Source organism: Pseudomonas sp. NY15437 (assembly GCF_048068435.1).
In the GTDB taxonomy this organism is placed as follows: Bacteria; Pseudomonadota; Gammaproteobacteria; order Pseudomonadales; family Pseudomonadaceae; genus Pseudomonas; species Pseudomonas nitroreducens_B.
Window position 1 is genome coordinate 55099 of the sequence record NZ_JBLUQC010000005.1, and the last position, 53256, is coordinate 108354.

The 53256-nt window shown below is 67.0% G+C and carries 56 protein-coding genes (2 of these 56 cut by a window edge); 31 read left to right on the forward strand and 25 right to left on the reverse strand.

What is annotated here, in order from left to right:
- Both feoB and ACNFIA_RS13505 read left to right on the forward strand, forming a co-directional pair.
- A protein-coding gene (gene feoB / locus ACNFIA_RS13500; RefSeq protein WP_416785539.1) for a Fe(2+) transporter permease subunit FeoB crosses the window boundary here: on the forward strand, positions 1-1363 show its 3' portion. It extends 932 nt beyond the left edge of the window; only the last 1363 of its 2295 coding nucleotides appear in the window; its start codon lies off the left edge, out of view; it ends in the stop codon at positions 1361-1363.
- Positions 1363-1632 (forward strand): FeoC-like transcriptional regulator, encoded by a 270-nt coding sequence (locus tag ACNFIA_RS13505; protein ID WP_259757294.1) that lies wholly within the window; start codon positions 1363-1365, stop codon positions 1630-1632. Before feoB ends, ACNFIA_RS13505 begins: the two co-directional genes overlap by 1 nt.
- A 559-nt stretch (positions 1633-2191) precedes the next feature.
- Here ACNFIA_RS13505 and ACNFIA_RS13510 read toward each other — a convergent pair.
- Genes ACNFIA_RS13510 through ACNFIA_RS13520 form a run of 3 tightly spaced genes read right to left on the reverse strand, consistent with a single transcriptional unit; the run spans position 2192 to position 4796 of the window.
- A complete protein-coding gene (locus ACNFIA_RS13510) occupies positions 2192-3241 on the reverse strand; it encodes an alkene reductase (protein WP_259757293.1) in 1050 nt (349 codons plus the stop codon).
- 30 nt (positions 3242-3271) lie between these two features.
- Entirely contained in the window at positions 3272-4435 is a 1164-nt protein-coding gene (locus ACNFIA_RS13515) for an MFS transporter (RefSeq protein ID WP_416785543.1), read from the reverse strand.
- Between the two features lie 46 nt (positions 4436-4481).
- Positions 4482-4796, reverse strand: a complete 315-nt coding sequence (locus ACNFIA_RS13520; RefSeq protein WP_259759466.1) for an ArsR/SmtB family transcription factor — start codon at positions 4794-4796, stop codon at positions 4482-4484.
- A 251-nt stretch (positions 4797-5047) separates the two neighbouring features.
- Here ACNFIA_RS13520 and ACNFIA_RS13525 point away from each other — a divergent pair, with 251 nt between their 5' ends.
- On the forward strand, positions 5048-5641 hold the full coding sequence (locus tag ACNFIA_RS13525; RefSeq protein WP_259757291.1) for an ACP phosphodiesterase: 594 nt from the start codon (positions 5048-5050) through the stop codon (positions 5639-5641).
- A 78-nt stretch (positions 5642-5719) separates the two neighbouring features.
- On the forward strand, positions 5720-6577 hold the full coding sequence (locus ACNFIA_RS13530; protein WP_259757290.1) for a universal stress protein: 858 nt from the start codon (positions 5720-5722) through the stop codon (positions 6575-6577).
- Between the two features lie 148 nt (positions 6578-6725).
- Here ACNFIA_RS13530 and ACNFIA_RS13535 read toward each other — a convergent pair whose 3' ends face one another.
- Both ACNFIA_RS13535 and olsB read right to left on the reverse strand, forming a co-directional pair.
- Entirely contained in the window at positions 6726-7493 is a 768-nt protein-coding gene (locus tag ACNFIA_RS13535; protein ID WP_416785548.1) for a lysophospholipid acyltransferase family protein, read from the reverse strand.
- Complete coding sequence (olsB, locus tag ACNFIA_RS13540) at positions 7493-8248, reverse strand: L-ornithine N(alpha)-acyltransferase (protein WP_259757288.1); 756 nt, start codon at positions 8246-8248, stop codon at positions 7493-7495. The genes ACNFIA_RS13535 and olsB overlap by 1 nt, the downstream gene beginning before the upstream one ends.
- A 148-nt stretch (positions 8249-8396) precedes the next feature.
- Between olsB and ACNFIA_RS13545 the strand changes: the two genes are divergently transcribed.
- From ACNFIA_RS13545 to ACNFIA_RS13565, 5 genes are all read left to right on the forward strand, one after another.
- The gene (locus ACNFIA_RS13545; protein ID WP_416785550.1) at positions 8397-9293 is read left to right on the forward strand and encodes an acyl-CoA dehydrogenase; all 897 of its coding nucleotides are present in this window, start codon (positions 8397-8399) and stop codon (positions 9291-9293) included.
- Positions 9294-9400: 107 nt separating this feature from the next.
- Positions 9401-10186, forward strand: a complete 786-nt coding sequence (locus ACNFIA_RS13550; RefSeq protein ID WP_416785553.1) for an MBL fold metallo-hydrolase — start codon at positions 9401-9403, stop codon at positions 10184-10186.
- A 100-nt stretch (positions 10187-10286) separates the two neighbouring features.
- Positions 10287-11414, forward strand: coding sequence for a serine hydrolase domain-containing protein (locus ACNFIA_RS13555; protein ID WP_416785556.1), 1128 nt, complete (start codon positions 10287-10289; stop codon positions 11412-11414).
- Positions 11411-11758, forward strand: coding sequence for an amidase (locus ACNFIA_RS13560; protein ID WP_416785558.1), 348 nt, complete (start codon positions 11411-11413; stop codon positions 11756-11758). Before ACNFIA_RS13555 ends, ACNFIA_RS13560 begins: the two co-directional genes overlap by 4 nt.
- 43 nt (positions 11759-11801) lie before the next feature.
- Positions 11802-12401 (forward strand): YceI family protein, encoded by a 600-nt coding sequence (locus ACNFIA_RS13565; protein WP_416785560.1) that lies wholly within the window; start codon positions 11802-11804, stop codon positions 12399-12401.
- 1023 nt (positions 12402-13424) lie between these two features.
- Here ACNFIA_RS13565 and ACNFIA_RS13570 read toward each other — a convergent pair.
- Positions 13425-14924, reverse strand: coding sequence for an MFS transporter (locus ACNFIA_RS13570; protein WP_416785562.1), 1500 nt, complete (start codon positions 14922-14924; stop codon positions 13425-13427).
- Positions 14925-15033: 109 nt separating this feature from the next.
- Between ACNFIA_RS13570 and ACNFIA_RS13575 the strand changes: the two genes are divergently transcribed.
- The 5 genes from ACNFIA_RS13575 (at position 15034) to ACNFIA_RS13595 (ending at position 19986) form a co-directional block, all read left to right on the forward strand.
- A complete protein-coding gene (locus ACNFIA_RS13575; RefSeq protein ID WP_416785565.1) occupies positions 15034-15939 on the forward strand; it encodes a LysR family transcriptional regulator in 906 nt (301 codons plus the stop codon).
- 112 nt (positions 15940-16051) lie between these two features.
- Positions 16052-16627, forward strand: coding sequence for a YceI family protein (locus ACNFIA_RS13580; protein WP_259757280.1), 576 nt, complete (start codon positions 16052-16054; stop codon positions 16625-16627).
- A complete protein-coding gene (locus ACNFIA_RS13585) occupies positions 16624-17781 on the forward strand; it encodes a phospholipase D-like domain-containing protein (protein WP_416785567.1) in 1158 nt (385 codons plus the stop codon). The genes ACNFIA_RS13580 and ACNFIA_RS13585 overlap by 4 nt, the downstream gene beginning before the upstream one ends.
- A gap of 48 nt (positions 17782-17829) precedes the next feature.
- On the forward strand, positions 17830-19116 hold the full coding sequence (locus ACNFIA_RS13590; RefSeq protein ID WP_416785570.1) for an acyltransferase family protein: 1287 nt from the start codon (positions 17830-17832) through the stop codon (positions 19114-19116).
- Positions 19117-19392: 276 nt separating this feature from the next.
- Positions 19393-19986: a GNAT family acetyltransferase gene (locus ACNFIA_RS13595; RefSeq protein WP_416785573.1), complete on the forward strand. Its 594-nt coding sequence runs from the start codon at positions 19393-19395 to the stop codon at positions 19984-19986.
- A 7-nt stretch (positions 19987-19993) separates the two neighbouring features.
- Here ACNFIA_RS13595 and ACNFIA_RS13600 read toward each other — a convergent pair whose 3' ends face one another.
- Positions 19994-20281, reverse strand: coding sequence for a type II toxin-antitoxin system RelE/ParE family toxin (locus ACNFIA_RS13600; protein WP_416785575.1), 288 nt, complete (start codon positions 20279-20281; stop codon positions 19994-19996).
- Positions 20272-20541, reverse strand: coding sequence for a CopG family ribbon-helix-helix protein (locus ACNFIA_RS13605; protein ID WP_416785578.1), 270 nt, complete (start codon positions 20539-20541; stop codon positions 20272-20274). Before ACNFIA_RS13605 ends, ACNFIA_RS13600 begins: the two co-directional genes overlap by 10 nt.
- Before the next feature lie 187 nt (positions 20542-20728).
- Between ACNFIA_RS13605 and ACNFIA_RS13610 the strand changes: the two genes are divergently transcribed.
- The 3 genes from ACNFIA_RS13610 (at position 20729) to ACNFIA_RS13620 (ending at position 22315) form a co-directional block, all read left to right on the forward strand.
- Complete coding sequence (locus tag ACNFIA_RS13610) at positions 20729-21307, forward strand: DUF2846 domain-containing protein (RefSeq protein WP_416785580.1); 579 nt, start codon at positions 20729-20731, stop codon at positions 21305-21307.
- 89 nt (positions 21308-21396) lie between these two features.
- The gene (locus ACNFIA_RS13615; protein WP_416785583.1) at positions 21397-21981 is read left to right on the forward strand and encodes a DJ-1/PfpI family protein; all 585 of its coding nucleotides are present in this window, start codon (positions 21397-21399) and stop codon (positions 21979-21981) included.
- Between the two features lie 31 nt (positions 21982-22012).
- Entirely contained in the window at positions 22013-22315 is a 303-nt protein-coding gene (locus ACNFIA_RS13620; RefSeq protein ID WP_416785586.1) for a ribbon-helix-helix domain-containing protein, read from the forward strand.
- A gap of 306 nt (positions 22316-22621) precedes the next feature.
- Here the strand turns inward: ACNFIA_RS13620 and ACNFIA_RS13625 are convergent, their stop codons facing one another.
- Complete coding sequence (locus ACNFIA_RS13625; protein WP_416785588.1) at positions 22622-24145, reverse strand: fumarate hydratase; 1524 nt, start codon at positions 24143-24145, stop codon at positions 22622-22624.
- Positions 24146-24407: 262 nt separating this feature from the next.
- On the opposite strand from ACNFIA_RS13625, the gene ACNFIA_RS13630 reads away from it, so the two are divergent.
- The 3 genes from ACNFIA_RS13630 (at position 24408) to ACNFIA_RS13640 (ending at position 27329) form a co-directional block, all read left to right on the forward strand.
- Positions 24408-25535, forward strand: coding sequence for a diguanylate cyclase domain-containing protein (locus tag ACNFIA_RS13630; protein ID WP_416785591.1), 1128 nt, complete (start codon positions 24408-24410; stop codon positions 25533-25535).
- Positions 25528-26466, forward strand: coding sequence for an iron-sulfur-binding ferredoxin reductase (locus ACNFIA_RS13635; RefSeq protein WP_416785594.1), 939 nt, complete (start codon positions 25528-25530; stop codon positions 26464-26466). The genes ACNFIA_RS13630 and ACNFIA_RS13635 overlap by 8 nt, the downstream gene beginning before the upstream one ends.
- Before the next feature lie 89 nt (positions 26467-26555).
- Positions 26556-27329 (forward strand): enoyl-CoA hydratase-related protein, encoded by a 774-nt coding sequence (locus tag ACNFIA_RS13640; RefSeq protein ID WP_416785596.1) that lies wholly within the window; start codon positions 26556-26558, stop codon positions 27327-27329.
- A 553-nt stretch (positions 27330-27882) separates the two neighbouring features.
- On the opposite strand, the gene pyk is transcribed toward ACNFIA_RS13640, so the two are convergent.
- The 3 genes from pyk to ACNFIA_RS13655 all read right to left on the reverse strand — a co-directional run bounded on the left by pyk (position 27883) and on the right by ACNFIA_RS13655 (position 31252).
- Positions 27883-29334, reverse strand: coding sequence for a pyruvate kinase (gene pyk / locus ACNFIA_RS13645; RefSeq protein WP_259757269.1), 1452 nt, complete (start codon positions 29332-29334; stop codon positions 27883-27885).
- 93 nt (positions 29335-29427) lie between these two features.
- On the reverse strand, positions 29428-30336 hold the full coding sequence (locus tag ACNFIA_RS13650) for a universal stress protein (protein WP_416785599.1): 909 nt from the start codon (positions 30334-30336) through the stop codon (positions 29428-29430).
- 91 nt (positions 30337-30427) lie between these two features.
- Positions 30428-31252, reverse strand: coding sequence for an outer membrane assembly lipoprotein YfiO (locus tag ACNFIA_RS13655; RefSeq protein WP_259757267.1), 825 nt, complete (start codon positions 31250-31252; stop codon positions 30428-30430).
- Positions 31253-31351: 99 nt separating this feature from the next.
- On the opposite strand from ACNFIA_RS13655, the gene ACNFIA_RS13660 reads away from it, so the two are divergent.
- The 3 genes from ACNFIA_RS13660 to ACNFIA_RS13670 all read left to right on the forward strand — a co-directional run bounded on the left by ACNFIA_RS13660 (position 31352) and on the right by ACNFIA_RS13670 (position 32661).
- On the forward strand, positions 31352-31720 hold the full coding sequence (locus ACNFIA_RS13660) for a hypothetical protein (protein WP_259757266.1): 369 nt from the start codon (positions 31352-31354) through the stop codon (positions 31718-31720).
- Positions 31721-31818: 98 nt separating this feature from the next.
- Complete coding sequence (locus ACNFIA_RS13665; RefSeq protein WP_259757265.1) at positions 31819-32241, forward strand: DUF4124 domain-containing protein; 423 nt, start codon at positions 31819-31821, stop codon at positions 32239-32241.
- Between the two features lie 60 nt (positions 32242-32301).
- The gene (locus ACNFIA_RS13670) at positions 32302-32661 is read left to right on the forward strand and encodes a PilZ domain-containing protein (protein ID WP_259757264.1); all 360 of its coding nucleotides are present in this window, start codon (positions 32302-32304) and stop codon (positions 32659-32661) included.
- Positions 32662-33297: 636 nt separating this feature from the next.
- Here ACNFIA_RS13670 and ACNFIA_RS13675 read toward each other — a convergent pair.
- The 8 genes from ACNFIA_RS13675 to ACNFIA_RS13710 all read right to left on the reverse strand — a co-directional run bounded on the left by ACNFIA_RS13675 (position 33298) and on the right by ACNFIA_RS13710 (position 42016).
- Positions 33298-34626, reverse strand: coding sequence for a DUF58 domain-containing protein (locus ACNFIA_RS13675; protein ID WP_416785602.1), 1329 nt, complete (start codon positions 34624-34626; stop codon positions 33298-33300).
- Entirely contained in the window at positions 34623-35633 is a 1011-nt protein-coding gene (locus ACNFIA_RS13680; RefSeq protein WP_416785605.1) for an AAA family ATPase, read from the reverse strand. The genes ACNFIA_RS13675 and ACNFIA_RS13680 overlap by 4 nt, the downstream gene beginning before the upstream one ends.
- The gene (locus tag ACNFIA_RS13685; protein WP_416785607.1) at positions 35630-36916 is read right to left on the reverse strand and encodes a DUF4350 domain-containing protein; all 1287 of its coding nucleotides are present in this window, start codon (positions 36914-36916) and stop codon (positions 35630-35632) included. Before ACNFIA_RS13685 ends, ACNFIA_RS13680 begins: the two co-directional genes overlap by 4 nt.
- Positions 36913-38508 carry a DUF4129 domain-containing protein gene (locus ACNFIA_RS13690; protein WP_416785609.1) on the reverse strand — a complete coding sequence of 532 codons (1596 nt, stop codon included), beginning with the start codon at positions 38506-38508 and terminating at the stop codon, positions 36913-36915. Before ACNFIA_RS13690 ends, ACNFIA_RS13685 begins: the two co-directional genes overlap by 4 nt.
- Complete coding sequence (locus ACNFIA_RS13695) at positions 38495-39481, reverse strand: stage II sporulation protein M (protein WP_416785612.1); 987 nt, start codon at positions 39479-39481, stop codon at positions 38495-38497. Before ACNFIA_RS13695 ends, ACNFIA_RS13690 begins: the two co-directional genes overlap by 14 nt.
- On the reverse strand, positions 39478-40149 hold the full coding sequence (locus ACNFIA_RS13700) for an RDD family protein (protein WP_416785614.1): 672 nt from the start codon (positions 40147-40149) through the stop codon (positions 39478-39480). Before ACNFIA_RS13700 ends, ACNFIA_RS13695 begins: the two co-directional genes overlap by 4 nt.
- 142 nt (positions 40150-40291) lie before the next feature.
- Positions 40292-41059: a hypothetical protein gene (locus ACNFIA_RS13705; protein WP_416785616.1), complete on the reverse strand. Its 768-nt coding sequence runs from the start codon at positions 41057-41059 to the stop codon at positions 40292-40294.
- Between the two features lie 141 nt (positions 41060-41200).
- Positions 41201-42016 carry a hypothetical protein gene (locus ACNFIA_RS13710; protein WP_416785619.1) on the reverse strand — a complete coding sequence of 272 codons (816 nt, stop codon included), beginning with the start codon at positions 42014-42016 and terminating at the stop codon, positions 41201-41203.
- Between the two features lie 142 nt (positions 42017-42158).
- On the opposite strand from ACNFIA_RS13710, the gene sbcB reads away from it, so the two are divergent.
- Positions 42159-43589 (forward strand): exodeoxyribonuclease I, encoded by a 1431-nt coding sequence (gene sbcB / locus ACNFIA_RS13715; protein ID WP_416785621.1) that lies wholly within the window; start codon positions 42159-42161, stop codon positions 43587-43589.
- 70 nt (positions 43590-43659) lie between these two features.
- On the opposite strand, the gene mvaT is transcribed toward sbcB, so the two are convergent.
- Entirely contained in the window at positions 43660-44034 is a 375-nt protein-coding gene (gene mvaT, locus ACNFIA_RS13720; protein ID WP_416785624.1) for a histone-like nucleoid-structuring protein MvaT, read from the reverse strand.
- A gap of 258 nt (positions 44035-44292) precedes the next feature.
- Here mvaT and purU point away from each other — a divergent pair, with 258 nt between their 5' ends.
- The gene (purU, locus tag ACNFIA_RS13725; RefSeq protein WP_017519713.1) at positions 44293-45144 is read left to right on the forward strand and encodes a formyltetrahydrofolate deformylase; all 852 of its coding nucleotides are present in this window, start codon (positions 44293-44295) and stop codon (positions 45142-45144) included.
- Between the two features lie 87 nt (positions 45145-45231).
- Positions 45232-45417 (forward strand): hypothetical protein, encoded by a 186-nt coding sequence (locus ACNFIA_RS13730; RefSeq protein ID WP_416785626.1) that lies wholly within the window; start codon positions 45232-45234, stop codon positions 45415-45417.
- 3 nt (positions 45418-45420) lie between these two features.
- Here ACNFIA_RS13730 and ACNFIA_RS13735 read toward each other — a convergent pair whose 3' ends face one another.
- From ACNFIA_RS13735 to upp, 3 genes are all read right to left on the reverse strand, one after another.
- The gene (locus ACNFIA_RS13735) at positions 45421-46419 is read right to left on the reverse strand and encodes a lysylphosphatidylglycerol synthase transmembrane domain-containing protein (RefSeq protein WP_259757252.1); all 999 of its coding nucleotides are present in this window, start codon (positions 46417-46419) and stop codon (positions 45421-45423) included.
- A 159-nt stretch (positions 46420-46578) separates the two neighbouring features.
- Complete coding sequence (locus ACNFIA_RS13740; RefSeq protein WP_416785628.1) at positions 46579-47880, reverse strand: uracil-xanthine permease family protein; 1302 nt, start codon at positions 47878-47880, stop codon at positions 46579-46581.
- A 3-nt stretch (positions 47881-47883) separates the two neighbouring features.
- The gene (gene upp, locus ACNFIA_RS13745) at positions 47884-48522 is read right to left on the reverse strand and encodes a uracil phosphoribosyltransferase (RefSeq protein ID WP_259757250.1); all 639 of its coding nucleotides are present in this window, start codon (positions 48520-48522) and stop codon (positions 47884-47886) included.
- Positions 48523-48677: 155 nt separating this feature from the next.
- Here upp and ACNFIA_RS13750 point away from each other — a divergent pair, with 155 nt between their 5' ends.
- The 3 genes from ACNFIA_RS13750 (at position 48678) to ACNFIA_RS13760 (ending at position 51351) form a co-directional block, all read left to right on the forward strand.
- On the forward strand, positions 48678-49235 hold the full coding sequence (locus ACNFIA_RS13750; RefSeq protein ID WP_416785631.1) for a hypoxanthine-guanine phosphoribosyltransferase: 558 nt from the start codon (positions 48678-48680) through the stop codon (positions 49233-49235).
- Between the two features lie 2 nt (positions 49236-49237).
- Entirely contained in the window at positions 49238-49711 is a 474-nt protein-coding gene (locus ACNFIA_RS13755; protein ID WP_259757248.1) for a WbuC family cupin fold metalloprotein, read from the forward strand.
- A gap of 215 nt (positions 49712-49926) precedes the next feature.
- Positions 49927-51351: an aldehyde dehydrogenase family protein gene (locus ACNFIA_RS13760; RefSeq protein WP_416785633.1), complete on the forward strand. Its 1425-nt coding sequence runs from the start codon at positions 49927-49929 to the stop codon at positions 51349-51351.
- Here ACNFIA_RS13760 and ACNFIA_RS13765 read toward each other — a convergent pair.
- Positions 51335-52252: a LysR family transcriptional regulator gene (locus tag ACNFIA_RS13765; protein WP_416785636.1), complete on the reverse strand. Its 918-nt coding sequence runs from the start codon at positions 52250-52252 to the stop codon at positions 51335-51337. The two genes, ACNFIA_RS13760 and ACNFIA_RS13765, sit on opposite strands and share 17 nt — an antisense overlap.
- Positions 52253-52391: 139 nt before the next feature.
- On the opposite strand from ACNFIA_RS13765, the gene ACNFIA_RS13770 reads away from it, so the two are divergent.
- Entirely contained in the window at positions 52392-52874 is a 483-nt protein-coding gene (locus ACNFIA_RS13770) for a hypothetical protein (protein ID WP_416786115.1), read from the forward strand.
- A 98-nt stretch (positions 52875-52972) separates the two neighbouring features.
- A protein-coding gene (locus ACNFIA_RS13775) for a PA4642 family protein (protein ID WP_017519723.1) crosses the window boundary here: on the forward strand, positions 52973-53256 show its 5' portion. Its footprint extends 4 nt past the window's final position; 284 of the gene's 288 nt are visible here — the first part of the coding sequence; it begins with the start codon at positions 52973-52975; its stop codon lies beyond the right edge, outside the window.

Sequence of the window (53256 nt, forward strand, 5' to 3'; positions counted from 1 at the left end):
GGCGCTCTTCATCGACGGCATCCAGTGGCTGGGTGCCCGCACCGGCGCGCCGGACTGGCTCACTGCGCTGCTGGCCCAGGGCCTGGGCGGCGGCATCAATGCGGTTCTGCCGCTGATCCCGCAGATCGGCCTGATGTACCTGTTCCTCGCCGTGCTCGAAGACTCCGGCTACATGGCTCGCGCCGCCTTCGTCATGGACCGCCTGATGCAGGCCCTCGGCCTGCCGGGCAAATCCTTCGTGCCGCTGATCGTCGGCTTCGGCTGCAACGTGCCCTCGATCATGGGCACCCGCACCCTGGACAACCCGCGCGAACGACTGATGACGTCGATGATGGCGCCGTTCATGTCCTGCGGCGCGCGGCTGGCGATCTTCGCCGTGTTCGCCGCGGCGTTCTTCGGCCAGCACGGCGCGCTGGCGATCTTCTCGCTGTACCTGCTGGGCATCGTCGTGGCGGTGCTCACCGGCCTGCTGCTCAAGCACACGCTGATGCGCGGCGAGGCGTCGCCGTTCGTCATGGAGCTGCCGCTGTACCACGTGCCGCACCTGCGCAGCCTGCTGCTGCAGACCTGGATGCGCCTGCGCGCCTTCGTGGTCCGCGCCGGGACGGTGATCATCCTGGTCAGCCTGGTGATCGGCGGCCTCAACAGCATCACCCTCGAGGGCCGTCCGGTGCGCGGCGACATCGCCGACTCGGCGCTGGCCAGCCTCAGCCACCAGGTCACCCCTCTGCTGGCGCCCATGGGCGTGCACCCGGACAACTGGCAGGCCACGGTCGGCCTGGTCACCGGCGCGCTGGCCAAGGAAGTGGTGGTCGGCACGTTGAACACCCTGTACACCGCCGAGCACATCCAGGGCGAGCCCTTCGATGCCGACGCCTACGACCCCTGGAGCCAGTTGAAGCAGGCCGGCGCGGACACGCTGGAAGGGCTGCGCCACGCCTTCAGTCTCAGCGTGCTGGCCAACCCGGTGGCCGCGAGCATGGCCGACGGCGAGATGCAGGAAGGCTCCATGGGCACCTTCGCCGCCAAGTTCGGCAGCGCCCTGGCCGCCTACAGCTACCTGGTGTTCGTGCTGCTCTACGTGCCCTGCGTGGCGACGCTTGGCGCGCTGACCCGCGAGAGCGGTCGCGGCTGGATGACCTTCGCGGTGTTCTGGGGCCTGAACGTGGCGTACTCGCTGGCGACCCTCTGCTATCAGGTGTTCAGCTTCGCCGAGCATCCTCGCTACAGCGCCGCGGCCATCGGCTTGGTGCTGGCGTTCAACCTGGGGCTGTTCCTGATTTTGCGCCGCGTCGGCCGGCATGGCCTGGCGCTGGACGGCGAGCGCGACCTGCGCCCAGCGCCAGCGGGGAGCTGCCACTGATGGCCACGGCCATCGCGCTGCGCGACCTGCTCGGCGAACTGGGCGAGGCGGACGTGCCGACCCTGGCCCGACGCCTCGGCGCCTCCCAGGCCCTGCTCGACGCGCTGCTGGAGCGGCTGCTGGCAATGGGCGTGGTGGAAAGGATCGCGCCCGCGCCGGCAGCCTGCGGGAGCTGCAAGGGCTGCGGGGAAACGACGCGGTGCGCGCCGGCGGGGTATCGCTTGGCCGGACGCAACGGCGCCATGCCACTGCGCTGGATCACAACCTGACAGAGGACTGCCTTTCGTAGGAGCGAGCTTGCTCGCGAACGGCCCAGCTCCGAAGCCGAGAGGTTCGCGAGCAAGCTCGCTCCTACAGGAACCGGCAACACCGAGCTTCCCTTGTAGGAGCGGGCCATGCCCGCGATCGCGCGCACGGCGCGCTCCCACAGGTCGGCTGCGAATTTTCAGAAACGCAGGCTGGGTGGAGCCTAAGCGATACCCCTGCGGCCGGTGCCACATGAGTGATGGGTATCGCTGCGCTCCACGCCATCCTACGCCCAGCAATCGGGCCGGAGCGGGCCTTCCGCCCAAGCTGCTCGACATCCAACCCAGCGGCTTTTCGTAGGAGCGAGCTTGCTCGCGAACGGGGCCAGCTCCGAAGCCGTGAGGTTCGCGAGCAAGCTCTCTCCTACAGCAACCGGCAACACCGAACTGCCCTTGTAGGAGCGGGCCATGCCCGCGATCGCGCGCACGGCGCGCTCCCACAGGTCGGCTGCGGTTCTTAAGGCCAATAAAAAAGGGCGCCTCCAAGGAAGGCGCCCTTTTCATCGCGACAGGAACCCGGCCCTTACAGGCGCGGGTAGTCCAGGTAGCCGACCGGGCCCTTGCCGTAGAAGGTTTCCGGGTGCGGTTCGTTCCAGGGAGCGTCCTTCTGCAGGCGGGTCACCAGGTCCGGGTTGGCGATGAACGGGATGCCGAAGGCAACCGCATCAGCCTTGCCGCTTTCCAGCCACTGGGTGGCGGATTCTTTGGTGAAGCGCTCGTTGGCGATGTATACGCCGCCGAAGATTTCCTTCAGTTTCGGGCCGATGCTGTCGTCAGCGGCCTTTTCGCGGGTGCAGATGAACGCCACGCCGCGCTTGCCCAGCTCGCGGGCCACGTAGCCGAAGGTGGCCAGCGGGTCGGCATCGCCCATGTCGTGGGAGTCCATGCGCGGTGCCAGGTGCACGCCCACGCGGCCGGCGCCCCACACGCCGATGGCGGCGTCGGTGACTTCCAGCAGCAGGCGCGCACGGTTCTCGATGGAGCCGCCGTACTGGTCGGTGCGCTGGTTGGTGCTGCTCTGCAGGAACTGGTCGAGCAGGTAGCCGTTGGCGCCGTGGATTTCCACGCCGTCAAAACCCGCGGCCTTGGCGTTCTCGGCGCCCTGGCGGTAGGCCTCGACGATGTCGGCGATCTCTTCGGTTTCCAGCGCGCGCGGGGTGACGAACTCCTTGATCGGGCGCACCAGGCTGACGTGGCCGGCCGGCTTGATGGCGCTCGGCGCCACCGGCAGCTCACCGTTCAGGTACAGCGGGTCGGAAATGCGGCCCACGTGCCACAGCTGCAGGAAGATGCGGCCACCGTTGGCGTGCACGGCCTTGGTGACGTTGGTCCAGCCGCGTACCTGGTCGTCGGACCAGATGCCGGGGGTGTCCGGGTAGCCGACGCCCATCGGGGTCACCGAGGTGGCTTCGCTGAGGATCAGGCCGGCGTCGGCGCGCTGGGTGTAGTACTCGGCCATCAGCGCGTTGGGCACACGGCCTTCGTCGGCGCGGCAACGGGTCAGCGGGGCCATGACGATGCGGTTGGGCAGTTCCAGGTCACCGATGACGATGGGGTCGAAAAGCGTGGTCATTGCGTTACTCCGGGGCGTGAGGGTAGAGGATCAATCAAGGACAGGTTGGGGCTGGTTGGGTTTGCCGCTGAAGGCGATCATCACCGCGATCAGCGCGAGGACGGAGAGCACGGCGCCTGCCAGGGGCACGCGGGTAAGGCCCAGGCCGTGGTCGATGACGCTGCCGCCGACCCAGGCGCCGATGGCATTGCCGACGTTGAAGGCGCCGATGTTCAGGGTGGCGACCAGGTTCGGCGCGGCGCCGCCGACGCGCACCACGTTCACCTGCAGGGCCGGCACGGCGGCGAAGGCGGCGGCAGCCCAGATGAACAGGGTGATCTCGGCCGGCACCAGCGCGGCGCTGGTCCAGCTCAGCGCGGTGGACACCACCGCCATGACGGCGAACACGCCGGCCAGGGTGGTGCCCAGGCGCCAGTCGGCGAGGCGGCCGCCGATGATGTTGCCCAGGGTCAGGCCCAGGCCGATCAGCACCAGGCTCCAGGTGATGCCGCGCGGCGAGACCCGCGTGACTTCGCCCAGCAGCGGCGCGACGTAGGTGAACAAGGCGAAGACGGCCGCCGAGAACAGTACGGTGGTACCCAGCGCGAGCCACAGCGGGCCGTTGCGCAGCGCGGCGACTTCCTTGCGCATGTCCACCGCTTCTTCGTCGTTGTTGCGGGGCAGCACGCGCCACAGGCCGATCAGTGCCGCCACGCCAATCAGCGTCACCACCCAGAACGGCGAGCGCCAGCCGGCGATCTGGCCCAGCGCGGTGCCGGCCGGCACGCCCAGCACGTTGGCCAGGGTCAGGCCGGTGAACATCAGGGCCACGGCAGAAGCCTTGCGGTTGGCCGGCACCAGGCTGGCAGCGACCACCGAGCCGATGCCGAAGAAGGCGCCATGGCAGAGCGCGGTGATGATCCGCGCCAGCATCAGCAGGCCGTAGTTGGCGGCTACCGCGCAGAGCAGGTTGCCGAGGATGAAGATGCCCATGAGCATCAGCAGGGCGGTCTTGCGCGGCAGGCGGGCGGTGAGCAGGGCCATGATCGGCGCGCCGATGGCGACGCTGAAGGCATAGCCGCTGACCAGCCAGCCGGCGGCCGGGATGGTGACGGACAGGTCGCCCGCGACCTCGGGCAGCAGGCCCATGATCACGAATTCCGTGGTGCCGATGGCAAACGCGGACAAAGCGAGGACGAGAAGCGAAGTGGGCATGCGCCTGCTCCTGGAAGTGGAAGTTGTCTTGGCTGGCAGTAGCCGGTTACAGCGCTTCGCTCAGGTGGCGAACAAAGGCCCGGATGGTTTCTTCATTGCGTTTGAAGAAGTTCCACTGGCCGACTTTTCGACTGGTCACCAGGCCCGCGCGCTGGAGGGTGGCCAGATGCGCGGAGACGGTGGATTGCGACAGACCGGTGCGCTGGTCGAACTTGCCGGCGCAGACGCCGATCTCGAAGGACTGGTGTTCCTGCTCGACGAAGAACTGCTCCGGATCCTTGAGCCAGTGCAGCATGTCGCGCCGCACCGGATGAGCCAGGGCCTTGAAGATTTCGTCGAGGTCGATGCCAGGATCGAGCATGGGTTGTTCAGTCATGGGGCACTTCGGTATATCGCGTTGGGACGAACTATATATCGGTCAAAAACGATATGAATTCGTTTGGGGCGATAGTAATGATCACCAGCGATGATATTACCTGGCTGCGTAGGAGCGGGCTCCGTCCGCGATCGGCGCCGGGCGCGATGCGGACCTATCGCGGATGAATCCGCTCCTACGCCATGGTCACGGCACCGCGATTCAGATCGGCACCGGATCCGCGCTAAGCTCTCCCCATGAACTACCTCGCGCACCTCCACCTGGGCGGCGACCGGCCCGCCCAACTGCTCGGCAGCCTCTATGGCGACTTCGTCAAAGGCCCGCTGGCCGGCCAGTGGCCCGCCGAGATCGAGGCGGGCATTCGCCTGCACCGGCGCATCGACGCCTTCACCGACAGTCACGCCTTGATACACAGTGCCAAGACGCGCTTCCCCAGCGAGCGCCGGCGCATGGCCGGCGTGCTTCTCGACGTGTTCTTCGACCACTGCCTGGCCCGCGACTGGGGGCGCTTCTCTGGCGAGCCGCTGGAGCACTTCACCCAACGGGTCTACGGTGTACTGGGCCGCACGCCCGGCCTGCCGGAGCGTCTGGCACGCATTGCACCGCGCATGGCAGCGCAGGACTGGCTCGGCAGTTACCGGGAGTTCGAGGTGCTGCAGGATGTGGTCAGCGGGATGTCCCGGCGCCTGTCCCGGCCGTCCCTGCTGGATGGCGCCTGGGAGGAGCTGGACCGCCTGTACGAACCCTTGAGCGGCGATTTCCGCGAGTTCTATCCCGAGTTGCAGGCCTTCGTCAGAAATCTGCCGAATTCGATGGACGGTCCGGCCTGACTTGATATGCGTCAACCGCCCGCCGGCCCATCGCGTGTGCAATAGACACATCTGAAGGACGACGAGAGGAGCAGCATCATGAAGTCGTTAATGGTCGCAACGGATCTATCCGGCCGTTCCGAAAAGGCTTTGCACCGTGCCGCAGCGCTGGCCAAGCGCTACGCCTGCCCGTGGAGCGTGGTCTACGTGGTCGACGAGGACCAGCCTTCGGCGCTGGTCGAGCAGGAAGTCACCCAGGTGCGCCTGATGCTCGAAGCGCGACTGGTGGAACTCACCGAACTGGGCGGCACCTGCCCGAAACTGCTGGTGGAGCGCGGCGATCCGAATCAACAGATTCTTGCCGCGGCGAAGAAGCAGAACTGCGAACTGCTGGTGATGGGCGCGCACCGCAAGAGCGTGCTGCGCGATATCTTCGTCGGCACCACCGTCGAGCGTGTGCTGCGCGCCGGGCAACTGCCGGTGCTGGTGGTCAACCAGCCGGCCGGCGGGGAATACCGCGACCTGCTGATCGCGCTCGACACCTCGCCGGCGTCGGCCCATGCGGTGGAAGTGGCCGATCAACTGGGCCTGCTCGAAGGTGCCGTGCGCCGCGGCGTCTATGCCTTCAGCCCGCTGGCCAAGGGCATGATGCAGTACTCCGGGGTGAGCGAGGAGCGCATCGACGAATTCGTCGGCACCGAATCGCGCCAGGCGGTGGATGACCTGAAGAAATTCCTCCACGAGCAGCACCTGGAAGGCCGCATCGATGAACAACTGGTGGCCGTCGGGCTGCCGGGCAACGTGCTGCAGCGGATGGTCGACAAGCATCGGCCCGATCTGCTGGTCATGGGTACTCGGGGTATGGGCGGGATCAAGCGTGCCCTGATCGGCAGTGTTGCCGACTACGCTCTGCGCGAACTGGATTGTGACATCCTGGTCGTGCCGCCGGAGGCCTGAGCCTGCGGCGTCTGGAGACTGTTTTCAGGCTTCACCGGGCGGCTCGAGGGTGTCGCCCGGCGCAGTTTGAAAGCCGTTTCGTCAGAGTGGGAACCCGTCGGCCGTAGGTTACGGCGGGCTCCAATTCCTCTTTGCTCTCTCGTTTTTCTCAGGCCGCGATGGCCGATTCTTCCTGAACCTCGCACACCACCGCCTGAATGGCGGCCTGCGCCTGCCTGGCCAGCAGGTTGCGGTCCTGGTGGGTACTCGGCAGCGCCGGCAGCAGGTGGATCTCCACCACGCCCCGATCATGGGCGAACAGGCGCATCAGGTGGCTGACCAGGTCGTCGTCACCGATGAAGGGCGCCAACCCGCAGGCCTGGCCGTTGCGCCGGTAGCGCAGCGCCACCGGCTGCACCGGTACGCCGGCTTCGATGGCGCTGGCCATCAACCGGCCGTGGAAGGTACGCAGGCGGGTGCCGTCGGTGGTGGTGCCTTCGGGGAACACCAGCAGCGAACGTCCGTGCGACAGGTGCGTGGCCAGTTGCGCGTTGATCATCCGCGAATCCCCCGATCCCCGGCGGATGAACAGTGTGCCGGCCTTTTCCGCCAGCCAGCCGGCCACCGGCCACTGGCGCACTTCTGCCTTGGACAGGAAGGTCAGCGGCAGCAGGCCGCCGAGCAGCGGAATATCGACCCACGACACATGGTTGCAGACCCACAGCATCGGCCGCGCGGGCAACTCGCCGTGCACCTGCAGTTCGAAGGGCAGGGCGGCGGACAGCCGCGCTAGGAACCAGCGCGTCAGGCGCTGGCGCAGCGCCATGCGGTCGCCGGGCAGGCGCTCCAGCAGGCTGACGAAGCTGGCCAGCGCGAGGCCCACCAGCAACAGAGCCAGCAGGCGGGCGACGCGCAACCCGGCGCGCAGGCGGCGCATCAGACGGCGGCCTTGAAGTGACGGGCGTAGCGCGGGCAGAGCTCGTCGCGCTTGAGCAGGATGAACACGTCGGCGACGCCGAAGTCCGGGTCCCAGCAGGGCTCGCCGCAGATTTTCGCCCCCAGGCGCATATAGGCCTTGAGCAGCGGCGGCAGCTCGGCGGTGAGGTTCTCCGGCACGTCCATCGGCGGCAGCGGCGTCTTCGGCTCGGCGCGCAGGTTCTGCTGGCACAGGTAGCGCTCGCGCAGGCGTTGCATCACCGCGCGGGCCTGGATGCCGCCGTCGCGCATGGGGATGCTGGCGCAGCCCATCAGGTAGCGGTAGCCGCCTTCGTTGAGCACTTCGGCCAGTTCGCTCCACAGCACGGCGATGGTGCCGCCGTTGCGGTAGTCCGGGTCAACGCAGGTGCGGCCGATCTCCAGCACCGGGCCTTGCAGGTCGCCCAGGCCGTCGAGGGCGAATTCCTCTTCGCTGTAGAAGCGGCCCAGGCGCTGGGCGGCGCGGTGGTCGAGCAGGCGGGTGGTGGCCACCAGCGCACCGCTGTTGAGGTCGCGCACGCCGATGTGGGCGCAGTGGCGGTCATAGTCGTCCATGTCCAGTTCCTGCTCGGCTCCCTTGAGGCGGGCGTCGAATTCGCTGCTGAACACGCGGTAGCGCAGGGCCTGGGCTTCGCGCAGGGCGCGGGCGCCGCGCAGACGCACGGCCTTGAGTCGGCGCTGCGCCGGGGTGTCACAGGAGAGGGCGATCTGACTCATGCGAGTGCCTCCGTGAACCGGCCATGCGGGTTGCGGCCGGTCGGCTTTGTTGTGCAAGCTCAGGCTAGGAATGACCGGTGTCACGCCCGTGACGGTGCGGTGATGCTTGTATGACAAGAACCCCGATCTCGAAGGAAGGAGCGCCGCGATGCCCTGGAAATGTCTGCTCGGCCCGCAGGACCGCTTACCGCCCGGCCTCGCCCTGGACGACTGGTACGCCGAATTGCTCACGCGCGCCGGGTGCGCCGGCAGCTTCGAACTGGCAGTGCTCGGCGGCCGCCTGGCGACTTCGCCGGGGCTGGCCTTTCTCGCCGGCTACCAGGCCGCCCTGCGTGCCCTCTGGCCGGCCGCGCCGCGCAGCCTCGGCGCGTTGTGCGTGACCGAGAAGAAGAGCGTGCGCCCCGCCGACCTGCAGACCCGCCTCGATGGCCTGGTGCTGCACGGCCGCAAGGACTTCGCCACCGCCGCCGACAGTGCCGCCTGGTGGCTGGTGGCCGCGCGCGACGAGGAGGAGGGCGAGCCCCCACGCATCGCCATGACCGTGGTGCAGGCCGGCGCTCCGGGGGCGACGCTCGAAGCGCTGCCCGCCCTGCCGCTGATGCCGGATATCCCCCACGCCCGCCTGCTGCTCGACGGCGCCCATTGCGAGCGCCTGCCTGGCGATGGCTGGGAGGCCTACAGCAAGCCCTTCCGCACCCTGGAGGACACCCACGTGCTGGCGGCGATCTGCGCGTGGCTGTACGGATTGGCCACGGAGCGCCAATGGCCGGCGCAGCTGAGCCTGCGCCTGGCGGGCGTGCTCGCCGGCTGCGCGGAGGTCAGCCGGCAGCCGGCTTCGCAGGCGCCGACGCACCTGCTGCTGGCCGGTGTGTTCAGCCAGTTCGAAAGCCTCGCCTCGGCACTGGACGCTGCATTCGCCGCTGGCGATGCGGCACTCGCGGCGGTGTGGAAGCGTGACAAGGGCGTGCTCGCCATCGCTGGCGCCGCGCGGGCCAAGCGCCTGGAGAAGGCGAGGGTGGCATTGGGCCTTGACGCAGGTCAGTGAGGCCCCGGTGAGGGGTGGTTAGCCTTGCAGCCGTTTCTGCCGCTGTATTCAGAAATTTCCGCAGGGCTACCCACTGTTTTCCCTCCCACTGCTTTAGGAAATCCCTCATGCGACGCGAACCCATCGTCCTGTTCGACGACGGAATACACCAATGCCTGTGTTTCGACGACCTGGTCAGCGGCGACGGTGTGCAATCCAACCAGTTCCTCATCGTCGACCACGACAAGCGGCTGTTGCTCGACCCGGGCGGCGACCTGACCTACACCCCGTTGTCACTGGAACTCTCCAAGCTGTTCCCGCTGCAGGATCTGGACTACATCTTCGCCTCGCACCAGGACCCGGACATCATCGCCGCGCTGGACAAGTGGCTGCTGCACACCCGCGCCAAGGTCATCTGCTCCAAGCTCTGGGCGCGCTTCCTGCCGCACCTCACGGCCAACTACCTGGCCGTCAGCCACGGCATCTCCACCTATGACCGGGTGATTCCACTGCCCGACCGCGGCGAGTCGGTGCCGTTGGGCCGCTGCCAGCTGAAGATGATCCCCGCGCACTTCCTCCACTCGGTGGGCAATTTCCAGATCTACGATCCCGTCAGCAAGATCCTCTTCTCCGGCGACATGGGCGCCTCCCTGGTGGACGACGCCAGCCCCGTGCAGGATTTCGCCGCCCACGTGCCGCACATGGAGGGCTTCCACCGCCGTTACATGGCGTCGAACAAGGTCGGCCGGCTGTGGGCCAACATGGTTCGCGGGCTGGACATCGAGATGATCGTTCCGCAGCACGGCCGGCCATTCGTGGGCAAGGCGATGATCGGCGCCTTCCTCGACTGGATCAGCGACCTGCAGTGCGGCATGGACCTCATGGGGCCGGACGATTACCAGGTTCCCCGATGATCGATTGCGCCAATGGTCATCGATAACGGCACGATCGGCGCTTAATCCGTCATCTTCGCCGTGCTAGGGTGCGGGCCACCTGATAACAAGAGGCCCGCCGATGCCCATTGCCCCCTTCCGCCCAGCGCTGCGCGCGCTGGCCCTGGCGACCTGCCTGCTGAGCAGCCACGCCCACGGCGCCGAAACCTGGCCCGAGGCCGACTGGCCCCACGGCGCCACGCCCAGCGGCGCCGCCGTGCAGGCGTTCGAACGCTACGCCTTCCCCAGCCGCGATGACGACAGCCGAAAGGGCGTGCGCACCGACGCCGTGGTGGTCATCCGTGACGGCCAACTGATCTACGAACGCTACGCCGGCCCGACCCGCGCCGAGACGCCGCACCTGGCCTGGTCGATGAGCAAGAGCGTGATGGCCAGCGTCCTCGGCGTGGCCTATGGCGAGGGTAAGTTCCAGCTGGACGACCCGGTCGCCGCGCATTACTCGGCCTTCGCCGAGCATCCCGACATCAGGATGCGCGACCTGCTGCACTGGGCCTCCGGCCTGGCCTGGCAGGAAGAATACGAGTACGCACCGGTGCGCTCCTCGGTGGTGGCGATGCTCTACACCCGCGGCCGCGACGACATGGCGAAATTCACCGCCGGCTTCCCGGCCGATGCCGCGCCGGGCAAGCGCTTCCGTTATTCGAGCGGCGACAGCAACGTGCTGTCCGCCACGCTCAAGCAGATGGTCGGCAAGGATTACCCGAACTACCCCTGGACCGCCCTGTTCGAGCCGCTGGGTATCCGGTCCGCCGTCTGGGAGCGGGATGCCAGCGGCACCTTCGTCGGCTCCTCCTACGCCTACATGACCGCCCGCGACCTGGCCCGCATCGGCCTGCTGATGGAGCGCGGCGGGCGCTGGAAGGAGCGCCAGCTGTTGCCGCAGGACTGGCTGAACTTCGTCCTCGCGCCGTTCCCCGAGTACCAGCCCGACCCGCAGAAGCCCAATGAGGCAGTGCCCGGCGGCCAGTGGTGGCTCAACCGCCCGGTGGCCGGCGCGCCCGCGCCCTGGCCGGATGCGCCGGAAGACACCTTCGCCGCCCTCGGCCACTGGGGCCAGGCGCTGTACGTGATCCCCGAACAGAAGCTGGTGATCGTCCGCTACGCCGACGACCGCGACGGCAGCTACCAGCACGACACCTTCCTCAAGCTTGCCCAGGCGGCCTTCGCCCACGGGGAGGTGCAGCCATGATCCGCCGTCACCCGATCCTCACCGCCCTGGTCCTGCTGTTGCTCGCGCTGGTCACCACGGTCTGGCAGAACCGCGTCCACCTGGCCGCCTTCCCCGGCATCATCGGCGCCTACACCGCCAAGGAGTACTGCTCCTGCCGCTACGTCATGGGGAACTCGGCGGACTATTGCCGGGCCTATACCAAGCAGTACGTGCCGACCAGCGCCTTCCTCGACGACGAAGCGCGCAAGCGGGTGACCGCCCGTGGCCTTGGCAGTACGCAGACAGCCGCCTGGCTCGGTGTGCGCGAGGGATGCCAGCTGATGCCCCAGGCGGATACATTGCCCGAACCGGGCAACCACTGACGGGCGCGTTCCACGGAGCGGGGCGACCCGCTTCGGAGGATGAATGCATTCTTTTGTAACAGGAGCGGTGTGTCTGCTGCTCGTGCTCACGAGCCCCTTCGCACTGGCCGAATGGCAGCTGGACGGCGACACGTCGCGGATCAGCTTCGTCTCGGTCAAGCGCGGCAAGATGGCCGAGGTGCAGCGCTTCGACCGCCTCTCCGGGCAGATCGACGACCAGGGCGCGGTGCGCGTGGTGGTGCCGCTGGAATCCATCGACAGCGGCTTGGCATTACGCGATGAACGGATGCGCAATGCCTTCTTCGAGATCGAGCGCTTCCCCGAGGCGATCATCAGCAGCCAGCTGGACCTGAGCCGTTACGACGACCTGCAGGTCGGCCAGTCGCGCCAGGAAACCGTGGACTTCAACCTCGACCTGCACGGCCAGCAGCGCCGGCTGAAATCCGAGGTGCTGGTCAGCCGGCCCAGCGAGACCCGCATCGAAGTTACCACCCTGGAGCCGCTGGTGCTCAAGCTGATCGACTTCGACCTGGAGGAAAAGCTGGAGCCGCTCAAGGAAGTCGCCAACGTGCCTTCCATCACCCCCGAGGTGCCGGTGTTCGCGGTGCTGGGATTCAGCCAGGTGATCAAGCAGGCGCCGTGAGGGTGCGTGTTACGGGGGCTCTCCTGTTGGTGCGTCTGTGCTCTGGTGAAGCATTGTGCCGGCTTTGCCCTCACCCCAACCCTCTCCCAGGGGGAGAGGGGCAGATCGGCGCCGGTTGACGCTTGGGTTTTATCCTGCACCGAACGGTTCCCTCTCCCGTTTGAGGAGCGGGGCGCGCAGCCAGGGTTAGGGTGAGGGGCCTTTGATCGTGGAGCCCGCAAGGCGCGGCGCTCGGACGGGTTCGCGAGCAAGGGCTAGGCCCCCTCGGTGCGACAAAGAGCGTACCAGGGCTGACCTGTAGGAGCGGGCCATGCCCGCGATCCGCCGGCAGGGCCGGCGTCGGGGAGGCTTTGCGAGCAAAGGCTAGTCGCCCCCTCGGTCCTACGAAGAGCCATGCATTTCGGCACGGCCCTGGCTCTTGAAGACTTCCAGATAAATTCCAGCGCACTCCGAACGGCCCCGTTCAGGAGGCCGAGTGGAAGCGGAGTTTCAGGGGTTGAGCGGCATGGATCCGCGAGAGCTGCGATGGGCCAGGGATGGCCCTTCGCAGCGGGCCCCTGAAACTTCGCTGGAGCGAGGGTATTTTTCGCTTCAAGCGAAAAACCGGATGTCCGGGGCAAGACCTTTGCCTTCTTTGGGGCGTTTGCCAAAGAAGGTCGCCCGAGGGGGCGAAACAAGAAGTCCGTGCGCACACCGGAGCGGCGCAGGAACACCCAAGCCGAGGCAGCAAACCTGCATGATCGCATCAGGACAGACGCCGGCCCTGTCGGCGGATCGCGGGCATGGCCCGCTCCTACAGGTCAGCTCTGGTGCGCTCTGTGTCGGACCTAGGGGGCGCTTGGCCGTTGCTCCTGAACCGCACGGGTGCTGAGCCCATCGCGGACGAAGTCCGCTCCTACGCCCGCACCGCAATGCCCGGCAGCTCCGGCTGAAAGCGAAAGCCGGAGCCCACGCTGCAACTGGAAGCGCTGATGAGCACGAAGGTGAGCAGCAGGATGGTTTTCATGGCGACTCTCCTGTCATTCAGGATCGGACAGCCTCCAGTCTAGGCCGCGCCGCGCGATGTGTGCCGAAGGTCAGGAAGCTGCCCGCCGCGAACAGCCAGGCGCTGACGCCGCCGTAGCCGAGCACCCAGCCGAACCCCTGCACCAGCGCCGCGCGGGCAATGTCCGGTTCGTCCGTGCCCAACCGGCCGCTGGCGATGCTCGCCGCCAATTGCAGCTTCTCGCCACCCTCTACGCCGTTCAGCGCGGCGGCGACGCCGGAAAGCAGGATCAGCCCCATCACCGCGATATTGATCGCCAGGGAGATCATCCGTGCACTCATGTCGATGCCCGACGCCATGCCGGCGCGGGTGGCGGGCACGGCGGCGGTGGAGGTGTTGGTCACCGTGGTGTTGGTCAGCCCCAGGCCGATGCCGGCGAGCACGCAGCCTGGTAGCAGCGTCAGCCAGCTCGCGCGGTCCACCGCGCTGCCCCAGAGCATCAGGAAGAAGCCGGCGCCGATGACGAACAGGCCGCCCGGGATCACCCAGCCCGGCTGGAAGCGATGCGCCAGGCGCTCGGCGATCGGCGGCACCACCAGCGTCGGCAGGGTGTAGGCGAGCAGCGACCAGCCGGCCGTCACGTCGTCGTAGCCGAGCACGCCGTGGTAGTACACCGGCAGGTAGATCATCAGGGGCCAGAAGCTCACGTTCATCCCCGCCGAGCCGAACAGGGCGCCGGCGAAGGCGCGGATGCGCAGCACCGAGAAGTCGAACATCGGGTGCGCGACGCGGCGTTCGATCAGCACGAAGGCCGCCAGACAGGCGATGCTCAGCAGCAGGACCGCCAGCGCGGCCGGGCTGGCGAAGCCCATATCCGCCCCCTGGGTGATGTAGAACACCGTGCCGAGCACCGCCAGCGACAGCGTCAGCATGCCACCGACGTCCAGCCGCTCGGCGTCCGGATCGCGCGACTCCACCGCGCCATACTGCGCCAGCACCAGGGTGAGCAGGGCGAGCGGGCCATGGACCAGGAACACCCACTGCCAGCTCGCCATGGCGACGATGGCGCTGCCGATGATCGGCCCGAAGCCCAGGCCGACGCCGAACACCACGCCCCAGGCGGCGAAGGCACGCACGCGCTCGGCCGGGTCGCTGAACTGGCTGGTGAGCACCGCCACCTGGCAGATCAGCATGATCCCGCCGGCGGCGCCCTGCAGGAAGCGCCCGGCGATCATGGTCGGCATGTCGCCCGCCAGCCCGCAGAGCAGCGAGGTGATGCCGAACAGCGCCAGGCTGATGACGAACAGGCGCTTGCGGCCGTAGCGGTCGGCCAGGGTGCCGGCGGCCATCAGCACGCTGGTGACGGCGATGGTGTAGGCGTTCATCACCCATTGCAGGTCCTGGAAGTCGCCGTGCAGCACGCGCTCCAGCGCCGGCAGGCTGGCCGGCACGCTGGAGATCTCCAGGCCGAACATCATCGAGGACAGGCACACCGCCGCCAGGGCGATGAGGTTTCTGGGGTTGTGGTGGGCAGTCATGGGAGTGGGCTCCGTTTGGCGAGCCACCATTGTCGAAAAGAACGAGGTTCCCCATTGGCTCCATTTCGTCCCATCATTAGGTCTTCTCAGGATGCAAAAGGGCAGGGCGATGGATGACCGACTCGATGGCATCGCCACCTTCGTCCAGGTGGTGGATGCCGGCAGCTTCGCCGTGGCGGCGGAGCGGCTGAATCTCACGCGCTCCGCGGTGGGCAAGGCCATCGCCCGGCTGGAGGCGCGCCTGGGCGTGCGCCTGCTGCAGCGCACCACGCGCAGCCAGAACCTCACCGACGACGGCCAGGTGTTCTACGACAGCTGCGTGCGCGCGCTCGCGGAGCTGGACGCCGCGCACACGGCGCTGGAGGGCGGCCGCAGGGAGCCGCGCGGGCGCTTGCGGGTCAGTGTGCCGATCTCCTTCGGCCACCTCTGCGTGGCGCCGCTGATGCTGGAGCTGGCGCGGCAGTATCCATCGCTGAAGATCGACCTGTCGTTCACCGACCGCCGCGTCGACCTGGTGGAAGAGGGCATCGACCTGGCCGTGCGCATCGGCCCGCTGAGCGACAGCGCCACACTTGCCGCACGCAAGCTGGGCGTGCAGTACACGGGCATTGGCGCCGCGCCGTCGTACATCGCCGAGCATGGCATGCCCGACCACCTGGACGATCTCGTCGGCCACGCGTCCATCAGCTACTCCGTCGCGGGCGTCACCTCGCCCTGGGACATGCGTGATGACGACGGCTATGCCAGGCGCATCGAGATGGACCCGCAGCTGAGCATGGACGACCTGCAGGCGATCACTGCCGCCGCCGTGGCCGGCTTTGGCCTGGCACGCCTGCCGACCTGGTTGCTGGCGCGGCACGTGAAGCGTGGCGAGCTGGTGGTGGTGAAGGGGCGCTGCCGGTTGCCGCCGCTGGACATCCATGCGGTGTGGCCCAAGACCCGCTACATGCCGTCGAAGATCCGCTGCGCCATCGATGCGCTGGTCGCGGGGATTCCCGCGCTGCTGGCCGACTGAACCATTGGCGCCGCCGCCTGCCCAATGGGCTCGCCGCGTGGCTGGTTTGCAAGCCGCCGCCCGGCCGCTATCGTTGGCCGTTGATCCGTCCGTTTCTCATGTAAGGGATTTCATGCGCTCGCTGTTCGCCTTCCTCGTCGCGGCCTGCTTCGCCGCGTCTGCCCAGGCTGCCTGGTACCTCGACTACGAGTCCTCGCGGCTGACCTTCGTCACCACCAAGAACGCCGATATCGCCGAGGTGAACCGCTTCCTGGTGATGCACGGCAAGGTGGAGGAGCCGGGCCAGGTGGAGCTGCGCATCGAGATGGACTCGGTCAGCACCGGTATCCCGCTGCGCGATGAGCGCCTGCGCGACACGCTGTTCGACACCGGGACCTTCCCCGAGGCGCGCATCACCTCGCGCATCGATCTGCGCCCGATCACCGATCTGGCCAACGGCGTGCAACTGGAGATGCGCCTGCCGCTGCGCCTGGAACTGAACGGCCAGGCGAAGGACTACCGCACCGATGTGCTGATCACCCGCCTGGACGAACACCGCTTCCAGGTGGTGACCCTCTCGCCGCTGGTGATCAACGCCGCTGACTTCGGCCTGGCGCCGGGCGTGGCGCAGCTGCGCAAACTGGCCGGGCTGAAAAGCATCGGCCTGTCGGTGCCGGTGGGCGCCGTGCTGATCTTCGCCTCGCGGTGAGCGGCCCGATCTTCCCCTGGCGGACGGGCAACCGTTTCGCCCTGCTGTGCGACGGCGAGCGCTTCTTCCCGCGCATGTTCGACGCCATCGACAGCGCCGAGCGGCAGATCGAGCTGGAGCTCTACCTGGTGGAAAGCGGCAGCTGCGCCGAGGCGCTGCTGGACCGCCTGCTGGCCGCCCGCGCACGCGGTGTGAAGGTGCGTTGCCTGTTCGACGCCTTCGGCAGCCTGAAACTCTCCAGCGCCTGGACGCGGCAGCTGCTGGAGGCGGGCGGCGAGCTGCGCCACTACAACCCGCTGAGCTGGAAGGCCGGCCTGCGCAATCTGTACCGCGACCATCGCAAGCTGCTGCTGGTGGACGAACGCATCGCCTATGTCGGCGGTACCGGCGCCACCGACGAATTCTGGTCGGCGCGGGACAACCGCAGCGACTGGCACGAAGTGATGGTGGAGATGACCGGGCACATCGTCGCCGACTGGCAGCGCCTGTTCGAGCGGCAGTGGAATGCCTGCCTCGGGGTGCGCGCCTGGAAGCCCCGCGAGGAAGTCCTGCTGACCCGCCTGCCGCCCATTCCCAACGGTGGCGAAGGCCTGGCGCGGGTGGCCTATGCCGACGCCGGGCAGCACCGCGACATTCTCCAGGCGCTGGTGCGTTCGCTGCGCGGCGCGCACCAGCGCGTTTGGCTGGCGACGCCTTATTTCCTGCCGACCTGGAAGGTCCGTCGCGCACTGCGCAAGGCGGCCCAGCGGGGTGTCGACGTGCGCCTGCTGCTCACCGGTCGCCTCACCGACCATGCTCCGGTGCGCTACGCGGGGCAGCGCTACTACCCAAGCCTGCTGCGCGCCGGGGTGAAGATCTTCGAGTACCAGCCGCGTTTCCTTCATCTGAAGATGGTACTGGTCGATGATTGGGTCAGTGTCGGCTCGTGCAATTTCGATCATTGGAACCTTCGGTTCAATCTGGAGGCCAATGTAGAAGCGTTCGATCCACAGTTCACCGCGGCGGTGGCCGACTGCCTGGCCGCCGACTTCGCGCAGAGCCGCGCGATCGACCTGGAGTTCTGGCGTGCGCGCCCCTGGTGGAAACGCCTGCGTGAGCGCCTTTGGGGCTCGCTGGACCGACTGGTGGTGAACTTCCTCGACCGCCGCCGATAAGGTCGTTGTTCGTCCAGCTGGCCTTCGTCTTGTCGGGAGGAGAGAAGCGTGGACGGGTTGCAGAAGAAGGAACGTTTCATCGGGCTGGAATGGCTGCGCTTCCTGATGGGCCTTTACGTGGTGGTCTACCACACCCTGCACAGCTACCCGGCCGAGCAGAAGTTCCCCGGCCTCGATGACCTCACCGCCCTGGGCTTCTTCGCCACCAGCACCTTCTTCGTGCTCTCCGGCTTCCTGCTCTGCCACGTCTACGTCACCGACGGGCAGTTGCGCGAGAGCCCGCGCAGCTTCCTGACCAAGCGCCTGTCCAATCTCTACCCGCTGCACATCGTCTCGATCCTCCTGACCATCGCCGTGCTGCTGGTGGTGAGCGGCCTGGGCATCGGCCCGGATTTGGACCAGGCGACCCCGCGTTTCGTCATCTACGACACCAACGAGGCCATCGGCCGGCTCCGGCCGGAGCTGTTCCACCACTGGATGAGCGACCGCGAGCTGCTGTTCAACAGCATCCTCCAGCTCACCATGCTGCAGGCCTGGAACCCGTATTACCTGACGTTCAATGCGCCGCTCTGGTCGCTGTCGACGCTGTTCTTCTTCTACCTCTGCTTCCCCTACGTCGCGCCGCGGCTGGCGCGCCTGCGGCACAAGTGGCGCTGGTTGCTGGCGCTGTGGGGGCTCTACCTGATCCCGCCGGTCCTGGTGGTGGCCAGCGAGCAGTACGGCATGCCCTGGACCGGGCTGCTGCACCGCAACCCGCTGCTGCGCCTGCCGGAGTTCCTCAGCGGCATCCTCGCCTACGGGCTGTTCCGCGAGTACAAGGACGCCGGCCGCCTGCCGGGACGAGGGATGCTGACGGCGATGGGCGCGTTCGTGCTGGCGAATTTCCTCGTCGCCGATTACCTCTACACCCACGGCGCGAAGTTCTGGTACTTCCTGCTGCACAACGGCCTGCTGCTGCCGGCGCAGCTCATGCTGGTGGTGATGTGCGCGATGCCCAAGGACCCGCGCAGCAGCCTGATCCGCCACTGGTCGCCCCGGCTGGGAGCGGCGTCGCTGTCGCTGTTCGCCCTGCATGTGCCGTTGTTCACGCTGTTCTCGCGCAGCGAAAAACTCATCCGCGCGCCGGGGGACTGCCTGGCGGACTGGGCCTTCTGCGTCGAATCGGCGACCCACCAGCAGCTGTCGTTGTGGCTGTATCCGCTGTTCCTGCTGTTCATGGTTACCAGCTGCGTGCTGGTGCAGGAACGCTGCGTGGTGCCGGTGCGCCAATGGCTGGTGCGTCACTTGTTGCCGGCGCCGGCGGCGGCTCGGCGGCGGGTGATGACCGGGTCATAGTTTCGGGCCGTTCGCGAGCAAGCTCGCTCCTACGAAAAGCTTGACCTGATCCTGTAGGAGCGAGCTTGCTCGCGAACCGCTGCCATGGAGCTTGAGAAAGTAGGGCGCATAACGCGCCAGCGTTATCCGCCGCGGGGCAACCGGCGGATAACCCGTTCCGGGTTATGCGCCCTACGGGCCTGCCATGCCGTGCTTCGCCCGCGCAGCCAACCTGAGCCGCCCGTGCTAGGTTTTCTTGAGTGCCGCCGCTGCGGCCCTTCGCGGACGAACATCACCATGCCCCTTGAGTTCCGCCTGCTCCGCGGCGACGCCATCCGCCCCTTCATCGATGACCTGGCGCGCCTGCGTGTCACCGTGTTCCGAGAATTCCCCCACCTCAACGACGGCAGCGCGGAGTACGAGGTCGGCTACCTGGACACCTACGTGCGCTCGGCCTGGAGCCTGTGCGTGCTGGTGCTCGACCAGGGCCGCCTGGTCGGCGCCGCGACGGCGCTGCCGCTGCAGGAAGCGAGCGAGGCGCTGCAGCGGCCCTTCCTGCTGCTGGGCGGGAATCCGGACCGGGTGTTCTATTTCGGCGAATCCGTGCTCCTGCCGGAGTATCGCAACGGCGAGCTGGAACAGCGTCTGTTCGAGGAGCGCGAGGATTACGCGCGCAGCCTGCAGCGCTTCGACTGGTGCGCCTTCTGCGCCGTGCAGCGCCCGCAGGACCACCCCGCGCGACCGGCGGTGTACCGCACGCCGGATGCCTTCTGGCTGCAACGCGGCTTCACCCCGCAACCCGGGTTGCAGGCCGAATACCGCTGGCGGGATATCGGCGAGCAATGGGAGACGAGCAAGTCGGTGATGTTCTGGCTCAAGGAGCTGAGCTGAGCGGGGATCAGTAGCCGGCTTCGCGTTGATGACGGATGGCGAGGATCACCAGGGTTTCGCCGTCGATGCGATAGCGCGCCAGGTAGCCGCTGTCGCCGAAGTCGATGGGCCATTCGCGAAAGTCCACGGGCAGGCCATCGATCAGTCGGCCCATCTGCGGGTATGCGCCCAGGGCCTGGGTGGCCTCGATGATGACCCGGCCGGCGCGGCGAGCGGCGGTCGGGTTGGTGTCTTGCAGGAAACGGCGCAGGCGTTCGAGGTCCCGCACTGCGGCGGGCGCGTAGATCACTTGCATGTCGGCGCGTCTTGCTCGTCCTCAGCGCCCCAACTGTTCAGCCAGTTCTCCACGGCTTGCGCGGTAACGTGCTGGCCGGTGGCCTGGAACTGTTCCCAGGCCTGCTCGGTGTCCTTTTTCAGCTTTTCCCGCTGTTCCTCGCGCACCACGTATTGGCCGATGGCTTCGCGGATGATCCAGTGCGGGGTGCGCTGGCGCAGCTCCGCCAGCTCGCGGATGCGGGCCAGCATGTCCTCGTCGAGTTTGACTGAAGTCGCCATGTTCCGATCCCGTTAGTGAAAGGTACTACCGGGTAATACTTCGTATGTCGGGGACAGGTGTCAAACAGGACAGGATGAGTGGGACGCCGGAAGGTGTAACTGTGATGCCATCGCCCCGGACTTTCGACGGGTGGCAAGGCGCGGCGCGCTGGTTATGCTCGGTGGATAACCATAAGAGGGACTTTCCATGCTCCGAGCGGCCCTGTGCGCCTTTTTCCTGCTGCTTGCCGGCTGCAGTTCGCCCGGCGCGTTCTTCGGCGCGGTGGATGGCCCGCCCTTCGGCGCGCTGCCGGCGGATGCGCAGCAGGCCACGGTGTACCTCTACCGGCCGCAGAACCAGTGGTCCGACGAGGAGCTGGAAGCGCCCGGGCTGTTCATCAACAACGAGCTGATCGGCAGCCTGCCGAGCAACGGCTACCTGGCCCTGAGCTTTGCCCCTGGCAGCTATCCGCTGCAGATGCGCCGCCCGTTGCTGGGCAGCTTCTGGACCTTCTTCGCCGGTGGCAGCCTGGACTTCACCCTGATCGCCGGCTTCACCCTCGAAGCCCGCGCCGGCGAGGTCTACTACCTGCGCTACGACGAGACCCACACGCCGCCCAAGTACGAGCACACCGCCGGCCAGGGCGCCGGCCCGCTGCAACTGGTGGGCAAAGAGCTGGGCTCGCGGGAAATCCCCGCCACCCGGCAGGTGCAGGAGCCGGTGCGCATCGCTGCGAGCGGCGAGGAGGTCCAGCCGCCCGGTTTCTGGCAGCGCCTGGGCATGTAGTAACGGCCTATTACCCGCGCGTCGCCCATCTGGCTAACCTCTTCCTGTCGCCCGCTTCCTGCCCGCGGGCCTATGCCAGAAGGAGCCCCATGATGGCCGCGAAGAAGATCCTGATGCTGGTCGGCGATTACGCCGAAGACTACGAAACCATGGTGCCGTTCCAGGCCCTGCTGATGGTCGGGCATACCGTCCATGCCGTCTGCCCGGACAAGAAGGCCGGCCAGAGCATCCGCACCGCCATCCACGATTTCGAAGGCGACCAGACCTACAGCGAGAAGCCTGGCCACAACTTCGCCCTCAACGCCGACTTCGCCGGTGTGCGCGCCGAGGATTACGACGCGCTGCTGATCCCCGGCGGCCGCGCACCGGAATACCTGCGCCTGAACGCCAAGGTCATCGAACTGGTGAAGGCCTTCGACGCGGCGAAGAAACCCATCGCCGCCGTTTGCCACGGCGCCCAGCTGCTGGCCGCCGCCGGCGTGCTCAAGGGCCGCGCGTGCAGCGCCTACCCGGCCTGCGGCCCGGAAGTGACGCTGGCTGGAGGTGAATACGTGGACATCCCGGTGGACGCCGCCCATGTCGACGGCAACCTGGTCACCGCCCCGGCCTGGCCGGCGCACCCGGCGTGGCTGGCGAAGTTCCTCGAGGTGCTGGGTACGAAGATCAGCCTGTAGACTGGCCGACATCCAAGCGGGAGAACCGTCCATGTGCGAACTCTATGTAAAGGCCGACCCGATTCTTTATGAATCGCGCACCCGATCCCTGCGCATCCGTGGCGTGGTCACCACGTTGCGCCTGGAGAACCAGTTCTGGGACATCCTGCGCGAGATCGCCGAAGTGGACGGCATGACCACCAACCAGTTGATCGCCAAGCTCTACGACGAGGTGATGGACTACCGCGGGGAGGTGGTGAACTTCGCCTCCTTCCTGCGGGTGAGCTGCACGCGCTTCCTCGCCCAGCGCCGTGACAATGTCGTCGAGCTGAACCGGGTGCCGCGCAGCGCGTGACTCTTGCTCCGGACTTCACCTGCAGGAGCGCGCTATGCGCGCGATCGCGGGCATGGCCCGCTCCTACAATGAAGCACCGCTGTCGCCAGCTTTTGTAGGAGCGGATTCATCCGCGATTGGCCGGCCCATACGCCGAAGCTCACCCTGGGGCACTTAGTGCCCTTTGTAGGAGCGAGCTTGCTCGCGAACCGCCCAGCCTCGGACTCCCCCGTCACTCCGGTTCGCGAGCAAGCTCGCTCCTACAGATGCAAATGAAAAAGCCCGGCACATGGCCGGGCTTTTTCATGCAGCGAACAAGGCTGGGCCTTACTGCACTTCCACCGCCAGGTTCTCGGCGATCTTCTTCTGCCAGATGGCCGGGCCGGTGATGTGCACCGACTCGCCCTGGGTGTCGACCGCAACGGTCACCGGCATGTCCTTGACCTCGAACTCGTAGATCGCTTCCATGCCCAGTTCGGCGAAGGCCAGGACCTTGGACTTCTTGATCGCCTGGGCCACCAGGTAGGCGGCGCCGCCGACGGCCATCAGGTAGACGGCCTTGTTGTCCTTGATCGCCTCGATGGCGATGGGGCCGCGCTCGGACTTGCCGATCATGCCCAGGAGACCGGTCTGCTCGAGGATCTGGCGGGTGAACTTGTCCATGCGGGTCGCGGTGGTCGGGCCAGCCGGGCCAACCACTTCGTCACCGACCGGATCGACCGGGCCGACGTAGTAGATGAAGCGGCCCTTGAGGTCCACCGGCAGCTCTTCGCCCTTGTTCAGCATGTCGACCATGCGCTTGTGCGCGGCGTCGCGGCCGGTGAGCATCTTGCCGTTGAGCAGGATGGTCTCGCCCGGTTTCCAGCTCTGCACTTCTTCGGGGGTGATGCTGTCGAGGTTGACGCGGCGCGCGGACGGGCCGGCTTCCCAGACGATTTCCGGGTAGGCGTCCAGCGGCGGCGCTTCCAGTGCGGCCGGGCCCGAGCCGTCGAGCACGAAGTGCGCGTGGCGGGTGGCGGCGCAGTTGGGGATCATGCACACCGGCAGGGAGGCGGCGTGGGTCGGGTAGTCCATGATCTTCACGTCGAGCACGGTGGTCAGGCCGCCCAGGCCCTGGGCGCCGATGCCCAGCTGGTTGACCTTCTCGAACAGCTCGAGGCGCATTTCCTCGATCTTGTTCTGCGGGCCGCGGGCCTTGAGTTCGTGGATGTCGATCGGGTCCATCAGGACCTCCTTCGCCATCACCGCGGCCTTCTCGGCGGTACCGCCGATGCCGATGCCGAGCATGCCCGGCGGGCACCAGCCGGCGCCCATGGTCGGAACGGTCTTGAGCACCCAGTCGACGATGGAGTCGGACGGGTTGAGCATGGCCATCTTCGACTTGTTCTCGGAGCCGCCGCCCTTGGCCGCCACGTCCACTTCCACGGTGTTGCCCGGGACGATGGAGTAGTGGATCACCGCCGGGGTGTTGTCCTTGGTGTTTTTACGGCTGCCTGCCGGGTCGGCCAGGATGGAGGCGCGCAGGACGTTCTCCGGCAGGTTGTAGGCGCGACGCACGCCTTCGTTAATCATGTCGTCGACGCTCATGGTGGCGCCGGCCCAGCTCACGTCCATGCCCACGCGAACGAATACGGTGACGATGCCGGTGTCCTGGCAGATCGGGCGGTGGCCGGTGGCGCACATGCGCGAGTTGATCAGGATCTGCGCCATCGAGTCCCGGGCGGCCGGCGATTCTTCGCGCAGGTAGGCCTCATGCATGGCCTGGATGAAATCAACCGGGTGGTAGTAGGAGATGAACTGCAGGGCATCGGCGACGCTCTGGATCAGGTCGTCTTGCTTGATCACGGCCATGGAGCACGGTCCTCTTCAGGCGGGTAGTACAGGCGTACAGCCTGTTACATCGGGAATTCGCCGACACGGCTGCGGCGAAAAAAGGCGCCGTAGTATACCGCTGCGGCCGCTCGCCGCGCACCCGCCAGCGATCCGACCTTGGTCCCAGGCGATCCGCGCGTTCTTGCTTGCGTTGCGCGCTGCGCCCACATTCCGGTCGGCTAGGCACTGGGGCACTTTGAGAGTACAGTGAAGGCCAGGTGCCATTACGGGACGGAGCCCCATGAGCACGCTGAAACCACCTCTGAAGCAGCACGCCTTACAAAAACTACTCATCAGGCGATTCGGCATGGCCCTTGGGACCTATGCCCTGGCGCTTCTGCTGTTGTGGTTGGCCGTGTTCGGCGAGTTCTACCGCGCCCCCGTCAGTTTCGCGCTGGCCTGCACCCTCCTGGTTGCCGGCAGCCAGCTGGTGTTCGCCTGGCTGTTCCTCAGCGGGCGCAACCAGCGCTTCGCCGATCCCAGCATGACCGAGCCGCAGGTACTGGTGGCGGTGGTCTGGCACACCCTGTTCCTGGCCAACGTCGACACCGCGCGCGGCACGCTGATGGTGCTCTACGTGCTCATCCTGCTGTTTGGCGTGTTCCAGTTGCAGCCGCGGGTGTTCGCCCGCTGCGCGGCGCTGGCCTTCATCGCCTTCGCTGGCCTCAACCTCCACGAAGCCTTCCAGCAACGCCTGCAACTGCCGGCCCAGGCCGTGCTGCAACTGCTGGTGCTGTTCATCGTGCTGACCTGGCTGAGCCTGTTCGCCGGCTACGTGCAGTCGCTGCGCCAGCGCATGCGCCAGCGCCGCTATGCGCTGCAGGCGCACCAGGACACCCTGCGCGGCATGATGCGCCAGCTCGAGGACCTGGTGGCCACCGACGAACTCACCGGCCTGTTCAACCGCCGGCACTTCCTGCGCCTGGCCGGTCGCGCGCTGGAAGAAATGCGCCCCGGCCAGCGCCATGGCCTGGCGCTGATCGACCTCGACCATTTCAAGCGCATCAACGACGTTCACGGCCACGCGGCCGGCGACCGCGTGCTGCAGACCTTCGCCGCCGTGGCGCGGGCCTGCCTGCGCGAGGGCGACGTGTTGGCGCGCTACGGCGGCGAGGAGTTCGTCCTGCTGTTGCCCGACGCTGACGCCGACCGCCTGACCTCCTGCTGCGAACGCCTGCGCGTGGCCTATGCGGCGGCGGAGCCGGTGGGGGTGAATATCGAAACCCTGAGCCTGTCGGCGGGCATGACCCTGCTCGGGGCCAACGATGATCTCGACGAGGCCTTGCAACGGGCCGACCAGGCGCTCTACCGTGCGAAACGCAGCGGACGTGACCGCTGCGATGCCGCATGGGAGTGGACGCGTGCCTGAGATACGGGCCGGATCGCAACGCTTTTCGGTCAGCCCCGGAGTCAACCTGCTCGATGCCCTGCGCGGGGCCGGCATTGCCGTGCCCTACAGTTGCCGCGCCGGGAGTTGCCACGCCTGCCTGGTGCGCTGTGCGCAAGGCGAAGTCGAGGATGCCTTGCCCGCTGCGCTGGACCCGGCGCGCCGCGCCGAGGGTTGGCGCCTGTCGTGCCAGTGCCGGGTGATCGGCGACGTGGCGGTGGAAACCTTCGACCCGCAGCGCGATGGCCTGCCGGCCACGGTCGCCGAACTGGACTGGCCCTCCGCGGACGTGCTGCGCCTGCGCCTCATCCCGCAACGCCCGCTGCGCTACAGCGCCGGGCAGCACTTGATCCTGTGGAGCGCCGAGGGGGTCGCGCGGCCGTATTCCCTGGCCAGCGTGCCGGGCCTCGATCCCTGGCTGGAGTTCCATATCGATTGCCGCGAGCGCGGCGCCTTCGCCGATTTCGCCCGTGGCCTGAAGGTCGGCGACGGCCTGCGCCTGGGCGAATTGCGCGGCGGCGCGCTGCATTACGATGCGGAATGGCACGAACGGCCGCTGTTGCTGATGGCGTCCGGCACGGGCCTGGCGCCGCTCTGGGGCGTGCTGCGCGAAGCGCTGCGGCAGCATCACAGCGGGCCGATCCGGGTCATTCACCAGGCCCATGACGGCAACGCCCATTACCTCGCCGAACCCCTGCAATCCCTCGCCGCCAGCCACCCGGAGCTGGAGGTGACGCTGATGACCACGGCCGAGTCGGCCGCGGTTTTGGCGCAACTCCGGCTTGTTTCCCGGCGAACCCTCGCCTTACTCTGCGGCCATCCCGCCAGCGTCGATGCCTTCGCACGCCGCCTCTACCTCTGCGGCGTGCCCCGTGGCCAGACGCTGGCTGACGTGTTCCTGCCCCACGCCTGAGGGCCCGTTCGACACCTGCTGCGCATCGGGCAAGGTGTTGAAAGGGAACCCAAGCGGTCGCCCCATCTGAATAAGAACAAGGAATTGCCATGAGCGAACAGATTCTCGTCGAGCGCGAAGACGGCTTGCTGACCCTGCGCCTGAACCGCCCGGACAAGATGAACGCGCTGACCCGCACGATGTATGCCGGTCTCGCCGATGCCCTGGAGGCGGCGCAGGAGGATCGCTCCGTGCGCGTGGTGCTGATCACCGGCAACGCCGAGTGCTTCACCAGCGGCAACGACATCGTCGACTTCCTCCAGGAGCCGCCGAGCGGCCCGGACAGCGCGGTGTTCCGCTTCATGCGCGCGCTGATGGAGTTCACCAAGCCGGTGGTCGCCGCCGTCGCCGGCCCGGCCGTGGGCATCGGCACCACCTTGCTGCTGCATTGCGACCAGGTGTTCATCGCCAAGGGCGCCAAGCTGAAGATGCCGTTCGTGAACCTCGCCCTGTGCCCGGAGTTCGGCTCCAGCTTCCTCGTGCCGCGCCTGGTCGGCCCGGTGAAGGCCTCCAGCCTGCTGCTGCGCGGCGAGGGCTTTACCGGCGAGCAGGCGGTGGCCTACGGCATCGCCAACGAAGCGCTGGCGGACGGCGCGGCTGCGCTGGAGCGTGCCCGCGAGGTTTGCCAGGCCTTCCAGCAGCTGCCGCCAGCGGCGGTGGCGCTGAGCAAGCGCCTGCTCAAGGCGCCCTTCATCGAGGAACTGCGCCGCGTGGTGGCGGAGGAGGGCCAGCACTTCGTGCAGCGCCTGCATTCGCCCGAAGCCCACGAAGCGCTGAGCGCCTTCACCCAGCGTCGCCAGCCGGATTTCTCCAGGTTCCTTTGAGCGGCGCTACTGTGCAGGAGCGCGCCTTGCGCGCGAATCGCGGGCATGGCCCGCTCCTACAGGGGAATTCGATTTCACCGATGACGTAGGAGCGGACTTCGTCCGCGATAGGTTCACATCGCGTCGGAAGCCAGCGCGGACGGAGTTCGCACCTCTGCAAGGTTTCCCACACAATCTGTGGAACGCGCTGTGGATAAGCTCTGGGGCAACCCGTCGAACCCACGCCCGGCGTGGCCTGTAGGGGATTGTGCGGTATTTGAGCGATGCCCTGCCGGTTGCCCACAGTCGATGTGGAAGGCCCTGTGGATAACCTCTGGTGCAACCGCTGCAGGCCAGGCACCACGAGCCTTGAAGCCGATTGAGCAAGAAGTGAACTGCCAGCGGAATCTGGCGAGCGGCTCTTCGTAGGAGCGAGCTTGCTCGCGAACAGCCCAGCCGTAGAATTGCCGGAGCGCCCGGTTCGCGAGCAAGCTCGCTCCTACGGGTACAGCGCTGCATCAGAAACGAAAAGGCCGCCCGAAGGCGGCCTTTTCGTTTTTCACTCACGGCAGGGTCAGACCAGCAGGTCGCCCACGTGCAGCACCTTCATGGTGTTGGTGCCGCCCTGGGCGGTGTAGCTGTCGCCCTTGGTCAGGATCACCCAGTCACCGGTGGTCACCACGCCACGCTGCAGCAGCGCGTCGACGGCTTCCTGGCTGACACGCTCCGGCGGCAGGGCGGCCGGGTCGAACGGGATGGTCTCCACGCCACGGAACAGCGCCACGCGGGCCTGGGTTTCGCGGTGCGGGGAGTAGGCGAAGATCGGTACCGAGGAGCGGATGCGCGACATGATCAGCGGGGTGTAGCCGCTTTCAGTCAGGCAGATGATCGCCTTGATGCCGGGGAAGTGGTTGGCGGTGTACATCGCCGCCAGGGCGATGCTCTCGTCGCAGCGCTCGAAGGTCTGGCCCAGGCGGTGGCTGGACTTCTTGGTGGTCGGGTGCTTCTCGGCGCCGGCGCAGATGCGCGCCATGGCCTTGACCGCTTCCACCGGGTATTCGCCGGCGGCGGATTCGGCGGAGAGCATCACGGCGTCGGTGTAGTCGAGCACGGCGTTGGCCACGTCGGAGACTTCCGCGCGGGTCGGCATGGGGTTGTGGATCATCGACTCCATCATCTGGGTCGCGGTGATCACGGCCTTGTTGTAGCGGCGCGCGTGCAGAATGATCTTCTTCTGGATGCCCACCAGCTCGGCATCGCCGATTTCCACGCCGAGGTCGCCACGGGCCACCATCACTGCGTCACTGGCGCGGATCAGGCCGTCCAGCGCTTCATCGTCGGCCACGGCTTCGGCGCGCTCGATCTTGGCCACCAGCCAGGCGGTGCCACCGGCCTCGGTGAGCAGGCGGCGGGCGTATTCCATGTCCTTGGCGTCACGCGGGAAGGACACGGCGACGTAGTCCAGGTCCATGCTCGCGGCCAGCTTGATGTCGGCCTTGTCCTTCTCGGTCAGGGCCGGCGCGGTGAGGCCGCCGCCACGGCGGTTGATGCCCTTGTGGTCGGACAGCGGGCCGCCGATCAGCACTTCGCAGACCAGTTCGTCCGCCTTCACTTCCTTCACCGCCATGACCACGCGGCCATCGTCCAGCAGCAGTTCGTCGCCTACGCCGCAGTCCTTCACCAGGTCCGGGTAGTCGATGCCGACCACCTGCTGGTTGCCGTCGGTGCGCGGGTGGCTGGTGGAGAAGCGGAAGGTGTCGCCGACTGCCAGTTCGATGCGCTTGTTGGTGAACTTGGCGATGCGGATCTTCGGTCCCTGCAGGTCGCCCAGCAGTGCCACGAAACGGCCGTGCTTGGCGGCGAGGTCGCGCACCAGTTGGGCGCGGGCGCGGTGTTCGTCGGGCGTGCCGTGGGAGAAGTTCAGGCGGGCGACGTCGATCCCGGCGAGGATCAGCTGCTCCAGGACTTCGGGGGAATTGCTGGCTGGGCCGAGGGTGGCGACGATCTTGGTGCGGCGAAGGGACATGCGGGACTCCTAGGGGAAAGCAGCGGTCAGGCCGCTCCCGGAGTAGGTCCGGAACGGCCAGGGCGCCATCTTACTCTCTTTCAGGTGACTCTTTCAGGTGAGCGGTCTGATCACCAGCAGATCACATTCGACTTCTTCGAAGACCCGCTCGGCGGTCTGGCCGATCAGTGCGTTGTCGAGCTGCCCGCGGGCGACGGCGCCCATCAGCAGCAGGTCGATGGCCTGCTCCTTCACGTAGGTGGGGATCACTTCCTCGGCGAAGCCCTGGGCCAACCGCGTGCGCTGCCGGTCGATCTCGGGGTAGTACGCCAGCAGGGCGTCGAAGGCGTCGCGGTGGTGGGCCTCGGTGCGCAGCACGTAGTTATCGTAGTCGGCCAGCAGTTCGGCATTGAACGCCAGGGTGTGCGGCAGGGCCATGTAGGCATGCAAGTAATGGTCGTCGAGCTGCAGGCGCTGCCCCAGTTCGCGGGCCACCTGGATCAGGCGGTGATCCAGCGCGGCCGGGGCGTCGCCGGCGTGCACGGGATCCACCGCGGCGCACAGGTTGTTGCCGGCCCATTCGCCGTGCTGCACCAGCCACAGCGGCTGCGGGCAGTGACGGATCAGCTGCCAGTCGTTGTTGGTGAGGAACAGGCGCTTGAGCAGGTTGTGGTGGCGCGCGGACTTGAGGACCAGGTCGGGGGTGGTCTGCTCGCAGTGGAGCACGACCTGCTGGTGCAGGGACTTGCCCCAGCGCACCTGGCACTGCACGTCCTGCCCGCTGGCGCGCAGCGGTTCGGCCAGGTGCTGCAGCCAGGCCAGGCGTTCGTCCAGCAGGTTGCACTGGGCGGCGTCGAGATCGCCGCGATCCAGCAGCAGGGCGTTGTCCAGCGCAGGGTTGTACTCGCAGACCAGCAGCTCCAGGCGCGCGCCGCAGCGCTGGGCGATCCAGCGCGCGCGGGTGAGGGCAGGCTGGTCGACGCGGGGCGGGTCGATGATGACGAGCAGGTGCTGCAGCTTCATGGCGGTGTCCTCGCGCTCAATGCAGAGCAAGCGTAGACACTGGCGCCGGCCGCGCGCCTTGACCTGGCTCAGCGGTGCGCGGCGTGTGCCGTCAGCGGCGCGGCGAGGTCTGGTTCAGCGCGCGGTCCAGGTGGCGGGCGCCTTTCTCGGCCAGTTCGCCACGGGGGAATTCGGCGAGCTGGCGGCGCAGGTAGGCGATGGCCTTCTCGCGGTCCGGGTGCGGGTTGTCCGGCGCCATGTACATCAGCCCCAGCTGGTACAGGGCCTTCTCGCGGATGTCCGGCGGAATGGCCGGGTCGTTGGCGCCCAGCAGGTAGAGCTGCGCGGCCTCGTCGACGCGGTCCTTGAGCACGGCGCGGCGCGACAGCAGGGTCATGTCCGGGTCGAGGGTCGGCTTGTTCAGGTCCAGGTTGTACTGCGGCTGCCAGTCGGCCAGCAGCTGTTTGGCGGTCTTGTGCACCGGCTCCTTGGCCCGCTGGCGGATGATCAGCTGGCGGGCATCGGCGTGTTCGGCGGCCTTGGTGCCGGGGAATTCGCGGTCGATGCGCTGGAAGTAGTCCAGCGCCTTCTGGTCGTCGCGCTGGTCGTTGTAGCGGCTCATGTAGATCAGGCCGATCTGGTACAGCGCGATGGCGCGCACTTCCGGGCTGTAGCGGGTGTTGTCGTAGCCGGTGAGGTAGAGCTTTTCGGCGTCGCTGCTCTTGCCGTCGCGGATGGCCTGGGCGCTGTAGGTCAGCAGGTCGCCTTCCTCTTCCACGGCGGCGGTCATGCGCTTGTTCTTGAGTTGCTTGTACTCGGCCACTTCGCCCGTGGTGACCTGGGCGACGAACAGCGGCGTGGTCGGCGCGCAGGCGGCGAGCCAGGGCAGCAGCACGGCGAGCGGCAGGGCGGTCGAGAGGGCGTGAGCGAAACGCATGGCAGCTCCTTTGCGCCAGGGCGAGGTCCACGTGAGTCTAGTGGCGGGCTACAGTACGGCCAAGACGGGCCGATACACTTCCCAACGGAGGATATGCCCATGCGAACCCTTTTCCTCGCGCTGCTGGCGCTGAGTGTTACCGGCTGCACCAGCTGGTCGATGAACTATCACCTGAACAATGCCTACCGCGCCTACAAGAACGGCGACTGCCAGCGGGTGCAACTGGAACTCTCGGAAACCGAGCGCAAGGCCCGCGCGCGGCCCTGGATGCAGCCGGAGATTTCGATGCTGCGCGGCCAGTGCCTGGAGCGCGAGAAGTTCTACGTCGATGCGGCGCAGACCTACCAGTTCATCATCGCTCGCTACCCCACCAGCGAGTACGCTTACCGGGCCAAGGCGCGACTGGAAACGCTGCGCCTCAACGGCCGCCTGCCCAACGACCTGCGCCTCGATCCGCCCGTGCGGTGACGGTCGCCGTGACCGCCGCCGGACCGACGGTCACGAGTCGACTTGAGCGCCGCCCATAGCTGGCTAATCTCTTCAGTGCTCCTTGCAAGGAGGTTCGAATGCGCGCCCTGTGGCTCTGCGCCTGGTGTTTCCCCCTGCTGGCTTCGGCGGATATCTACCGCTGGACCGACGCTCAGGGAAAGGTGCACTTCAGCGAAACACCGCCGCCCGGGGCGCAACGTGTCGAGGTCAAGCCGCAGGTGGTCGAGCGTGATGCGGCGACCCGCGAGCGGGAAGAACGCACCCGCCGTTTCTACGACGCGCGTCGAGACGAAAGCACTGCCGCCCAGACCCAGGCGGCGGAGCAGCAGGCCAAGCTGGACCAGCAGTGCGCGAACTGGCGCCATGACCTGGAGTCGCTCAGTCATGGCGGGCGGTACTTCACGCAGGACGGCAGTGGTGAACGGACTTACTACAGCGATGCACAGCTCGACGCCGCTCGTCAGGCGCTCAGCGCACGACTGGCGGAAGGTTGTCGTTAGGACTGGCCCTGCCGGGGCGGCATCGTCATACTGGACGATATTTCATAGCGAAACGCCATTATGCGTCATCAACGACATATCGAGCGCCATCAGCTGCCCTACTACCTGAAGGTGTTCAACAGCATCACCGACAAACCGATGGGCTACCTGGGCAACGTGTCGCTGGACGGACTGTTGCTGATCAGCCAGCTGCCGATGCTGGTGGGTGGCCGCTTCGAGATGCGCCTGAAGATCCCGGGGCACGACGGCAAGCTGCAACTGATCGAGTTCGCCGCCACCTGCCAGTGGTGCCGCGAAGACGTCAATCCGGGCCACTACGACTCCGGCTTCAGCCTGGCCGCGCCGCCGATGGAATACGTCGAGCTGGTGGATGCGCTACGCCGTTATTTCAGTTTTCGCCGGCAGGTGGAGTCGGTCTGAAGCGCAGGATGCGCTGACCGATCTGGCGGTGGTGGAAGGCAGGACGCTGGGATATTCCCGCCGTAAGAACAAGCTGTGACCTCGATCCCCAAGCACTCCGAGCTTGGCCCTGTCATCGGCGGCTGAAATCGGCTTATGGGCGTACAATCGCGAACGGTTGTACGCCCTGCGTTCCTTCTTATCCTCTTGCAGACGGCCAACCTGTGGGAACGAGGGGGCTTCCAGTTCTTGCTCGCGAATAGTGCTCAGGCCGCATCGATGCTGTGCGGTTCGCGAGCAAGCTCGCTCCTACGAAAAGCGAAAAGCCAAAGCGGTTTCCAGCGAAACATCCGCGCGAGCCGGGGCGCCCCTTCAGGAGGCCGAGTGGAATCGGAGTTTCAGGGGGTTGAGCGGCATGGATGCCGCGAGAGCTGCGAAGGGCCAGGGATGGCCCATCGCAGCGTGCCCCTGAAACTTCGATGGAGCGAGGGGAGTCCCGCGAAGCGGGACCCGGATGCAGGGGCAAGACCTTTTGGTTCCTTTTGGGTCCACAAAAGGGACTCGCCCGAGGGGGCGAAACAAAATCTCTCAGCACACGCCGAAGCGGCGCAGTAACTCCGAACAAGACGGCAGATAACGCCAGAGGCGTTATTCGCCCTACAGCGCGCCCGCTTTCTTCCAGCCCAGATAGCGGCTGATCAGTTCCGGCCCCAGCTGGCTCGGTCGCGTGTCGAGCACCGGCACCCCGTGGGCTGCCAGCTTCTCGTGGAGCCCGGCGCGGGCGTTCAGGTAATCCACCGCGCCGCAGTACGCCAGTGCATCCTCGAAACCTTCTACCGGGGCCTGGCGCAGGCGGTCCAGCACTTCCTCGCGCAGGCTCGCCACCAGCACACGGTGCTGGCGGCCGAGGCGCTTCACCGCCGCCACCAGTTCCTCGTCGTCCTCGTCGCGCAGGTTGGTCACGATCACCACCAGCGCGCGGCGGCGCTGGCGCGTCAGCACGGCCTGCACGGCGGCGGGGAAGTCCGCCGGGCGCTGGCTGCTGCGCAGGTCATAGACGCTGTTGAGCAGGGCGGTGAGCTGGGCGCTGCCCTTGGCCGGCGGCAGGTGACGCGGCTGGTCGCCGGCAAAGGTCATCAGGCCCACCGCATCGCCCTGGCGCAGGGCGACGTAGGCCAGCAGCAGGCTGGCGTTGAGCGAATGGTCGAAGTGCGAAAGATCGCCGTCGTGGCTGCGCATGCGCCGGCCGCAGTCGAGCAGGAAGAGGATCTGCTGGTCGCGCTCGTCCTGGTATTCGCGTGCGATGGGCGTGCGCTTGCGCGCGGTGGCCTTCCAGTCGATCTGCCGCAGGGTGTCGCCGTCGCGGAATTCGCGCAGCTGGTGGAAATCCAGGCCCAGGCCGCGGCGCTGCCCGGCGCGCACGCCGATGCGGTTGAGCCAGTGATCGACGGCCATCAGTTCGGCGCCGTAGAGGCGGGCGAAGTCGGGGTAGACGCGGGTTTCGTCGCGTTGTTCGAGGTAGCGCCGGCCCTTCCACAGACGCAACGGACTGGACAGCTCGATCTCGCAGCGCGGGAAGACGAAATGCCCGCGTGACAGCGGGCGCACGCGATAGCCTAGCTCGGTCTGCTCGCCGGGGTGCAGCTCGACGGTCTGCGGCAGGTACTCGAAGGCCATGCCGGCGGGCAGGTGGTCGAACACCGTGATGCGCTGGGGCTGGGCGTAGCGATGCTGGAAGTGCAGGCGCACCTCGCTCCAGCGACCCAGCGGCAGGTTGCCGCTCAGTTGGCGGCGCACGGTCGGCGAAGGCGTGCGGCGCAGCCACAGGGCATCGGCCAGCGCCAGCAGCGCCAGCGCGCAGAGCGCGCCCCACCAGACACGGCCGAGCAGCGCCGAGCCTGAATCCAGCGCCTGCGCCGCACCCAGGGCGATGGCCAGCGCCAGCAGGACACCGAGCAGCGCGAGCAGCGCGCGCGAGGGCTTCATACGCGCGGCGCCGGTACCTGGTCGAGCAACTGTTGCAGCACCTGATCCACCGACAGGCCTTCGATCTCCAGTTCCGGCGACAGCCGCACGCGATGGCGCAGCACCGCCAGGGCACTGCCTTTCACGTCGTCGGGGACCACGAAATCGCCACCGCGCAGCAGGGCGCGGGCCCTGGCGCAGCGCACCAGGGCGATGGACGCACGCGGCCCGGCGCCCAGCGCCAGACCCGGCCAGTTGCGGGTGGTGCGGGCGATGCGCACGGCGTAGTCGAGCACCTGGTCGTCGATGGGCAGGTCGGCGGCGATCTTCTGCAGCGCCAGCACGTCCTTGTCCTTGAGCAGGGCGCGCATCGGCGCCACGTCGAGCATGTCGCTGCGCGCGGAGCGGGTGACCTGGCGCACCAGGGTCTGCTCCTCGGCCTCCAGCGGATAGTCGATGCGCAGCTTGAGCATGAAGCGGTCGAGCTCGGCCTCGGGCAGCGGGTAGGTGCCTTCCTGCTCGATGGGGTTCTGCGTCGCCAGCACCATGAACGGCTGCGGCACCGGCAGGGCGCGGCCTTCGAGGGTGACCTGGCGCTCCTGCATCACTTCCAGCAGGGCGGCCTGAGTCTTGGCCGGGGCGCGGTTGATCTCGTCGGCCAGCAGCAGGTGGGTGAACACCGGGCCCTTGCGCAGCTTGAACTGCTCGGTGGCGAGGTCGTACACCGCGTGGCCGGTGACGTCGCTGGGCATCAGGTCGGGGGTGAACTGGATGCGCGCGAAGCCGCCGTCGAAGCAGCGGGCGAGGGCGCGCACCAGCAGGGTCTTGCCCAGGCCGGGAACCCCTTCGATGAGGACGTGGCCGCCGGCGAGCAGGGCGGTGAGCACGTCGTCGATCACCACCTGCTGGCCGATCAGGGCTTTCTGCAGTTCGTGGCGCAGCGCCTGGGCCAACTGGCTGGCGCGCTGGCGCTGGGCGGCGGCGTTGGGTGCGGTGGGGCTGGACGGTTCAGGCGTCTGTTCGCTCATAGGGCATTCCTGAGGCTTTGCAGGTGCGCGACCTGGCGGGTGAATTCGGCGACGGCCATGCGCTGTTGCGGGTAGGGGCGCATGGCCTGGCTGATGGCGCTGACCGACATGCGCGTCATGCGGCCCAGAGCTTGCCATTGTTCGGCGACCGGCAGGCGGTCGAAGCCGGGCTGGCGTTGCCGCGCCCGGCGCATCACGTCACGTTGCAGGCCCTGCAGCAGGGCGAGCTGGCCGCGCTGGCGGAGGTTGAAGTCGGCGCCGGCGCGCAGGTGTTCTTCCAGTTGCCGACGGCTGCGATCGGGGTTGGGTTGCAGCGGCCCCTGGCGCAGGCCGTTGCGCCAGAGCAGCAGCACCAGCAGCAGGGCGGCGGCCAGCATGGCCTGCGGGAAGTAGCGCAGCAGCAGGGTCAACAGGCTGGTGCCGTCGGCCCGGTAGACCAGGGTGACGGCGCTGTCCTGGGTCAGGTACCAGAGCAGCCAGGCGTTGTCGTAGGCGTCGAGTTCGCCGTTCTGCCAGATCCAGTTGTCGGTGAGCACGGTGATCAGCCCCTGGCCCTGCTGCAGTTGCAGCAGGTGGGTGGAGTCGCCGCTGTTGGCCCAGGCATAGGCCAGGTTCTTCGAGTCGAACAGGTGGTAGTCGGTGTCGAAGTCGATGTAGGCCGGCGCCTTTTCGTTCTCCAGGTAGAGCTTGGTCAGGTTCGGGTAGGGATCGGCCTCCGTCGCCTCGCTGTCGGGAGCGCTGGAGGCCTGGTCCGGGTGCTCGTCTTCCACCTCCGGCTTGGCATCGTGCTGTGGAGAGGCGTCGGCCGCATCGGACGATGGCTCGTCGGACGGCGCCGTTTTTTCCTCGTCCTTGTCCTTCAGGTCAGCCGTGAGGAATTGTTGCACGCCCAGTTGGTCCAGCAGCAGGTCGCCGCTCTTGCCTTCCTCCTCGTCCCACAGGCTTTCGGCGGTGACGATGAGGTGGCCGCCGCGCTTGACCCAGTCGAGCAGACGGGCGTTCTGGGTGGGTGTGACGTTCTCCCGGGTGCCCAGCAGGATCAGGGTCTGGCCCTGGCTCGGCAGATGGTCCAGCACTTCCATGCCGCGGGCGGTGGTCACGTGGATGCCCCGGCCGCGCAGGTACATCTCGGCGGCGAGATAGGGGTTGGCGCGGGCCTCGGGCGAGGCGCCGTGCTCGAGGGTCTCGGTGTAGGGCTCGAGGTTGCGGTACAGGTAGTAGCCGATGCCGCCGAGCACCAGCAGCGCGAGCAGGACCAGCAGGGCGAGGTTGCCGCGCTTCATGCCGGCACCTCGCGGCCGAACAGGTGGCGCCATTCGCCGCACAGCTGTTCCTTGAGGCCGGCCTGGGGCGCGCGGTGGCCATAGGCGAGCGCCTGCCATTGCTGGGTCAGGCTGTGGGCGAAGTTGTCCAGCGGCGGGTCGTTGAGTTCGGCCACACGCTGCAGCACTTCCCCTTCGGTGGTGGATTCACGCAGCGGCACGCGGAAGTCGTGCAGCAGGCGGCTGAGCAGGGCGCGGTAGAGCAGGCCGAGGGCGGCGCGGGGCTGCTCGTCCCACAGGCGCTCGGCTTCGCTGGCGACGTCGCTGGGCAGGGTTTCCGGCGCCAGGTCCAGCCCGAACAGCACGCTGGGCGCTTCGCGGTGCGGTTTCTGCGGCAGGCCGATGCGGCCGACGAACAGCCGCAGCCATTCGCGGTAGCGCCAGATGACCAGGGCGACCAGGGTGAACAGCAGGCCCCAGAGCAGCACTTCGATACCCTGCGCGGCGAACTTGAAGGCCTTCCAGTTTTCCAGCGCCTCGAAGAAGTGCTTCAGGCGCTTGGCTTCGTCCGGGTCGGCCGGCTTCTTCTGTTGCTCCTCTTCATGCAGACGCCAGCGGGTGACCGTTTCACTGTTCTTGAAGGGCGGTGCGGCGAGGATCTTTTGCGCCGCACTGCGCGAATCTTCGCTGTTGAGCTTCTGCTGGGTCAGCCGCGCACCCTGCGGGCCATCGGGGTTCTGGTCGGGCAGCGGGCAGCTGTGGCTGGCCTGGCTGCCGGTTTGCGTGCCGGCGGCCAGGGCGTCATGGGCCGGCAGCAGGGCGAGGGCGCCGGCGACCACCAGCAGCAGGGCGTAGGCGCTGCCGACCAGGCGCTGGCGCAGGCGACGGAACACCAGTTCGATGTCCCAGGCTTCCAGCTCGGTGCGGCGGTTCAGGTAGAGGGTGAAGCCGCAGGCCACGTACACCGGCTCCCAGACGACCAGCAGCAGCGCGTAGATCAGGTTGCTGACGTGCTCGAGCCACGCCCAGTCGCCCTGCGCCACGCTGATCAGCGACTGCCATTTCCAGTCGTCCACCCATTGCTGCGGCAGCATCAGGTACATCAGCGCGGAAAGGCCCAGCCACAGCGCCAGCTCGAAATGCATGCCGACGATGGTCAGCCAGGTGGCGCCGCCGGCATTGCGCTGGCCGAGCACCACCAGGCGCTGACTGCGCGCCTGGCCCGTGAGGCCTTCGAGCTGCAGTACCGGCAGGTCGAAGCTGCGGGTCGGGCTCAGCCGCCGCCAGAGCAGGCTGGGCAGCAGTTGCGTCTTGAGCAGGCCGGGGAAGGCGCGGAGCGCTTCCTTCACGGTCGGCGTATCGCCGAACAGCGAGCGCGACAGGATGTACAGCGGCAGGCGTTCGAAGGCGGGCTTGAGCCACCAGAAGATCAGGATCGCCCAGCTGGAGTAGTTCCACAGCAGCACCGAGAGCAGCACGAACACCGGCAAGGTGACGGCTGCCCAGCTGGCCATCAGCACGCCGGCGTGACGCCGCGCGAGGAGGATGCCGAGGTCCAGCGCTTCCCAGGCGCTGCGCGGGCGGATGGCGACGCTGGCGTCAGTCAGGCGCATGTCGGCTCCGTCCGGCAAGGAGGAAGTAGCTGCCCACCAGCAGCCACAGGCCGGCGCCGACGAGGTATTTCACGGTGGCCGAGAACTGCGTCATGGACGACCAGTAGCCCTCGACGAAGGCGGCGATCAACAGCATCAGGATCACCCCGCCGATCAATTGCACGGCGCGGGCGGCGGCCTGGCGCAGCGCTTCCAGGCGGCTCAGGCGGCCGGGGGCGAGCAGCGCCCAGCCGAGCTTGAGGCCGGCGGCGCCGGAGAAGGTGATGGCGGTCAGCTCGAAGGCGCCGTGGCCGATGACGAAGGACCAGAAGGTCTCGATGTAGCCGACCTGGGTCAGGTGGCCGGCTACCGTGCCGATCATCAGGCCGTTGAACAGCAGGAAGAACAGGCTGCCGACGCAGAACAGCAGGCCGCTGGCGAAGGTCTGAAAGGCGATGCCGATGTTGTTCATGATGTAGTAGCCGAACATCTGCCAGTCATCGCCGGCGTCGCGCGTGCTCATCGGGCCCAGTCGCGTGGCTTCGGGCGAGTACATCGACTCCATCTCGGAAACCCGCTCCGGCGCCATGACGCTGTAGACCAGGTCGGGGAAGTGATAGACCAGCACGCCCATCAGCAGCAGGCTGCCGTAGAACAGCAGGCTGGCGATGGCGATGCTGCGCCATTCCTCGCGCACCAGGCGCGGAAAGCCGGCGATCAGGAAGGCCAGGATGCGCGCGCCCAGGTGGCTGCGGTGGCGGTAGAACTGCTGGTGCCCGCGCATGGCGAGTTGCTGCAGTTGGTCGATCAGGTGGCTGCTGTAGCCGCGCTCCTGGGCCAGGGCGAGTTGCTGGCAGATGCGTCGGTAGTCGGCGGCGAACGTGTCGGTTTTTTCACCGGTCTGCTGGCGCTTGCCGCCTTCCAGTTGCTCCAGGCATTTGCCGAAGCGCTTCCAGCTGTCCTGGTGGCGTTGTTCGAAAAAGGCCTGCTTCATGGGTGGCCCGTCCCGTTGCCGAGCAAGCCGCTGGCGATGCGGTTCAGGCGCGCCTCGGCCTGGTCGGCGGCAACGCCCAGCGGTTGCGCGAGAATGCCGGCCAGCTCCTCGCGGCGCGCGGCGGAGAGTTGCGTGCCACGCTCGGCGAAACTCATCAGCGCGCGCTGTTCTTCAAGGCTCAGCGGCCAGGGTGCGAGTTCGGGCGGGGAGTCCGGCACGTGGGGGCGGCTGGGCGGCGGGTCGCGGTAGATCACCAGGGTGCCGGCGGCGAGATCCCCCAGGCGTTTGAAGGCGGCATTGGACAGGCAGCTGAGCAGGCCGAGCGTGTAGGCGAACGGCAGGATATCGGCGAAGCGCAGCAGGTTGCGCAGCAGCGAGGCGGACCAGCCGATCGGCGTGCCGTCGTCGTGCACCACGCGCAGGCCCATCATCTGTTTGCCGGGCGAGCGGCCCTGGTTGAGCACTTCGAACAGGACCATGTACCACCAGGTCATGATGAAGGTGAGGATCAGCCCCAGGCCGGTGCCCAGTTCGCCGAGAAAGGCCAGCAGCATGAACAGCGCGACCATCAGCAGGACGCGGATGCCCAGGTCGATGAGGTAGGCCAGGGCACGGGGGACGACGCCAGCGGGACGCAGCAGCAGGTCGATGCCTTCCGGAGTCTCCACGTGGTAGCGGGTATCCAGGACGGGCGCGGGGGATGAAAAGTCTGCTGGGCTCAAGGGAAACCGCTGTCGATGACGTAAGAGCCAGATGCTAGCCAGCGCGGTGCGGCGAGGCAACCGCGCGGGCAGGGTCAGGCCGATTTGATCAGTTGGTCGGCGGCAGTACGCCGAAAATGGTGCGGTACAGCACACCGATGGAGATGACGGCCAGCGGCAGGGTCCAGACCAGGCCGATGCCGAGCGGGATGGCGCTCACCATCATGATCAGGCCCAGCACCAGGAACAGGCCGAAGACCTTGAACCAGTGCTGGGTGATGGCCTTGCGCGACGCTTCCAGCGCCTGCCAGGGGCTGAGCTTGCGCTCGACCACCAGCGGGATCGCCAGGATGTAGGCGATGCTCAGGTAGAGGCCCGGCAGGATCAGCAGCAACAGGCCCACGTAGATCAGCACGGTCATCACAAGGCCGGTGATCAGCAGCGGCACGAACTGGCCGAAGTGGCTGAACATCTCGTTGAAAGAGATGGGCTGGTCGGCCGCGCGGCGGATGCCGATCAGGTTGATGCCCGCCATGATCGGGTAGCCCACGGTGCCGGCGAGGATGCCGACGATGGTCTGCAGGACCAGCGCTGTGGCGCTGGGCTCGGCGCCGGAGGCCGCGTAGCCCACGCCGAGGATCATGCCCAGCACGAAGCTGAACACCTGGACCAGCACGGCGTAGACGATGACGCCGGCGATGATCAGGCCCTTAGTGCCGCTGACGCGTTGCCAGGCTTCCTTGATCAGGCCGTCGATGGAGAAGTCATAGCCGCGGGCCAGGGCTTCGTCGATGCTCGGGACCGTGCCGCTGGCAATCGGGTCCTGCAGGTCGCTGGTGGGGGTTGCAAAGGGGGTGGGAGAGGTATCGGTGCTCATTGGGATGCTCCAGGGGCGCTGACTGGGCGCCGGAGTTTGACGGGGCAGGCTAATGCCGGTCGTAGGAACGCTTCTCGAATAATCCGTGGAAACTTCCGCTGTGCCTGCAGGCGGCCGGCCCGGCCGCCTGCAGGGACTGGGTCACGGCTTGCTGGGCAGTACGCCGAAGATGGTGCGGTACAGCACACCGATGGCGACGATCAGCCACGGCACCAGCCAGATCAGCGCGATGCCCAGGGTCAGGCCGCTGAGGCTGAACAGCAGGCCGAACACCAGCAGCAGGCCGAAGACCTTGAACCAGTGTTGGCTGATGGCCTTGCGCGAAGCCTCAAGGGCGGCCCACGGCGACAGGCCGCGCTCGACCACCAGCGGCACGGCGAGCAGGTAGGCGATGCTCAGGTAGATGCCCGGCAGCACGAAGAGCAGGTAGCCGATGAAGATCATCAGCGTGCTCAGCAGCACGCAGGCGACGACCTGGAAGGTGCGGCCGAAGTGGCTGAAGATCTCGTTGAAGCGCAGCGGCTGGTCTGCCGCGCGGCGGATGCCGAGCATGTTCACGCCCGCCAGCAGCGGGTAGCACAAGGCGGTGGCGGCGAGGCTGACGATGATGGTGCCGAGAACGAAGGCGAGGATCGCGCCGACCGCCAGGCCACCGGCGGCGTCGCTGTCGCCGAGCAGCCCCAGGCCTGCGATGCCGGCCACGCCGGCGACGGTGAGGAACAGGCTGAGCACGTTGATCAGGACGAAGATCGCCGCGTAGAAGACCACGAAGCCGCCGAGGATCAGGCCCTTGGTGCCCTTGGTGCGGCGCCAGGATTCGCCCAGCAGGTCGCCGATGCGGAAGTCGTAGCCGCGGCTCAGGGCCTGGGCGATGGAGGGCACGCTGCCGTGCGCCGCGCCGGGCTCGAGGTTGCTCAGCGGAACGCTGTAGGGATTGGGTGTCGCGATGTCTTGCATGAGGAAAGTCCTTTCCAGTGGGGTGTCCTTGCGACGCCCATCATAAAGGCGGGGGCTGGCTGGGAGCCAGCGAGGCGTTTTGGAAGTGTGGCCAGCCGCACTGTTAGACTGCGACGCACTCGCTTGCAGGCAAGGAAAAATCATGAGCGCCAGCATCTTCTGGTACGACTACGAAACCACCGGTATCGACCCGCGCCGCGACCGCCCGTTGCAGGTGGCGGGCATTCGGACGGACGAGGACCTCAACGAGATCGGCGAGTCGCTGAACCTCTATTGCCGTCCCAGCGACGACATCCTGCCGCACCCGGTCGCCTGCCTGGTCACCGGCATCACCCCCGCGCGCCTGGAAGAGCGCGGCCTGGGCGAGGCGGAATTCATGACCCGGCTGTACGCCGAACTGGCGCAGCCGGGCACCTGCGTGGCGGGCTACAACACCCTGCGCTTCGACGACGAGGTGACGCGCTACAGCCTCTACCGCAACTTCTTCGACCCCTACGCCCGCGAGTGGCAGGGCGGCAACAGCCGCTGGGATCTGATCGACATGGTGCGCACCGCCTACGCGCTGCGCCCTGAAGGCATCGTCTGGCCCGAGCAGGAGGGCGTCGTCAGCCTCAAGCTGGAGCGCCTCACCGCGGCCAACGGCATCGACCATGGGCAGGCGCACGATGCACTCTTTGACGTGCGCGCCACCATCGCCCTGGCGCGGCTGGTGCGCGACCGCCAGCCCAAGCTCTACGAGTATCTCTACCGCCTGCGCGGCAAGCAGGGGGTGCTCGACCAGGTGCGCGTGCTGCAGCCGATGGTGCACATCTCCGGCATGTTCTCCGCGGCGCGGCACTACCTGTCGGTGGTACTGCCGCTGGGCTGGCATCCGCGCAACCGCAACGCGCTGATCGTCTGCGATCTGGGCGCCGACGTGTCGCCGTTGCTGGAGCTGGACGCGGACACCCTGCGCAAGCGCCTCTACACCCGTCGCGACGCGTTGGCCGAGGGCGAACTGCCGGTGCCGCTGAAGCTGCTTCACATCAACAAGTGCCCGGTGGTGGCGCCATTGTCCGTCTTGCGCCCGCAGGACCGGGAACGTATCGGCCTGAACCTTGCGGCCTGCCTCGCGGCGGCGCAGACGCTGACCGATGGCAAGGCGATCTGGCAGGACAAACTTGCGCCGTTGTATGCCGAGGAAAGTTTCGCCGGCAGTGACGATCCCGAACAGCAGTTGTATGACGGTTTTATCGGCGACCGTGATCGTCGATTGTGCGAACAGGTACGCCAGGCTGATCCCGCGCGCCTGGCCAAAGAACAATGGCCATTCGACGATGCGCGACTTCCCGAACTGCTCTTCCGTTATCGCGCGCGCAATTTCCCGGAAACTTTGTCGGCCGAGCAGCAGCAACAATGGCAGGACTTCTGCCGCGCCCGCCTGAGTCAGCCGGAGTACGGTGCGCCCAATACGCTGGATAACTTCGCGGCGGCCATGGACGAACAACTGGTCAATGCAACGCCCGCCGGCCGTTTGGTCCTGCAAGAGTGGGAGAAGTATGCCCAGGTGTTGCGCGCTCGCTATAACCTGTAGAGCGTCGCAGTTTTTCTGCGGGTAATAAAAAACGCCAGCGCGAGGCTGGCGTTTTTCATCCGTGCAAGGCTTAGCCCAGCAGCGTGGCCCAGCCTTCTACGGCCTCGGCGCCCCACTTGGCTTTCCATTCCTTCAGGGTCTTGTGATTGCCGCCCTTGGTTTCGATGACTTCACCGTTGTGCGGGTTCTTGTATTGCTTGACCTTGCGAGCACGCTTGGTCGCAGTGGTCTTGGCGGCGCGCGGCGATTTGCTCAGCTTCGCGTCCGGATCGAGCAGGGCGATGACATCACGCAGGGACTTGCCGTAGCTGGCCATCAGCGCGCGAAGTTTCTCTTCGAACTCAAGCTCTTTCTTCAGCTTGTCGTCCTGCTCCAGGGATTTCAGGCGCTCCTGAAGTTCCTTGATGGCTTCTTCGGTAGCGCGGTACTCGTTGATCAGCGACATGTTGGGTACCTTGTTCTGGGTCCAGCGGTGGCGGATAGTTTGTAGCAGTCATAATAGTCAGCGAAGTTGTTCAAGTAAATACGCGGGCAAAGTTTTGTGAATAAATGCAAAAGTATTTAACTAATTCATTCCCGGGTAATTAACCGCAGCACTCGCAATGCCGTGAACCGACTCTCGTCGGCGCACCACGGCAATGGCTGATCTTTTCCCTCGCAGCCGCTAGAATGGCGGCCTTCGCGATGTATCTGGAGTACACCCATGCGCACTTTCCGACTGGTGATCGCCTGCCCCGACGGGGTCGGCATCGTCGCCAAGGTGAGTAATTTCCTGGCCACTTACAACGGCTGGATCACCGAGGCCAGTCACCATTCCGACAATGACAACGGCTGGTTCTTCATGCGGCATGAGATTCGTGCCGATTCCTTGCCGTTCGATATCGATGGTTTCCGCCAGGCGTTCGCGCCCATCGCCCGTGAGTTCTCCATGGAGTGGCGGATCACCGACTCCTCGGTGAAGAAGCGCGTCGTGCTGATGGCCAGCCGCGAGTCGCATTGCCTGGCCGACCTGCTGCACCGCTGGCACAGCGGCGAGCTGGACTGCGAGATTCCCTGCGTGATCGCCAACCACGATGACCTGCGCAGCATGGTGGAATGGCACGGCATTCCGTACTTCCACGTTCCGGTGGACCCGAAGAACAAGCAGCCGGCCTTCGAGCAGGTGTCGCGCCTGATCGACGAGCACCAGGCCGACAACGTGGTGCTGGCGCGCTACATGCAGATCCTGCCGCCGGACCTGTGCCAGAAGTACCGCCACCAGGTGATCAACATCCACCACAGCTTCCTGCCGTCCTTCGTCGGTGCCAAGCCGTACCACCAGGCCTCGCTGCGCGGCGTGAAGCTGATCGGCGCCACCTGCCACTACGTGACCGAGGAACTGGACGCCGGCCCGATCATCGAGCAGGACGTGGTGCGCATCAGCCACCGTGACAACATCGAGGACCTGGTGCGCCTGGGCAAGGACGTGGAGAAGCTGGTGCTGGCCCGCGGCCTGCGCTACCACCTGGAAGACCGCGTGCTGGTGCACGACAACAAGACCGTGGTTTTCGACTGATCCACCCGGCCTGGTTCTACACTGGGTACTTCGCAGGCACCCGCCGTCGTCCGGCGGCGGGCGCTGCGCTCAACGGAGATGGCCAGCATGCGTGACCCGAAGAACCCCGGCACCGCCACCCCGCCGCCCACCCTGGGCGAAGGCTGTACCAGCCGCTACGATCCCGACGCGCTGAGCGACGAGGACGGCACCGAGTTTCCCGGCGCCGCCGAACTCTGGGATTCGCTCAACCCCGACGCGCCTTCCGCCGACGACAAGCCTTCCGGCGACTGAGCCTCAGGCGCGCTCGCGCAGGCCGATCAGCTTGCGCAGCAGTGGCCGGCCCGCCATCACGGCGAACACCGGCGCGCCCATCACCAGGTAGAAGTAGTAGGTCACCACGCGCCAGATCAGGATGGCCGCGGCTGCCGTGGACTTGCCCACCAGGGGGGCGAGCAGCGCTGCCGAGGTCAGCTCGGTGCCGCCAGCACCGCCGGGCAGCAGCGTGGCGAGGCCCGCGGCCAGCGACAGCAGCTGGATCAGGAAGGCCCAGGCCCAGTGCAGGTCCACGCCCAGTGCCTTGAGGGTGATGTAGAGCACCGAGAAGCGCAGGGTCCAGTGGCAGCAGGTGAAGAAGAAGATCAGCAGCAGCCGCCGCTTGGGCTGGCGCAGGCAGCTCACCAGCGTGTCGCGAAAATGCAGGCATTTGCGCGCCCAGTGCAGGCGTCGGCGCGGCTTCATGCCCAGTCGCTTGAGCAGCCGGCCGTTGGCCGTGATCACCCGGCGCTGGAAGCGCGCCAGCAGGACCACGCCGAAGAAGATCCCGCCCAGCAACACGCCGCTGGTGATCAGCGAGGTTTCCAGGTTCGGGCTGACGCTGTGCGAAAGCGCCCAGACCAGCACGGCCGCCAGCGCGCAGAGGAAGAACAGCAGGTCACTCAACTGATCCACGGCGAAGATCGCGCTGCTGTGCGCCGGGCGCATGCCGTGGCGGGCGAGCAGGGCCATCAGCGTCAGCGGGCCGCCGGTGCCGCCCGGGGTGGCGTAGAAGGCGAATTCGGAAGCCATGATGATGCCCACCGAGCGCGCCTTGCCGATCTCGCCGGCGCGGCCGTTGAGCAGTACCCGCAGCTTCTGCGCGTTGATGAGCCAGCACAGGCAGATCATGCCGAACATGAGCAGCAACTGGTCGCGGGGGAAGGCCAGCACGTGCTCGAGCATCTCCCGGCCGCCGAGGGCCAGGGGGATCAGCGACGCGCCGATCAGGCCGAGCAACAGCCAGGCGGCGCGGCTCACGGGCGCACCTGTGAGGGGGCAAACGGGACGGGCGAGGCGAAGCGGATGGGCAGTGCCTCCGGTCGGAATCGAACTGTCATGCTGAGTGGACCGTGATCGGCAGGTGGCGTTCGCCCAACTTTACGTGGGGTGGCGCCGCCCGGCGGCGGCGCCACGGCCTCACTCGGCGGGCTTCTCGGCGGAGGCGTCGCCGGCGCCTTGCTCCAGCGCCTTGTTCTGCCAGCCTTCTTCGCCCGGCAGGATCAGGTTGAGCAGGATGGCGACGATGGCGCACAGGGCGATGCCCTTCAAGCCGAAATCGTCCGGGCCGGTGCCGGTGCCGATCAGCACGCCTCCGATGCCGAACACCAGGGTGACCGAGACGATGCACAGGTTGCGCGCCTGGGACAGGTCGACCTTGTGGCGGATCAGGGTGTTCATGCCCACCGAGGCGATGGTGCCGAACAGCAGGCAGAGGATGCCGCCCATCACCGGCACCGGGATACTCTGCAGGATGGCGCCGAACTTGCCGATGAAGGCCAGGCCGATGGCGAATACCGCCGCCCAGGTCATGATCTTCGGGTTGTAGTTCTTGGTCAGCATCACCGCGCCGGTGACTTCGGCGTAGGTGGTGTTCGGCGGGCCGCCGAACAGGCCGGCAGCCGAGGTGGCGATGCCGTCGCCCAGCAGGGTGCGGTGCAGGCCCGGGGTCTTCAGGTAGTTCTTGCCGGTCACGCCGCCCACGGCGATCACCCCGCCGATGTGCTCGATGGCGGGCGCCAGCGCCACCGGGACGATGAACAGGATGGCCTGCCAGTTGAATTCCGGCGCGGTGAATTTCGGCAGCTCCAGCCAGGGCGCGGCGACGATCTTGGCTACGTCGACCACGCCGAAGGCGAAGGACAGGCCGTAGCCCACCAGCACGCCGGCGATGATCGGCACCAGGCGCAGCATGCCCTTGCCGAACACCGCGACGATCAGGGTGGTCAGCAGGGCCGGCATGGAGATGAACATGGCGGTCTTGTAGGGAATCAGCTCGGTGCCGTCACCAGCCTTGCCCATCGCCATGTTGGCGGCGATCGGCGCCATGGCCAGGCCGATGGAGATGATCACCGGGCCGATGACCACCGGCGGCAGCAGACGGTCGATGAAACCGGTGCCCTTGATCTTCACCGCCAGGCCCAGGAAGGTGTAGACGAAGCCTGCCGCCACCACGCCGCCCATGGTCGCCGCCAGGCCGAACTGGCCCTTGGCGAGGATGATCGGGGTGATGAAGGCGAAGCTCGACGCCAGGAACACCGGGACCTGGCGGCCGGTGACGAGCTGGAACATCAGGGTGCCGAAGCCGGCGGTGAACAGCGCGACGTTCGGGTCGAGGCCGGTGATCAGCGGCATCAGCACCAGCGCGCCGAAGGCCACGAAGAGCATCTGCGCGCCAGAGATCACCTGGCGCCACAGCGGGTCGTTGTATTCATCGGCCATCGATCAGGTGTCCTTCTGCTTGGTGCCGAAGATCTTGTCGCCGGCATCGCCCAGGCCCGGCATGATGTAACCGTGCTCATTCAGGCACTGGTCGATGGATGCGGTGAGGATGAGCACGTCCGGATGCGCATCGTTGACCGCCTTGATCCCTTCCGGCGCCGCCACCAGCACCATGGCGCGGATGTCCTTGCTGCCGGCTTTCTTCAGCAGGTTGATGGTGGCGACCATGGAACCGCCGGTGGCCAGCATCGGGTCGATGATCAGCGAGCGGCGCTCGGCGATGTCCGGCGCCAGCTTTTCCAGGTAGGTGTGCGCTTCGAGGGTTTCCTCGTTGCGCGCCACGCCCACGGCGCTGACCTTGGCCCCCGGAATCAGGCTGAGCACGCCGTCGAGCATGCCGATGCCGGCGCGCAGGATCGGCACCACGGTGATCTTCTTGCCGGCGATCTTCTCGACCTGCACGGGGCCCGCCCAGCCTTCGATCTCGTAGTTCTCCAGCGGCAGGTCCTTGGTCGCCTCGTAGGTCAGCAGGGCGCCCACTTCCTGGGCCAGCTCGCGGAAGTTCTTGGTACTGATATCGTGACGGCGCATCAGTCCGATCTTGTGGCGGATCAGGGGATGGCGAATCTCGAGGACGGGCATGGATGGGTTCTCCGGACGGGCTGGCAAAAAAATTGCGGTAGCGTAATGCATCCTAGCTATCTTGGGCCACGATTGTCGGCGACATTCGTCCGCTGACCCTTGCTCCATGGCACGCCGATAGGTACCTTTGCGCACTTTTTCACCGGAGAACCCCCATGTCCGTCGATCTCGCGCACATCCGCCACGTCATGGCCGAAGCCGACTGCCTGTACACCAACGCCGAGGTCGAGGCCGCCATCGCCCGTGTCGCCGAGGCCATCAATGGCTCGCTGGCCGACACCAACCCGGTGGTGTTCTGCGTGATGAACGGTGGTCTGATCTTCTCCGGCAAGCTGCTGCCGCTGCTGAACTTCCCGCTGGAAGCGTCTTACCTGCATGCGACCCGTTACCGCAACGAGACCACCGGCGGCGAGCTGTTCTGGAAGGCAAAACCGGAAATTTCCTTCATCGACCGCGACGTGCTGATCATCGATGACATCCTCGACGAAGGGCACACCCTCTCGGCGATCATCGACTTCTGCAAGCACGCCGGCGCCAAGTGCGTGCACACCGCCGTGCTGATCGACAAGAACCACGACCGCAAGGCCCGCCCGGACCTGAAGGCCGACTACGTGGGTCTGTCCTGCGTCGACCGCTACATCTTCGGCTACGGCATGGACTACAAGGGCTACTGGCGCAACGCCGCCGGCATCTTCGCGGTCAAGGGCCTCTGAGGATGAGCGGGCCGCGTTTCCTCGACAGCGCGCTGTTCGACGAGGTGGCGGCCCGTGCCGCCGCCAGCCCCCGGCGCCGGCAGAACCACAACTTCCATGAGCAGAGCGAGCCGTGTCATCGCCTGCTCAATGCGCTGCAGCCCGACAGCTATATCCCCCCGCATTGCCACCGACACCCGGACAAGGCCGAAAGCCTGCTGGTGGTGAAGGGTGCGCTGGGCCTGCTGATCTTCTCCGACAGCGGTGAGCTGCTGACCACCCGCGTGCTGCGCGCAGGCGGCGAGTGCGTCGGCGCCGACCTGCCGCCGGGCACCTTCCACGCCATCGTGGCGCTGGAGCCGGACAGCATCATGTTCGAAGCCAAGGCCGGCCCCTTCGTCCCGCTGGGTGAAGACGAACGTGGGCAGTGGGCGCCACGCGAAGGCGAGGCGGGCGCGGCCGACTATCTGGCGTGGATGCGCGCGCAGTTCGCCTGAAGCATCTGCGCTTTTGTAGGAGCGAGCTTGCTCGCGAACCGCTTCGCGCCGGGTTTCACATCGAAGTGGGGCCCAATGTTGGCGAGCAAGCTCGCTCCTACAGTTCCGTCTGATACATCTGTCCGCATCGATGCATGCATGGGCTGACTCGCATTTTTGCCGATGCATGCCCCGCCTATCCTGCGACCCTCCCACGACAACCGTCCGAGGTTCGCATGTCCCGTCTCCTGTATATCGATGGCCAGTGGCAAGCCGCCGCCAGCGGCGCCGTCCTGCGCCCGATCGCTCCCGCCACCCGTGAAGCGCTGCCGGAAGTTGCCTGTGCCGGGGCATCCGATGTGGAGCGCGCCGTCGCTGCCGCCCAGCGCGCCTTCGCCGACTGGCGACTGACCACCGCCGCCCAGCGCGCGGGTTACCTGCGCGCCTTCGCCGAGCAGCTCGAGGCGCGCCGCGAAGCCCTGACCACCCTGCAGATGCAGGCCAGTGGCAAGCCGCGCCTGGAGGCGGAAATCGATATCGGCGACGCCATCGCCACCTTCGCCTATTACGCCGAGCTGGCCGACCAGCTGGACGCCCGGCAGAACGCCGAGGTCGCCCTGCCGGACGCCGGCTACCGCTCGCAGACGCGCTTCGAGCCCATCGGCGTGGTCGGCCTGATCGTGCCGTGGAACTTCCCGCTGGTGACCAGCGCCTGGAAGGTCGCGCCGGCCCTGGCGGCGGGCTGCACCGTGGTGCTCAAGCCCTCGGAAATCACTCCGCTGATCGAGCTGGTGCTGGGCGAAGTCGCCGACGCCATCGGCCTGCCAGCCGGCGTGCTGAACCTGGTGCCGGGCCTGGCCGATGCCGGCGCGTCGCTGTGCAGCCATCCGGGCATCGCCAAGCTGTCCTTCACCGGCAGCAACGTCGTCGGCCGTAAGGTCATGGAAGCCGCTGCCGCGCGCACCCTGCCGGTGGGCCTGGAGCTGGGCGGCAAGTCGCCGATCCTGGTGTTCGAGGATTGCGACCTGGACGAAGCCGTGCAGTGGATCATCGCCGGCGTCTACTGGAACGCCGGGCAGATGTGCTCCGCCACCTCGCGCCTGCTGGTGCAGGCATCCATCGCGGCGCCGCTGTTGGCGAAGCTCAAGGAAGCGGTGGAAAGCCTGCGGGTTGGCGATTCGCTGCAGGGCGAGACGGACATGGGCCCGATGACCAGCGAAGCGCAGTACCGCAAGGTGCTCGACTACTTCGCCGTGGCCCGCGACGAAGGCCTGGCCTGCCTGACCGGTGGCGAAGCGGGCGAGGGCTGGTTCATCCAGCCGACGGTGTACACCGATGTGCCGGCGGACAGCCGCCTGTGGCGCGAAGAGATCTTCGGCCCGGTGCTGTGCGTGCGCACCTTCAGCGACGAAGCGGACGCGCTGCGTCAGGCCAACGACAGTGACTTCGCCCTGGCCGCCACGGTGTGCAGCGCGGACCTGGAGCGCGCCCAGCGCGTCGCCGAGAACCTGGAGGCCGGCAACGTCTGGCTGAACTCGCCGCAGGTCGTCTTCCCGCAGACTTCCTGGGGCGGCGGCAAGCGCAGCGGCATCGGCCGCGAGCTGGGCCCGTGGGGGCTGTCGGCGTTCTTCGACATCAAGCACATCACCGCGCCGCGCTGATCGGCGCCGCACCGTGCTCCAGGCACAGGTCCTCGACCAGCGCCTGGAGCGCTTCGTTGTGCCCCGGCTCGTCGCGCACCACCAGGCTGTGGGTGATGCCGTAGCCCAGGCGGTCCGGCAGCAGGGCGCGCATCTCGCCCTGTTCCACCCAGCGCTCGGCGTAGTGGGTGGGCAGGTAGCCCAGGTGGGTGCCGGCGCGCACGGCGTGCAGCACGGCCTCCATGTGCTGGGCGAACGCCGTGCTGCGCTGCGGGTCCGCCGGCAGCTGCACGTCGGCCACCGCGTAGCCGTGCTGAATCCAGTCGCAGCGTTCCAGCTCGCTGGCGTCGTTCACGGTCTGGTCGAACAACGGGTGCGCGCGCCCGCAGAAGACGGCCACGCGTTCGTGGTACAGCGGCTGGTAGCGCAGGTTCGGCAGGCGCCGGCTGAAACAGGCGATGGCCAGGTGCAGCCGGCCGCTGAGGACCAGGCGCTCCAGTTCGCTGGAGGACTCGATGAGAAAATGCAGGCGCACGTCCTGATCGCGGCGGTGGAAGCGGGCCAGGGTCTGGGGGATGCGCGCGTCGGGCAGGGTGGCGATGTTGTCGGCCAGGCCCAGGTGCAGTTCGCCCACCAGCCGGCCGGCAAGGGATTGCACCTGATCGCGGAAGTCGCCCAGCGCGGCGAACAGGCTCTGCGCGTAGGCCAGTACCCGCTCGCCTTTCTCGGTCAGGCGGAAGCCGCTCTTGCCGCGCTCGCACAGCCGGTAGCCCAGGCGCGTCTCCAGGCTGGCGATGTGCGTGCTGATGGTCGACTGGCCCATGCCCAGCTCGCCTTGCGCGGCGGAGAAGCCACCGCAGCGCACCACGCAGGCGAAGATGCGCAGCAGGCGCAGGTCGAGGTCGGAGACGTTGTGCAGCATGCTCTGGTCGATGTGTGATGGCTTTTGCTTCGAAGCCTATCAATGTATCGGCGAGCATGCCATGTGTGCCTGTCGTGTCGCTTGGCGTGCGTGCTAGAGTGCCCGGCCCTGTCCCGCGGAGGTGATGATGTCCGTTCGCATGCCGGGCGCCGTGCTGGCGCTGTTGTTCTGCCTTCCTCTGTCGATAGCCGGGATGGCCGTTGCCGCACCGATGCACAGCCAGTTCCTGCCGCCGGATGATGCCGGCCTGCGCCAGGGCGAGCCGGAGCAGCAGCAACTGCTGCAGGTCACCGAATACAGCGTGGTGCTGGGCAACCAGCGCCAATCCAACCAGCAGCCGATTCCGATCACCACGCCAGCGCTGCTGCGCCTCAAAGGCAAGCCGCTGAACAAGGGCGCGCAGATCAGCCAGGTGGTGATCAGCTTCGACGCCGAGGGCAAGAGCCTGAAAAAGCCGGTCTACGACGAGAAGACCCGCGTGCTAAGCCTGTACTACCCGCAGGCGGCTTATCCGCAGCTGCTCGACCTGCTGCGCAACGGCACTGTCTACGTGCAGTTCCTCACCTACGGCAACGGCCATATCTGGGCCGACCTGCACACCGGCGCGGTGCGTGCGCGTTGAGCCGCGCCCGGCGCAAGGTTAAACTGCCCGACCCGTGGTGCCCGGCCTGAGCCGCTGCCGGCCGCGATTCCCGAGACAGCCGTAGAGAGAAGCGAGCGATGCGTAAAGACAAGAAGCAGGTGATTGGCGAAGAGATAAACGACGACGCCATCAAGCTGTTCCTCGACGTGGAACCGGCCGATGACACTCCGGCGTCCCTGCACAAGCTGGTCAAGGCCTACCGCGGCCTGCGCATCGACGACTTCGAGCGCTTCGTCGGCTTCTTCGTCGAGGCCGGCTACGACCTGTCCGCCAAGGATGCCCAGGGCCAGGATTTCATCGCCCTGATCCAGGACCAGCGCCAGGCCGAGCCGTACATCGAGGTGATCAAGGCCGCTCGCGG

Excerpts from the sequence above, each read along its gene's own strand:
- ACNFIA_RS13505 (WP_259757294.1), top strand. The coding sequence starts at position 1,363 with ATGGCCACGGCCATCGCGCTGCGCGACCTGCTCGGCGAACTGGGCGAG.
- ACNFIA_RS13510 (WP_259757293.1), bottom strand. The coding sequence starts at position 3,241 with ATGACCACGCTTTTCGACCCCATCGTCATCGGTGACCTGGAACTGCCC.
- ACNFIA_RS13515 (WP_416785543.1), bottom strand. The coding sequence starts at position 4,435 with ATGCCCACTTCGCTTCTCGTCCTCGCTTTGTCCGCGTTTGCCATCGGC.
- ACNFIA_RS13520 (WP_259759466.1), bottom strand. The coding sequence starts at position 4,796 with ATGCTCGATCCTGGCATCGACCTCGACGAAATCTTCAAGGCCCTGGCT.
- ACNFIA_RS13525 (WP_259757291.1), top strand. The coding sequence starts at position 5,048 with ATGAACTACCTCGCGCACCTCCACCTGGGCGGCGACCGGCCCGCCCAA.
- ACNFIA_RS13530 (WP_259757290.1), top strand. The coding sequence starts at position 5,720 with ATGAAGTCGTTAATGGTCGCAACGGATCTATCCGGCCGTTCCGAAAAG.
- ACNFIA_RS13535 (WP_416785548.1), bottom strand. The coding sequence starts at position 7,493 with ATGCGCCGCCTGCGCGCCGGGTTGCGCGTCGCCCGCCTGCTGGCTCTG.
- olsB (WP_259757288.1), bottom strand. The coding sequence starts at position 8,248 with ATGAGTCAGATCGCCCTCTCCTGTGACACCCCGGCGCAGCGCCGACTC.
- ACNFIA_RS13545 (WP_416785550.1), top strand. The coding sequence starts at position 8,397 with ATGCCCTGGAAATGTCTGCTCGGCCCGCAGGACCGCTTACCGCCCGGC.
- ACNFIA_RS13550 (WP_416785553.1), top strand. The coding sequence starts at position 9,401 with ATGCGACGCGAACCCATCGTCCTGTTCGACGACGGAATACACCAATGC.
- ACNFIA_RS13555 (WP_416785556.1), top strand. The coding sequence starts at position 10,287 with ATGCCCATTGCCCCCTTCCGCCCAGCGCTGCGCGCGCTGGCCCTGGCG.
- ACNFIA_RS13560 (WP_416785558.1), top strand. The coding sequence starts at position 11,411 with ATGATCCGCCGTCACCCGATCCTCACCGCCCTGGTCCTGCTGTTGCTC.
- ACNFIA_RS13565 (WP_416785560.1), top strand. The coding sequence starts at position 11,802 with ATGCATTCTTTTGTAACAGGAGCGGTGTGTCTGCTGCTCGTGCTCACG.
- ACNFIA_RS13570 (WP_416785562.1), bottom strand. The coding sequence starts at position 14,924 with ATGACTGCCCACCACAACCCCAGAAACCTCATCGCCCTGGCGGCGGTG.
- ACNFIA_RS13575 (WP_416785565.1), top strand. The coding sequence starts at position 15,034 with ATGGATGACCGACTCGATGGCATCGCCACCTTCGTCCAGGTGGTGGAT.
- ACNFIA_RS13580 (WP_259757280.1), top strand. The coding sequence starts at position 16,052 with ATGCGCTCGCTGTTCGCCTTCCTCGTCGCGGCCTGCTTCGCCGCGTCT.
- ACNFIA_RS13595 (WP_416785573.1), top strand. The coding sequence starts at position 19,393 with ATGCCCCTTGAGTTCCGCCTGCTCCGCGGCGACGCCATCCGCCCCTTC.
- ACNFIA_RS13600 (WP_416785575.1), bottom strand. The coding sequence starts at position 20,281 with ATGCAAGTGATCTACGCGCCCGCCGCAGTGCGGGACCTCGAACGCCTG.
- ACNFIA_RS13605 (WP_416785578.1), bottom strand. The coding sequence starts at position 20,541 with ATGGCGACTTCAGTCAAACTCGACGAGGACATGCTGGCCCGCATCCGC.
- ACNFIA_RS13610 (WP_416785580.1), top strand. The coding sequence starts at position 20,729 with ATGCTCCGAGCGGCCCTGTGCGCCTTTTTCCTGCTGCTTGCCGGCTGC.
- ACNFIA_RS13615 (WP_416785583.1), top strand. The coding sequence starts at position 21,397 with ATGATGGCCGCGAAGAAGATCCTGATGCTGGTCGGCGATTACGCCGAA.
- ACNFIA_RS13620 (WP_416785586.1), top strand. The coding sequence starts at position 22,013 with ATGTGCGAACTCTATGTAAAGGCCGACCCGATTCTTTATGAATCGCGC.
- ACNFIA_RS13625 (WP_416785588.1), bottom strand. The coding sequence starts at position 24,145 with ATGGCCGTGATCAAGCAAGACGACCTGATCCAGAGCGTCGCCGATGCC.
- ACNFIA_RS13630 (WP_416785591.1), top strand. The coding sequence starts at position 24,408 with ATGAGCACGCTGAAACCACCTCTGAAGCAGCACGCCTTACAAAAACTA.
- ACNFIA_RS13640 (WP_416785596.1), top strand. The coding sequence starts at position 26,556 with ATGAGCGAACAGATTCTCGTCGAGCGCGAAGACGGCTTGCTGACCCTG.
- pyk (WP_259757269.1), bottom strand. The coding sequence starts at position 29,334 with ATGTCCCTTCGCCGCACCAAGATCGTCGCCACCCTCGGCCCAGCCAGC.
- ACNFIA_RS13650 (WP_416785599.1), bottom strand. The coding sequence starts at position 30,336 with ATGAAGCTGCAGCACCTGCTCGTCATCATCGACCCGCCCCGCGTCGAC.
- ACNFIA_RS13655 (WP_259757267.1), bottom strand. The coding sequence starts at position 31,252 with ATGCGTTTCGCTCACGCCCTCTCGACCGCCCTGCCGCTCGCCGTGCTG.
- ACNFIA_RS13660 (WP_259757266.1), top strand. The coding sequence starts at position 31,352 with ATGCGAACCCTTTTCCTCGCGCTGCTGGCGCTGAGTGTTACCGGCTGC.
- ACNFIA_RS13665 (WP_259757265.1), top strand. The coding sequence starts at position 31,819 with ATGCGCGCCCTGTGGCTCTGCGCCTGGTGTTTCCCCCTGCTGGCTTCG.
- ACNFIA_RS13670 (WP_259757264.1), top strand. The coding sequence starts at position 32,302 with ATGCGTCATCAACGACATATCGAGCGCCATCAGCTGCCCTACTACCTG.
- ACNFIA_RS13675 (WP_416785602.1), bottom strand. The coding sequence starts at position 34,626 with ATGAAGCCCTCGCGCGCGCTGCTCGCGCTGCTCGGTGTCCTGCTGGCG.
- ACNFIA_RS13680 (WP_416785605.1), bottom strand. The coding sequence starts at position 35,633 with ATGAGCGAACAGACGCCTGAACCGTCCAGCCCCACCGCACCCAACGCC.
- ACNFIA_RS13685 (WP_416785607.1), bottom strand. The coding sequence starts at position 36,916 with ATGAAGCGCGGCAACCTCGCCCTGCTGGTCCTGCTCGCGCTGCTGGTG.
- ACNFIA_RS13690 (WP_416785609.1), bottom strand. The coding sequence starts at position 38,508 with ATGCGCCTGACTGACGCCAGCGTCGCCATCCGCCCGCGCAGCGCCTGG.
- ACNFIA_RS13695 (WP_416785612.1), bottom strand. The coding sequence starts at position 39,481 with ATGAAGCAGGCCTTTTTCGAACAACGCCACCAGGACAGCTGGAAGCGC.
- ACNFIA_RS13705 (WP_416785616.1), bottom strand. The coding sequence starts at position 41,059 with ATGAGCACCGATACCTCTCCCACCCCCTTTGCAACCCCCACCAGCGAC.
- ACNFIA_RS13710 (WP_416785619.1), bottom strand. The coding sequence starts at position 42,016 with ATGCAAGACATCGCGACACCCAATCCCTACAGCGTTCCGCTGAGCAAC.
- sbcB (WP_416785621.1), top strand. The coding sequence starts at position 42,159 with ATGAGCGCCAGCATCTTCTGGTACGACTACGAAACCACCGGTATCGAC.
- mvaT (WP_416785624.1), bottom strand. The coding sequence starts at position 44,034 with ATGTCGCTGATCAACGAGTACCGCGCTACCGAAGAAGCCATCAAGGAA.
- purU (WP_017519713.1), top strand. The coding sequence starts at position 44,293 with ATGCGCACTTTCCGACTGGTGATCGCCTGCCCCGACGGGGTCGGCATC.
- ACNFIA_RS13730 (WP_416785626.1), top strand. The coding sequence starts at position 45,232 with ATGCGTGACCCGAAGAACCCCGGCACCGCCACCCCGCCGCCCACCCTG.
- ACNFIA_RS13740 (WP_416785628.1), bottom strand. The coding sequence starts at position 47,880 with ATGGCCGATGAATACAACGACCCGCTGTGGCGCCAGGTGATCTCTGGC.
- upp (WP_259757250.1), bottom strand. The coding sequence starts at position 48,522 with ATGCCCGTCCTCGAGATTCGCCATCCCCTGATCCGCCACAAGATCGGA.
- ACNFIA_RS13750 (WP_416785631.1), top strand. The coding sequence starts at position 48,678 with ATGTCCGTCGATCTCGCGCACATCCGCCACGTCATGGCCGAAGCCGAC.
- ACNFIA_RS13755 (WP_259757248.1), top strand. The coding sequence starts at position 49,238 with ATGAGCGGGCCGCGTTTCCTCGACAGCGCGCTGTTCGACGAGGTGGCG.
- ACNFIA_RS13760 (WP_416785633.1), top strand. The coding sequence starts at position 49,927 with ATGTCCCGTCTCCTGTATATCGATGGCCAGTGGCAAGCCGCCGCCAGC.
- ACNFIA_RS13765 (WP_416785636.1), bottom strand. The coding sequence starts at position 52,252 with ATGCTGCACAACGTCTCCGACCTCGACCTGCGCCTGCTGCGCATCTTC.
- ACNFIA_RS13770 (WP_416786115.1), top strand. The coding sequence starts at position 52,392 with ATGCCGGGCGCCGTGCTGGCGCTGTTGTTCTGCCTTCCTCTGTCGATA.